At 41.6% G+C, this 57,118-nt stretch carries 55 protein-coding genes and 1 pseudogene; 53 read left to right on the top strand and 3 right to left on the bottom strand.

The window, feature by feature from the left end:
* The 11 genes and pseudogenes from BANVL01_RS28075 to rsmI all read left to right on the top strand — a co-directional run.
* Positions 1-187, top strand: a pseudogene (locus BANVL01_RS28075) (hypothetical protein); the annotation flags it as partial.
* A gap of 317 nt (positions 188-504) precedes the next feature.
* Positions 505-723: a sigma factor G inhibitor Gin gene (locus BANVL01_RS22465; protein WP_066094458.1), complete on the top strand. Its 219-nt coding sequence runs from the start codon at positions 505-507 to the stop codon at positions 721-723.
* An 86-nt stretch (positions 724-809) separates the two neighbouring features.
* Positions 810-2,249, top strand: coding sequence for an aminotransferase class I/II-fold pyridoxal phosphate-dependent enzyme (locus BANVL01_RS22460; protein WP_066094461.1), 1,440 nt, complete (start codon positions 810-812; stop codon positions 2,247-2,249).
* 30 nt (positions 2,250-2,279) lie between these two features.
* On the top strand, positions 2,280-2,903 hold the full coding sequence (gene tmk / locus BANVL01_RS22455) for a dTMP kinase (protein ID WP_066094464.1): 624 nt from the start codon (positions 2,280-2,282) through the stop codon (positions 2,901-2,903).
* A gap of 140 nt (positions 2,904-3,043) precedes the next feature.
* Complete coding sequence (darA, locus tag BANVL01_RS22450; protein ID WP_034725482.1) at positions 3,044-3,373, top strand: cyclic di-AMP receptor DarA; 330 nt, start codon at positions 3,044-3,046, stop codon at positions 3,371-3,373.
* Positions 3,374-3,403: 30 nt separating this feature from the next.
* A complete protein-coding gene (gene holB / locus BANVL01_RS22445; protein ID WP_066094467.1) occupies positions 3,404-4,411 on the top strand; it encodes a DNA polymerase III subunit delta' in 1,008 nt (335 codons plus the stop codon).
* The gene (locus BANVL01_RS22440) at positions 4,404-5,231 is read left to right on the top strand and encodes a PSP1 domain-containing protein (protein WP_066094469.1); all 828 of its coding nucleotides are present in this window, start codon (positions 4,404-4,406) and stop codon (positions 5,229-5,231) included. The genes holB and BANVL01_RS22440 overlap by 8 nt, the downstream gene beginning before the upstream one ends.
* A gap of 13 nt (positions 5,232-5,244) precedes the next feature.
* A complete protein-coding gene (yabA, locus tag BANVL01_RS22435) occupies positions 5,245-5,613 on the top strand; it encodes a DNA replication initiation control protein YabA (RefSeq protein ID WP_066094472.1) in 369 nt (122 codons plus the stop codon).
* Positions 5,614-5,678: 65 nt separating this feature from the next.
* Positions 5,679-6,419 (top strand): tRNA1(Val) (adenine(37)-N6)-methyltransferase, encoded by a 741-nt coding sequence (locus BANVL01_RS22430; protein WP_066094475.1) that lies wholly within the window; start codon positions 5,679-5,681, stop codon positions 6,417-6,419.
* On the top strand, positions 6,376-6,696 hold the full coding sequence (locus BANVL01_RS22425; RefSeq protein WP_439951359.1) for a GIY-YIG nuclease family protein: 321 nt from the start codon (positions 6,376-6,378) through the stop codon (positions 6,694-6,696). The genes BANVL01_RS22430 and BANVL01_RS22425 overlap by 44 nt, the downstream gene beginning before the upstream one ends.
* On the top strand, positions 6,674-7,552 hold the full coding sequence (gene rsmI, locus BANVL01_RS22420) for a 16S rRNA (cytidine(1402)-2'-O)-methyltransferase (RefSeq protein ID WP_066094481.1): 879 nt from the start codon (positions 6,674-6,676) through the stop codon (positions 7,550-7,552). Before BANVL01_RS22425 ends, rsmI begins: the two co-directional genes overlap by 23 nt.
* A gap of 43 nt (positions 7,553-7,595) precedes the next feature.
* Here the strand turns inward: rsmI and abrB are convergent, their stop codons facing one another.
* Positions 7,596-7,880 (bottom strand): transition state genes transcriptional regulator AbrB, encoded by a 285-nt coding sequence (gene abrB / locus BANVL01_RS22415; RefSeq protein WP_024026429.1) that lies wholly within the window; start codon positions 7,878-7,880, stop codon positions 7,596-7,598.
* 484 nt (positions 7,881-8,364) lie between these two features.
* Here abrB and metG point away from each other — a divergent pair, with 484 nt between their 5' ends.
* The 19 genes from metG (at position 8,365) to spoVT (ending at position 28,498) form a co-directional block, all read left to right on the top strand.
* Positions 8,365-10,335, top strand: a complete 1,971-nt coding sequence (gene metG / locus BANVL01_RS22410) for a methionine--tRNA ligase (protein WP_066097160.1) — start codon at positions 8,365-8,367, stop codon at positions 10,333-10,335.
* Between the two features lie 78 nt (positions 10,336-10,413).
* Complete coding sequence (locus tag BANVL01_RS22405; RefSeq protein ID WP_066094484.1) at positions 10,414-11,181, top strand: TatD family hydrolase; 768 nt, start codon at positions 10,414-10,416, stop codon at positions 11,179-11,181.
* 237 nt (positions 11,182-11,418) lie between these two features.
* A complete protein-coding gene (locus BANVL01_RS22400) occupies positions 11,419-12,600 on the top strand; it encodes a G5 and 3D domain-containing protein (RefSeq protein ID WP_066094487.1) in 1,182 nt (393 codons plus the stop codon).
* A gap of 203 nt (positions 12,601-12,803) precedes the next feature.
* Entirely contained in the window at positions 12,804-13,361 is a 558-nt protein-coding gene (rnmV, locus tag BANVL01_RS22395) for a ribonuclease M5 (protein WP_066097163.1), read from the top strand.
* Entirely contained in the window at positions 13,358-14,236 is an 879-nt protein-coding gene (rsmA, locus tag BANVL01_RS22390) for a 16S rRNA (adenine(1518)-N(6)/adenine(1519)-N(6))-dimethyltransferase RsmA (RefSeq protein ID WP_066094490.1), read from the top strand. Before rnmV ends, rsmA begins: the two co-directional genes overlap by 4 nt.
* Before the next feature lie 613 nt (positions 14,237-14,849).
* On the top strand, positions 14,850-15,773 hold the full coding sequence (gene yabG, locus BANVL01_RS22385) for a sporulation peptidase YabG (protein WP_425311853.1): 924 nt from the start codon (positions 14,850-14,852) through the stop codon (positions 15,771-15,773).
* A gap of 238 nt (positions 15,774-16,011) precedes the next feature.
* The gene (gene veg / locus BANVL01_RS22380; protein ID WP_066094493.1) at positions 16,012-16,278 is read left to right on the top strand and encodes a biofilm formation stimulator Veg; all 267 of its coding nucleotides are present in this window, start codon (positions 16,012-16,014) and stop codon (positions 16,276-16,278) included.
* Between the two features lie 341 nt (positions 16,279-16,619).
* Positions 16,620-16,805 (top strand): small, acid-soluble spore protein, alpha/beta type, encoded by a 186-nt coding sequence (locus BANVL01_RS22375; RefSeq protein ID WP_066094496.1) that lies wholly within the window; start codon positions 16,620-16,622, stop codon positions 16,803-16,805.
* 238 nt (positions 16,806-17,043) lie between these two features.
* On the top strand, positions 17,044-17,913 hold the full coding sequence (gene ispE, locus BANVL01_RS22370; RefSeq protein ID WP_066094499.1) for a 4-(cytidine 5'-diphospho)-2-C-methyl-D-erythritol kinase: 870 nt from the start codon (positions 17,044-17,046) through the stop codon (positions 17,911-17,913).
* 151 nt (positions 17,914-18,064) lie between these two features.
* A complete protein-coding gene (purR, locus tag BANVL01_RS22365; RefSeq protein WP_066094502.1) occupies positions 18,065-18,892 on the top strand; it encodes a pur operon repressor in 828 nt (275 codons plus the stop codon).
* 1 nt (position 18,893) lies between these two features.
* Entirely contained in the window at positions 18,894-19,268 is a 375-nt protein-coding gene (ridA, locus tag BANVL01_RS22360; protein ID WP_066094505.1) for a 2-iminobutanoate/2-iminopropanoate deaminase, read from the top strand.
* A gap of 188 nt (positions 19,269-19,456) precedes the next feature.
* Positions 19,457-19,747 carry a septation regulator SpoVG gene (spoVG, locus tag BANVL01_RS22355; protein WP_003347151.1) on the top strand — a complete coding sequence of 97 codons (291 nt, stop codon included), beginning with the start codon at positions 19,457-19,459 and terminating at the stop codon, positions 19,745-19,747.
* 212 nt (positions 19,748-19,959) lie between these two features.
* Positions 19,960-21,333, top strand: coding sequence for a bifunctional UDP-N-acetylglucosamine diphosphorylase/glucosamine-1-phosphate N-acetyltransferase GlmU (gene glmU, locus BANVL01_RS22350; protein ID WP_066094508.1), 1,374 nt, complete (start codon positions 19,960-19,962; stop codon positions 21,331-21,333).
* 23 nt (positions 21,334-21,356) lie between these two features.
* Positions 21,357-22,313: a ribose-phosphate diphosphokinase gene (locus tag BANVL01_RS22345; protein ID WP_066094511.1), complete on the top strand. Its 957-nt coding sequence runs from the start codon at positions 21,357-21,359 to the stop codon at positions 22,311-22,313.
* Between the two features lie 71 nt (positions 22,314-22,384).
* Complete coding sequence (locus tag BANVL01_RS22340; protein ID WP_066094514.1) at positions 22,385-23,017, top strand: 50S ribosomal protein L25/general stress protein Ctc; 633 nt, start codon at positions 22,385-22,387, stop codon at positions 23,015-23,017.
* Between the two features lie 140 nt (positions 23,018-23,157).
* Entirely contained in the window at positions 23,158-23,721 is a 564-nt protein-coding gene (pth, locus tag BANVL01_RS22335; protein WP_066097167.1) for an aminoacyl-tRNA hydrolase, read from the top strand.
* Positions 23,722-23,866: 145 nt separating this feature from the next.
* Positions 23,867-24,097 carry an anti-sigma-F factor Fin gene (gene fin, locus BANVL01_RS22330; protein ID WP_066094517.1) on the top strand — a complete coding sequence of 77 codons (231 nt, stop codon included), beginning with the start codon at positions 23,867-23,869 and terminating at the stop codon, positions 24,095-24,097.
* A gap of 127 nt (positions 24,098-24,224) precedes the next feature.
* Positions 24,225-27,764, top strand: coding sequence for a transcription-repair coupling factor (mfd, locus tag BANVL01_RS22325; protein WP_066094520.1), 3,540 nt, complete (start codon positions 24,225-24,227; stop codon positions 27,762-27,764).
* Positions 27,765-27,961: 197 nt separating this feature from the next.
* On the top strand, positions 27,962-28,498 hold the full coding sequence (gene spoVT, locus BANVL01_RS22320; protein ID WP_066094523.1) for a stage V sporulation protein T: 537 nt from the start codon (positions 27,962-27,964) through the stop codon (positions 28,496-28,498).
* A gap of 355 nt (positions 28,499-28,853) precedes the next feature.
* On the opposite strand, the gene BANVL01_RS22315 is transcribed toward spoVT, so the two are convergent.
* Both BANVL01_RS22315 and BANVL01_RS22310 read right to left on the bottom strand, forming a co-directional pair.
* Positions 28,854-29,711 carry a TatD family hydrolase gene (locus BANVL01_RS22315; protein ID WP_066094525.1) on the bottom strand — a complete coding sequence of 286 codons (858 nt, stop codon included), beginning with the start codon at positions 29,709-29,711 and terminating at the stop codon, positions 28,854-28,856.
* Positions 29,711-32,824 (bottom strand): GNAT family N-acetyltransferase, encoded by a 3,114-nt coding sequence (locus BANVL01_RS22310; RefSeq protein ID WP_066094528.1) that lies wholly within the window; start codon positions 32,822-32,824, stop codon positions 29,711-29,713. The genes BANVL01_RS22315 and BANVL01_RS22310 overlap by 1 nt, the downstream gene beginning before the upstream one ends.
* Positions 32,825-33,315: 491 nt before the next feature.
* Here BANVL01_RS22310 and BANVL01_RS22305 point away from each other — a divergent pair, with 491 nt between their 5' ends.
* The 23 genes from BANVL01_RS22305 to lysS all read left to right on the top strand — a co-directional run bounded on the left by BANVL01_RS22305 (position 33,316) and on the right by lysS (position 56,944).
* Positions 33,316-34,938 carry a putative polysaccharide biosynthesis protein gene (locus BANVL01_RS22305; RefSeq protein WP_066094530.1) on the top strand — a complete coding sequence of 541 codons (1,623 nt, stop codon included), beginning with the start codon at positions 33,316-33,318 and terminating at the stop codon, positions 34,936-34,938.
* 3 nt (positions 34,939-34,941) lie between these two features.
* A complete protein-coding gene (gene yabN / locus BANVL01_RS22300) occupies positions 34,942-36,408 on the top strand; it encodes a bifunctional methyltransferase/pyrophosphohydrolase YabN (RefSeq protein ID WP_066094537.1) in 1,467 nt (488 codons plus the stop codon).
* Positions 36,409-36,426: 18 nt separating this feature from the next.
* Positions 36,427-36,693 carry an RNA-binding S4 domain-containing protein gene (locus BANVL01_RS22295; protein WP_066094539.1) on the top strand — a complete coding sequence of 89 codons (267 nt, stop codon included), beginning with the start codon at positions 36,427-36,429 and terminating at the stop codon, positions 36,691-36,693.
* 199 nt (positions 36,694-36,892) lie between these two features.
* Positions 36,893-37,195, top strand: a complete 303-nt coding sequence (yabP, locus tag BANVL01_RS22290; protein ID WP_066094540.1) for a sporulation protein YabP — start codon at positions 36,893-36,895, stop codon at positions 37,193-37,195.
* Positions 37,192-37,824, top strand: coding sequence for a spore cortex biosynthesis protein YabQ (yabQ, locus tag BANVL01_RS22285; protein ID WP_066094543.1), 633 nt, complete (start codon positions 37,192-37,194; stop codon positions 37,822-37,824). Before yabP ends, yabQ begins: the two co-directional genes overlap by 4 nt.
* Entirely contained in the window at positions 37,803-38,222 is a 420-nt protein-coding gene (locus BANVL01_RS22280; protein WP_342342344.1) for an FtsB family cell division protein, read from the top strand. Before yabQ ends, BANVL01_RS22280 begins: the two co-directional genes overlap by 22 nt.
* A gap of 95 nt (positions 38,223-38,317) precedes the next feature.
* Positions 38,318-38,749 carry a S1 domain-containing RNA-binding protein gene (locus tag BANVL01_RS22275; RefSeq protein WP_066094546.1) on the top strand — a complete coding sequence of 144 codons (432 nt, stop codon included), beginning with the start codon at positions 38,318-38,320 and terminating at the stop codon, positions 38,747-38,749.
* A 271-nt stretch (positions 38,750-39,020) separates the two neighbouring features.
* Positions 39,021-41,495 carry a stage II sporulation protein E gene (gene spoIIE, locus BANVL01_RS22270; protein WP_066094548.1) on the top strand — a complete coding sequence of 825 codons (2,475 nt, stop codon included), beginning with the start codon at positions 39,021-39,023 and terminating at the stop codon, positions 41,493-41,495.
* 94 nt (positions 41,496-41,589) lie between these two features.
* Positions 41,590-42,327 carry a vWA domain-containing protein gene (locus BANVL01_RS22265; RefSeq protein ID WP_066094552.1) on the top strand — a complete coding sequence of 246 codons (738 nt, stop codon included), beginning with the start codon at positions 41,590-41,592 and terminating at the stop codon, positions 42,325-42,327.
* Entirely contained in the window at positions 42,296-43,315 is a 1,020-nt protein-coding gene (prkT, locus tag BANVL01_RS22260) for a serine/threonine protein kinase PrkT (protein WP_066094554.1), read from the top strand. Before BANVL01_RS22265 ends, prkT begins: the two co-directional genes overlap by 32 nt.
* Positions 43,316-43,477: 162 nt before the next feature.
* Entirely contained in the window at positions 43,478-44,863 is a 1,386-nt protein-coding gene (gene tilS, locus BANVL01_RS22255; RefSeq protein ID WP_066094559.1) for a tRNA lysidine(34) synthetase TilS, read from the top strand.
* Between the two features lie 25 nt (positions 44,864-44,888).
* Entirely contained in the window at positions 44,889-45,434 is a 546-nt protein-coding gene (hpt, locus tag BANVL01_RS22250; protein ID WP_235845708.1) for a hypoxanthine phosphoribosyltransferase, read from the top strand.
* A gap of 137 nt (positions 45,435-45,571) precedes the next feature.
* Complete coding sequence (gene ftsH, locus BANVL01_RS22245) at positions 45,572-47,530, top strand: ATP-dependent zinc metalloprotease FtsH (protein WP_066094565.1); 1,959 nt, start codon at positions 45,572-45,574, stop codon at positions 47,528-47,530.
* A gap of 191 nt (positions 47,531-47,721) precedes the next feature.
* A complete protein-coding gene (locus BANVL01_RS22240) occupies positions 47,722-48,489 on the top strand; it encodes a type III pantothenate kinase (RefSeq protein ID WP_066094568.1) in 768 nt (255 codons plus the stop codon).
* A gap of 31 nt (positions 48,490-48,520) precedes the next feature.
* On the top strand, positions 48,521-49,399 hold the full coding sequence (gene hslO / locus BANVL01_RS22235) for an Hsp33 family molecular chaperone HslO (protein ID WP_066094572.1): 879 nt from the start codon (positions 48,521-48,523) through the stop codon (positions 49,397-49,399).
* A gap of 195 nt (positions 49,400-49,594) precedes the next feature.
* Positions 49,595-50,503 carry a peptidyl-prolyl cis-trans isomerase gene (locus tag BANVL01_RS22230; protein ID WP_342342345.1) on the top strand — a complete coding sequence of 303 codons (909 nt, stop codon included), beginning with the start codon at positions 49,595-49,597 and terminating at the stop codon, positions 50,501-50,503.
* A gap of 835 nt (positions 50,504-51,338) precedes the next feature.
* Positions 51,339-52,265: a cysteine synthase A gene (gene cysK, locus BANVL01_RS22225; RefSeq protein ID WP_066094583.1), complete on the top strand. Its 927-nt coding sequence runs from the start codon at positions 51,339-51,341 to the stop codon at positions 52,263-52,265.
* Between the two features lie 105 nt (positions 52,266-52,370).
* On the top strand, positions 52,371-53,213 hold the full coding sequence (gene folP / locus BANVL01_RS22220; RefSeq protein ID WP_066094586.1) for a dihydropteroate synthase: 843 nt from the start codon (positions 52,371-52,373) through the stop codon (positions 53,211-53,213).
* The gene (gene folB / locus BANVL01_RS22215; protein WP_066094589.1) at positions 53,206-53,565 is read left to right on the top strand and encodes a dihydroneopterin aldolase; all 360 of its coding nucleotides are present in this window, start codon (positions 53,206-53,208) and stop codon (positions 53,563-53,565) included. The genes folP and folB overlap by 8 nt, the downstream gene beginning before the upstream one ends.
* A 3-nt stretch (positions 53,566-53,568) precedes the next feature.
* The gene (gene folK / locus BANVL01_RS22210; RefSeq protein WP_066094590.1) at positions 53,569-54,090 is read left to right on the top strand and encodes a 2-amino-4-hydroxy-6-hydroxymethyldihydropteridine diphosphokinase; all 522 of its coding nucleotides are present in this window, start codon (positions 53,569-53,571) and stop codon (positions 54,088-54,090) included.
* Positions 54,042-54,248 (top strand): helix-turn-helix domain-containing protein, encoded by a 207-nt coding sequence (locus tag BANVL01_RS22205; RefSeq protein WP_066094593.1) that lies wholly within the window; start codon positions 54,042-54,044, stop codon positions 54,246-54,248. The genes folK and BANVL01_RS22205 overlap by 49 nt, the downstream gene beginning before the upstream one ends.
* 11 nt (positions 54,249-54,259) lie before the next feature.
* On the top strand, positions 54,260-55,261 hold the full coding sequence (dusB, locus tag BANVL01_RS22200; protein WP_066094596.1) for a tRNA dihydrouridine synthase DusB: 1,002 nt from the start codon (positions 54,260-54,262) through the stop codon (positions 55,259-55,261).
* Between the two features lie 198 nt (positions 55,262-55,459).
* Positions 55,460-56,944, top strand: a complete 1,485-nt coding sequence (lysS, locus tag BANVL01_RS22195; RefSeq protein ID WP_066094599.1) for a lysine--tRNA ligase — start codon at positions 55,460-55,462, stop codon at positions 56,942-56,944.
* Positions 56,945-57,118 lie beyond the last annotated feature (174 nt).

The following is a 57,118-nucleotide window of genomic DNA, read 5'->3' as shown; positions in this document are numbered from 1 at the left end:
CGGCCAGGCAAAGGAAAAAGACAATCTTATCTGGATTGTCTTTTTTTTGCATATAAAGGTAAAAAAGCTTAAGTGGAGAGTAAAATTCAAAAAGCGGACAGTAAATGATCAAAACTGGAAAGTAAATGATCAAAACTGGAAAGTAAATCGTATAAAGTGGAAAGAACATATAGAACGACATACATAATCGGGCCAGAAACGGGCTTATAGGACCCCATTATGATAGTAATCCCTCTTTTAAGGACAAATCCATCCACGAATTCCCTCAAAATCTCTTTAATAAGGTTTATTAAGAATCAAATCCATAACTTTAACGTCAAGTCCAAAAATTTTTTTACCCGATTGACTTTATTCAAATCAAAAAAGTACGAATTGTTTTGAAAGAATTCACTTATAGACATACACCCAATCGCTACCTGCGACATATTATATTACAGGATGGGTGTGGAACAAGAGTATTCGAAAAATTGTATACAAATCGGTGATTGAGGGCAGAATGGGTGTATGGAGGTGGAGGAATTGAATTCATTTTTGGCACATAATCATTATGAAGAAACATGTGTTATATGCGAAAGTTTAAAACCGAAAGGCATACATCTATACACTTCTTTTATTTGTACGGAATGTGAACATGATTTGATTCAAACAGATACAAATGATCCAAAATATAAATACTTCCTAAAACAGCTTAAAAAGATAACAACTCCGGAAATCTTTTCGTAACAAAGTCCATTACGGGCTTTCTTTTTTTTGCTTAGAATAGGGATTTCATTTAAAATGAATGAGACTATTAGAAGGAAGTATGGGAAATGAACTCTCAATTGAAAACACCTTTATTCCAAGCCTTACAAGACCATGAAAACAAGCAGCCGATTTCCTTTCATGTTCCTGGGCATAAACAGGGCTTGATCAATAAGCCCGAAGCAAATGCCGTATTCAAGCAACTATTACAAATTGACGCAACCGAGCTGTCAGGTTTGGATGATTTACATGCACCGGAAGACGTCATATTAGAAGCAGAAACACTCTTAGCGGAGTTATATCAAACGGAAAAAAGTTTTTTTCTTGTTAATGGTTCCACAGTAGGAAACCTGGCGATGATTATGGCGGCATGTGAGGAAGATGATTTTGTTCTCGTCCAACGGAATTGTCATAAATCAGTCTTGAATGCCTTGAAATTAGCGAAAGCGAGACCTGTTTTTTTAGAGCCGGAATATAATCAGGAATGGAAAGCAGCCGGGGGCATCAAACTTGAAACTGTTAAGGAAGCAATCAACCTCTATCCTGAAGCAAAAGCGATTATTTTGACCTACCCTAACTACTACGGATTGGTTTATGATTTAGAAGGAATCATTACGGAGGCCCATCTCCATCATATCCCGGTTCTTATTGATGAGGCTCACGGGCCGCATTTTATAGTCGGTGACCCATTTCCAGCTTCAGCCACCCAAATGGGGGCAGATATCGTGGTACAGTCCGCCCATAAGACATTGCCGGCGATGACAATGGGTTCTTTTTTACATATTAACAGTCCATTAATTAATCGGGACAAGGTTAAGGAATATCTGGGAATGTTTCAATCAAGCAGCCCCTCCTATCCGATTATGGCGTCACTAGACATAGCAAGGAATTATTTAGCTACATATGATGGGAAGGATTTATCTTATCTTTTAAAAACGATCAGCCGCTTTAAGGAGGAATTAAGCAAAATTCCGGCGATTAAAGTGTTAGATTCTCCAAATAATCAAGGAGATCCTTTAAAAATTACGATTCAATCGCGATGTGGATTAAGCGGTTTTGAGCTCCAAAATAGATTGGAACAACAGTCCATCTATCCGGAATTGGCAGACCCATACAATGTCCTGTTTATTCTCCCTTTAGTAAAAGCAGGACAGTATTATCCGTTCGAAGCGGCTGCAGAAAGAACAATACAGGCGCTTATAGATATACCTGTACAAGAACTAAAGGAAGACATTCAGGTCGATAGGCAAACCATATCTGAGTTAGCTATTCCCTATAAAGACATGGAAAAACTTACTCAGAAAGAAGTCCGGATTGAAAAGGCATTAAACCTGGTATGTGCGGAAACCGTTATTCCCTATCCCCCAGGAATACCTCTGCTTTTAAAGGGTGAAACAATTACAATAGACAAGCTTAACCAGCTCAATCGCTTGTTGCAATCCGGAGCCAGGTTTCAAGGAAGCACCTTGGTAAAGAAGGGCAGGATTAAGATTTTTAGGACAACTTAAGATTTTTACAGGTATGGAGGTAATATTTTAATGACGAGCGGAACATTTATTACATTTGAAGGACCCGATGGGGCGGGAAAGACGACCATCATCAGGATGGTAGCGGAGCAGTTTACTAACGTCCTGCTTACGAGAGAGCCGGGTGGTATTGATATCGCGGAGCAAATCCGCAATGTCATTTTGGCGAAAGAGAACACGGCAATGGATCCGCGGACGGAGGCATTACTCTATGCGGCTGCACGCAGGCAGCATTTAATAGAAAAAGTAAAACCGGCGTTAGCTGAGGGGAAGCTCGTCCTCTGTGACCGGTTTGTGGACAGCTCGCTTGCCTACCAAGGTTATGCACGCGGGTTAGGAATCGATGAGGTTTGGGCAATAAATCAATTTGCTATTGAAAAAATGATGCCTGAGTTTACCATCTACTTTGATATTGAACCAGAGCTCGGATTACAACGGATCAACAAAAATAAAGGAAGAGAGATTAACCGGCTCGATTTAGAAGACCTTGAATTCCACCAAAAGGTTAGACAAGGATATCAGCTATTAATGGATCGTTTTCCAACGAGAATCATTAGGATTGATGCATCCGGTTCAGTGAACGAGGTTTATAAACAAACAATCGAGCTGATTGAAAACAAGTTAGCAAAAAAGTAGCCTACGTTTGAAGGCTGCTTTTTTGTTAAAAAGAAAATATTAGTGCTTTTCCAACCTATTACAAATGTAAGCGGGACGATAACCTGTTATAATATAGGCAGAGGTAGCTAGATTCGGAAAATTGGAGAGAGGGTGGTTTGATGAAACTCATCATAGCAGTTGTTCAAGATCAGGATAGCAATCGTTTATCAAAGGCATTAGTAGACAATAATTTTAGGGCGACAAAATTAGCGAGTACAGGCGGATTTCTGAAATCGGGGAACACCACTTTTATGATTGGAACAGAAGATATTCGCGTTGATCGTGCACTGCAGATTATTAAAGATAACTGCAGGTCCAGGGAACAACTCGTTTCACCGGTTTCTCCAATGGGCGGGAATGCAGATTCCTATGTACCGTATCCGGTCGAAGTCGAGGTTGGCGGAGCAACTGTTTTCGTACTTCCTATTGAGCAATATTTACAGTTTTAATTTAATTGATAAAGTTAGTGAGTGATTAACTTGGTAAAAACATGGGATCAACTAGAAGAATTGCAGCCAGCCGTACTCCGAATGGTAAAAAACAGCTTGGTGAAAAATCGAGTAGCCCATGCGTACCTTTTTGAAGGCATGAAAGGGACCGGGAAAAAGGAAATAGGGTTGTTGTTCACGAAGGCTCTATTTTGTGAATCACTCATTGATGGCTATAAACCTTGTGAGACCTGTCATAATTGCCGCCGAATTAATAGCGGCAATCATCCTGATATTCATATTGTTGAGCCGGATGGCTTATCCATTAAAGTAGACCAAATCAGAAACCTGCAAGCTGAGTTTTCGAAAAAGGGAGTAGAATCGTTAAAAAAGGTTTACCTGATATCAGGTGCAGATAAAATGAGTGTGAGTGCCTCCAATAGTTTGCTAAAGTTTCTTGAGGAACCGAGTGCAGAAACGGCGGCCTTTTTACTAACTGAACAGCCGCAGCAAATGCTGCCAACGATTCTTTCAAGGTGCCAAATTCTAACATTCCAGCCGCTTCCGCCTCAAGTTATGATTAAACAGTTAGTGGAAAACGGCGTTAATCCGGGAAAGGCCCCGCTGCTTGCGGAGCTTACTAATAATCTTGATGAAGCATTGCAATTAAATGTCGATGAATGGTTTGCACAAGCTCAAAAAATAGTGTTAAAATTATATGAGGTGTTGGAGAAGAATTCATTAGAGGCCATGGTAACACTTCAACTAGAATGGTTTCAACACTTTAAAGAGAAAGAACAGCTTCATCGCGGTTTAGAACTTTTTCTTCTTATATTTAAGGATTTACTATATATACAATTAGATAAGCAGGAGCAAATTGTTTTTAAAGCTGATAGTGAGCGCTTAACACAATACGCCTTAAAAACATCCGGACGGCGCTTATCGAATCAAATGTCAGCTATTCTTGAGGCAAAACGGAAACTCGAGAAGAATATGAATCCTCAGCTGATGATGGAACAGCTTGTGTTAAAATTGCAGGAGGGATCTTCATTTGTATGATGTTGTAGGAGTACGCTTTAAAAAGGCGGGGAAAATTTATTATTTTGACCCTGGAGACCTCTCAATTGAAAAGGATGACTTCGTGATTGTCGAAACAGTCCGCGGAGTGGAATATGGCAGAGCTGTTATTGCCCGAAAACAGGTTGAGGACCATGATGTTGTCCTTCCATTAAAAAAGGTCGTCAGAATTGCCGACCAAAAGGACCGGATGATTGTCGAAGAAAATAAGCAGGCTGCCCAGGAAGCTTATGAAGTTTGTAATGAAAAAGTGAATGAACATCAATTGGATATGAAGCTTGTTGATGTTGAATATACATTTGATCGAAATAAGATTATTTTCTACTTTACGGCGGATGGAAGAGTTGATTTTCGTGAGCTGGTAAAGGATTTAGCAGCGATTTTTCGGACACGGATTGAATTACGCCAAATTGGTGTCCGTGATGAAGCTAAGATGCTTGGCGGCATCGGTCCATGCGGCAGAATGCTGTGCTGTTCAACCTTTTTAGGGGATTTTGACCCTGTTTCAATAAAAATGGCGAAGGACCAAAATTTATCATTAAATCCTACGAAAATATCCGGTCTCTGCGGACGGCTGATGTGCTGTTTAAAATATGAAAATGATGAATATGAATCTGCGAAAGAAGCGTTACCGGATTTAGGAGAAATCATTGAAACACCCCAGGGTAGAGGGAAAGTTGTAGGATTAAATATTTTAGAACGGGTACTTCAAGTGGAACTTAAGGAACAAGAGCGAGTTCTCGAATATACCTTGGATGAAATCATTAAAGAAGGTGCCTTGTCTATACAATCCACAGATTAATGAGGTGGAAGAAGTGGATAAAAAAGAAATATTTGAGTCGGTAAGTAATATGGAAACACAAATTGGCAGTCTTTATCAGCAGCTTGGGGAATTAAAGCAGCATTTAGCTGAAATACTAGAAGAAAATCATTATTTGAAACTTGAAAATGAGCATTTGAGGCGCCGTTTAGATGTAACCACTGAAGAAAAGAAAAAAACAGAACCTAAAAAGAATGCAGCTAATGCCGAATCCCCTGATGTAAAGCCGTTTGATATTGGGGAAGGATATGATAACCTCGCTCGTCTTTATCAAGAAGGGTTTCATATTTGCAACCTTCATTTCGGGAGCCTTCGCAAGGAAGGCGACTGTCTATTTTGTCTTTCTTTTCTTAATAAGAAATAACCTTAAGGAGGCTGAGAAAATCAGCCTCTCTTTTCATACATTTTCAGCTTAAAGGATGGATTTATGTGGTTAATTTAAAGGAAGATGAACGGCTGGATTATTTACTCGCGGAAAACTTAAGAATTATCCAAAGTCCTTCTGTTTTTGCCTTTTCACTTGATGCTGTTCTCTTGGCCCGGTTTGTATATGTTCCGATTCAGAAAGGAAACTTACTGGACCTCTGCAGCGGGAATGGTGTGATTCCCTTGTTTTTGAGTGCAAGAACAAAGGGGCAAATAACAGGTGTCGAAATTCAGGGGCGCCTTTATGATATGGCGGTAAGAAGCATTGCATATAACGGTCTCGAAAATCGCCTTCAGATGATTCACGGTGATATTAAGGAGATGGCGAAGCGGTTAGGATATGGAAAGTTTGATGTCATCACCTGTAATCCGCCCTATTTTACGACGCAGGAAGCGGGGGAAATCAATCCAAATGAGCATCTGGCGATTGCCCGCCATGAAATACTTTGTACGCTGGAGGATGCCATCAAGGCCTCTAGTGACCTAGTTAGGCAAGGCGGGAAGGTGGCATTCGTCCACCGCCCGGGCAGGTTAATCGATATCATCACTTTGATGCGGAAGTATAGACTCGAGCCCAAGCGGATTCAATTTGTTTACCCGAAAATAGGGAAGGAAGCCAATACCCTCTTGATTGAAGCAATAAAGGACGGCAGCCCGGACCTTAAGATTCTCCCGCCTATCATTGTCTATAACGAAAACGATGAATATACAAAAGAAATCAGAGCAATTTTATATGGAGAGTAGCCATCACTATTTTTATGTATTGACATGTTCAGATGGCAGCCTTTATGGCGGCTATACGAATAATCTGGACCGGCGGATTAGGATGCACAATGAGGGAAAAGGGGCAAAATATACCCGGGGACGCGGTCCGGTCCAGTTAACCTACTTTAAAGGCTATCCTAATAAAAGTGACGCCTTAAGGGCGGAATACAATTTTAAGCGATTACCACGGAGAAAAAAGCTTGAGTTTTTATTAAAAGAAAATGGTGATGATCATGTGGCAGCAGAAGAGCTTTGAGAACGAAGAACAGAAAGGAATTCTCTACCTCGTTCCTACACCGATTGGAAATTTAGAGGATATGAGCTTCCGGGCAGTTAGAATCCTAAAAGAGGCAAATCTGATTGCCGCAGAGGATACTCGGAATACGAAAAAGCTGTGCAATTACTTTGACATTGAAACTCCTATCGTCAGCTATCATGAGCACAATAAGGAATCGAGCGGAGAGAAACTGATTCAAAGGGTGAAGGAAGGGTTAAAAATAGCACTTGTTAGTGATGCCGGCATGCCAGCCATCTCTGACCCTGGGTATGAACTAGTGGCAGCTGCGATTGAAGAAAGGGTACCAGTGGTCCCGTTACCAGGTGCAAACGCCGCTCTAACTTCGTTAATTGCCTCAGGCCTGTCCTGTCAGCCCTTTTATTTTTTTGGATTTTTAAATAGGAGCAAGAAAGAGAAGCGGGCGGAATTAGAGGCTTTAAAATGGCAGGCGGCGACGATCATCTTTTATGAGTCCCCGCATCGCCTCAAGGAAACATTGGCCATTATCCAAGAGGTTCTCGGAAATAGGAAGATAGCGATATGCAGGGAGTTAACGAAAAAATATGAGGAATTTATTAGAGGAACGGTTGAAGAAGTAATCGCCTGGGCAAGCCAGGATGAAATACGCGGCGAGTTTTGTTTGATTGTCGAAGGAACGGATGAACAACAGGAGGAAGGACCAAGTTGGTGGCACGAGTTATCGCTTGTAGAGCATGTAAATCAATATATTACTGAAAAAGATATTCCTTCGAAAGAGGCGATTAAACAGACAGCCAAAGACCGGAACCTTAACAAAAGGGAGGTTTATCAGGCCTATCATGTAGAAAATCAATAGAAAAAAAGATCCAGCACGATAAAAGTGCTGGATCTTTTTTTCCTTATTTCGCTACTTCAAGGTTGTTTTGAATTTCTTGGATTAATTGCTCTGCACCTTCACGGCTAAGAATTAATTTACCGCCGGCAAGTGTCATATTATCATCAGAAACTTCACCAGTTACTTGGCAAGTCATATTTGGCTTATATTTTTTTAGGATAATGCGCTCATCGTCAACATAGATTTCAAGAGCATCTTTTTCAGCAATACCAAGAGTACGTCTCAATTCAATCGGAATAACCACACGACCTAATTCATCAACTTTACGAACAATACCTGTAGATTTCATTTTTTTCCTATCTCCTCTCGAAACTATAAAGATTATCTATCTATTTTTTTATTCGTCATTATTCGACAAATTTTTCATACTTTTATAATACAAGAAATTCCCATATCCGTCAATTATTTTATTTTAAAAAATAAAATATTTTTTTCTACCGTCAAACCAACTGTTGGTTTACAAGGATAAACGGAATTATTTTGTCAAAGTAAACTGTTAATTTAGGTAAATTGGCACTATAAAATAAAATTTTTTTAAAAAAACTTTTCGACAAAATTCTACAATAACAACTCTCCCTATCTATAGTGTTTCGCTAGCTCTAACCCCTTTTTGGGTGTATTAGGGAAAATATTTAAATAACTGGAATTCTAGCAGTAACGGTTTCTTGCACAAAAGTTCATTTTTCGGTATATTTTGATGATAGAAGCGGGAAAAAGAGGCAATAATGGTTGAATGGGGTTTTTCGATTGCCTACCCATTTGGAGGGATTTTAATGGAGGAAAAATTAAAGACTTTTTATCTAACGACACCGATTTACTATCCAAGCGGAAATTTACATATTGGACATGCGTATACGACGGTTGCCGGTGATGCAATGGCGCGTTACAAAAGGCTGCGCGGCTATGACGTTATGTATTTAACGGGTACGGATGAACATGGGCAGAAAATTCAGCGTAAAGCGGAGGAAGCGGGAATTACACCGCAGCAATATGTCGATGGAATTGTTGATGGCATTAAAGATCTTTGGAATAAGCTTGATATTTCCTATGACGATTTTATCCGGACTACTGAGGAAAGACATAAGCAAATTGTTGAAAAGATTTTTGCTAGACTGCTCGAACAAGGGGATATTTATCTTGATCAGTATGAAGGCTGGTATTGTACTCCGTGTGAAGCGTTTTATACTGACCGTCAGCTAGTGGATGGGAACTGCCCGGATTGCGGCCGTCCAGTTGAAAAGGTAAAAGAAGAGTCATACTTTTTTAGAATGAGTAAGTATGTTGACCGATTATTACAGCATTATGAGGACAATCCTGACTTCATCCAGCCGGAATCGCGCAAAAATGAAATGATTAATAACTTTATCAAACCAGGCCTCGAGGATTTAGCTGTATCAAGGACAACATTTGACTGGGGAATTAAGGTTCCTGGGGATGCGAAGCATGTTATCTATGTTTGGATTGATGCTTTGTCCAACTATATAACCGCCCTCGGTTATAGTACGGACAATGATTCGAAATACTTGAATTATTGGCCTGCAGATGTCCATCTTGTCGGAAAGGAAATTGTTCGTTTCCATACGATTTATTGGCCGATTATGCTGATGGCTCTTGATGTGCCGCTGCCAAAGAAAGTGTTTGCCCATGGCTGGCTGCTGATGAAGGACGGAAAAATGTCGAAGTCGAAAGGGAACGTCGTTGACCCAGTTACCTTAATTGACCGCTACGGCCTTGATGCACTTCGCTATTATTTATTGAGAGAAGTACCTTTTGGAGCCGATGGTGTGTTCACACCTGAGGGTTTTGTTGAAAGAATTAACTTTGACTTGGCCAATGACCTTGGGAATCTCCTCAATCGAACGGTTGCGATGATTGAAAAGTATTTTAATGGAGTGATCCCTGATTATGCAGGTTCCGTCGGTGAATTTGATGAGTCATTGCTGCAAGTAAATCGTGAAACGGTTGTAAAATACGAAGAAGCCATGGAAAAAATGGAATTCTCTGTTGCGTTAACATCGATTTGGCAGTTAGTCAGCCGGACAAATAAATATATAGATGAAACGAAGCCGTGGACATTGGCTAAGAATGAGGAACAAAAGGGTGAGCTCGCAAGTGTTATGGTTCATTTGGCTGAATCATTGCGCCGAATTGCGATTCTGTTACAACCATTTTTGACACGGACGCCAAATGGAGTCTTTACACAATTGGGCATTGAGGATGAAATGCTTAAAGCTTGGGACGGCCTTGAAACCTTTGGAGGAATTCCAAGCGGCACAATGGTTAAAAAGGATGCACCGCTTTTTCCAAGACTTGAAATTGCCGATGAGGTAGCCTTCATTAAAACGAAAATGCAAGGCGGTGATGCTGCGGCACAGGCGCCGGCAGCAGAAGAACAGAAAGAAGAAAAGCCGGAAGCCATTGATGAAATCGCGATTGATGATTTCATGAAAATTGATTTGCGGGTGGCTGAAGTCATACAAGCGGAGCCTGTAAAAAAGACCGATAAACTTCTGAAGCTGCAGCTCGATCTTGGCTATGAAAAACGCCAAGTTGTTTCAGGGATTGCCCAGTTTTATAAGCCGGAAGATTTGGTCGGCCGGAAAGTGATTTGTATTACGAACTTGAAGCCAGTAAAGCTGCGCGGTGAATTATCGCAGGGAATGATTCTGGCTGGATCAAAAGATGGCGTATTATCGCTTGCAACCGTTGATCAAACATTGGCAAATGGAGCAAAGGTAAAATAATGTTGAAAATAGAAATGTTCCACGTGTAACAATTTTCGGGACATTTCTATTTTTTTTATATGGAAAGGAGTTTAATCTATGTTATTCGACACACATGCACATTTAAATGATAGTCAATATAACGAGGATTTGCTGGAAGTGATTGAAAGGGCGCAACATGAGGGAGTTTCAAATATGGTGGTTGTCGGTTTTGATCGGCCGACGATTGAACGGGCCATGGAACTAGCCGAAAGATATGAATTCATTTATGCCTGCGTTGGCTGGCACCCTGTTGATGCCATCGACATGACCGACGACGATTTAGTATGGATTGAGGAATTGACTTCCCACCCCAAGGTAGTCGCAATTGGCGAAATGGGCTTGGATTACCATTGGGACAAGTCCCCTAAGGAGATTCAAAAAGAGGTTTTCCGCAAACAAATTCGGCTTGCCAAAAAAGTGAAGCTGCCCATTGTCATTCACAATCGCGAGGCGACCGCAGATATCGTTGAAATCTTGAAGGAAGAAGGGGCAGATGAGGTAGGTGGCATTATGCACTGCTTTAGCGGCAGCCCAGAAGTCGCAAAGGAATGTGTAAAAATGAACTTTTATATTTCCCTTGGCGGCCCTGTTACCTTTAAAAATGCAAAAAAACCGAAGGAAGTGGCGGCAGAAATTCCATTAGATAAACTGTTAATCGAAACAGACTGCCCCTATTTAGCCCCGCATCCTTATCGTGGGAAACGGAATGAACCGGGGTATGTGAGGCTAGTTGCTGAAGAAATTGCCGAAATAAAAGGATTGACATTTGCGGAAGTGGCAGAGGCAACGACACGAAATGCTAAAAAAGTATTCGCCATAAAGTGATAAAGGAAATTGTCGAAGCGGCAGGAAGCTTGTCTTAATTTTTTCTAATAACAAAAAGTTCTACACGTCTCCTTTTCAACATAGGATAATCATGTCGATAAGTTTCTCTTTGCATTGTTTCCAGTTTTGTGCATAATTAGAAATACATTCACAGGATAAGCAAGGATTAACAGCCGACAACATGATAGAAATAATCTCTCTGAGAAAAAGGAGGCGTTTTTCATCGTATTCAAACACATGAAAAACCTGTTTTCTATGTCTTGGAGCGGGAGATCATTGACCATTGTCTTTGCTAGTTTTATAGTGTTGCTAACAGCGCTCGGGGTTCTTCTGTTTGAAGGATCAAAGAACACTGTTGCAATTACACTTAATGGCGAGCAACAGGTCGTAAAAACACATGCAGAAACCGTCAAAGAATTATTAGATGAACTGGATGTATCACCTCGCTCACAGGACTACTTGTCTCCAAAGGCCAATACGAAGGTGAGAGACCACCTTAAGGTTGTATGGAAACAGGCAAACAAGGTTCGTATTGTCAAAGACAACGAGGGTAAAGCCGTCTGGACGACAGCTGCAACGGTGGCTGAACTCCTAGCAGAGCAGAAAATTGTATTGAAGGAACAGGATCAAATTTCACCTAAACCACAAGCGGCAATAAAAGATAAGATGAATATTGCGATCAACATCGCTCACCATCTTACTTTTGTGGACGGAGGTAAAGAACAGCAAGTTTGGGCCACTTCGGCTACGGTCGCTGACTTTTTAACGCAGCAGGGCATCGAGCTAAATGAATTAGACCGAGTTGAACCGTCATTAACAGAAACCATCTCTGAGAATGGTGTTGTTAACGTCATTCGAGTAGAAAAAGTCACCGATGTAGTGGAAGAACCCGTTCAGTTTGCCGTGGTTACCAAAAAGGATGAAAGCTTAGAAAAAGGGAAAGAAAAAATCATAACTCATGGAAAGCATGGCCGTGTGTCCAAACAATACGAAGTCGTGCTTGAAAATGGCAAAGAAGTTTCTAGGAAACTGATAAGTGAGCAGAATATTGCTGTCAAACAGGATAAAGTGGTGGCTGTTGGAATGAAGGATATGGCCCTGCAGGTATCGCGAGGGGCAGCTGAAACAGGAAAAGAGTTTTACGTGACTGCAACAGCCTATACAGCTTTCTGCAATGGTTGCTCAGGGCTGACGGCAACAGGTCTAAACCTTCGGGCTAATCCGAACATGAAAGTAATTGCTGTCGATCCAAGAGTCATTCCGCTCGGAACAAAGGTGTATGTAGAAGGCTATGGCTATGCTGTAGCGGCTGACACAGGTGGCGTGATTAAAGGGTATAAAATTGATTTATTTATGCCGTCAAACGCGGATTGCTACCGCTGGGGGCGTAAGAAAGTAAAGATAAAAATTTTGGAGTGATTTTTACTCGGATGCAGAGGAGTTAGTTATCCTCTGCATTTTGCTTTTTCCTTAATTTTCTTTATACTAAACTCGGGTACATTATTGTTTCTCTTTACTTTCATTGTATGAATCTTCTCGATAATATAGACGATGGACATTACAAAAATGTTTCAGTTTTTTTTCAAATTTTTATTTTTTGTTACGGAGGCTTTCGCTTGAGCATGAAAATTAAAGAAATTATTGTTGTTGAAGGAAAAGATGATACAACGGCGATCAAAAGGGCTGTTGATGCTGATACCATTGAAACAAACGGGTCTGCAGTAAATGAAGCTACAATTGACAAGGTAAGGCGGGCCCAGGCAATACGCGGTGTAATTATTTTCACAGACCCGGATTATCCTGGTGAAAAAATCAGAAAGACAATTGCCGCCAGTGTTTCAGGCTGTAAACATGCGTTTTTAGCGAAAGAGGAGGCGATTGCGAAAACAGGTAAGGGCCTCGGCGTTGAACATGCCAGTCCTCAGGCAATCAGAGAGGCCTTGAAGGATGCCCAACTCATGCATGAGTCAATTTCAGAAGAAATAACGCAGGAAGATTTACTGAGCGCAGGTCTTATTGGCGGAGAAGGAGCAAAAGACCGAAGAATCATGCTTGGTAAGCTTTTAAAAATTGGCTATACAAATGGAAAACAACTGCATAAGCGCTTAATGATGTTCCAAATTAGCAGACAGGAATTTGCGGAAGCACTAAGCGTTGTACGTCAGGAGGAACAAAAATGAATAAAGATATCGCTACCCCTGTGAGAACAAGGGCTATTCTCGAAAAGTACGGTTTTTCCTTTAAGAAAAGCCTTGGTCAAAACTTTTTAATTGATACCAATATCTTAAAAAAAATTGTCAGCTTTGCTGATTTGAATGAAAATTCAGGAGCAATTGAAATTGGTCCGGGGATTGGTGCACTCACCGAACAGCTTGCCCGAACGAGTAAAAAGGTCGTAGCCTTCGAAATTGACCAACGATTATTACCGATTTTAAAGGAAACGCTGTCGCCGTATCCAAATGTGAGCATTATTCATAAAGATGTATTGGAAGCGGATGTCCAAGCTGTATTTGCTGAAGAATTTAGCGGGATTGACGATGTTATGGTCGTAGCCAACTTACCATATTACGTGACGACGCCGATCATTATGAAGCTGTTGGAGGACAAGCTGCCAATTAGAGGGATTGTTTGTATGCTTCAAAAAGAGGTAGCTGACCGAATTTCAGCTCGGCCAGGTACTAAGGAATACGGCTCGCTTTCCATCGCGATCCAATATTACACAGAAGCAGAGACGGTCATGATTGTTCCGAAAACAGTGTTTGTTCCCCAGCCGAATGTCGATTCTGCAGTAATCAGACTGACAAAACGGGAGCAGCCTGCTGTAACTGTAAAAAGTGAGGATTTCTTTTTTCAAATTACAAAATCTTGCTTTGCCCAAAGGAGAAAAACCCTGCTCAACAATCTAACAAGCCAGCTGCCTGAAGGGAAACAAAAGAAAGAGGATATCCTCGCTGCACTTAATGTGTGCGGGATCGAACCATCAAGAAGAGGTGAGACCCTTTCCTTAGAGGAATTTGGCCGATTAAGTGATGAATTATACCCTTATTTTCACTAGACCCTTTTTGGGTCTTAGATTGTCGACAAAGGAAATCATTCTTGGCAATTATTCATTAATGGATTGTCCCTGCAATCAGCAGGGGGCAACAACCTAAAGAATTGCAACACGCTCCCTTAATTGAGTAACCAGTGATATTTAAAATAAGCGGAGATTTTTCGGTTAGTCTACAGAAAAGGGCTTGGTTCGGGGGATATAAGCGGAAGTTTTCCGATTAAACAAAGGAAAATTACCCATTTTTACGTTTTTCGAGTCAATAGGCGGAATCTTTCCGTCTATTTGAGCTATTTTCAGTGTGATTTCCTAATTAAGAGAAATTTCTCCGCTTATTTTATCAGACTTGCTTTAGCGTCTAATGAACTTTTACAACTTACCGGTGCTTTACTGAAAAAAAGAAAATATAAAAAAAGGCTTAGAGATATTTGCATCTCTAAGCCTTTTTGACTGTGCAGTATACTGTGAATTGTGTTGTAAAATTTATGTGATATGCTATGTGATTAGGTTTATGATTTAGCGTTTCGCACCTCACAAGTAAGCCCGTTAGCCACTTTTTTGGTCTGGTTTTTTTTCACATGGACACCCTTGTTTGCATAGCCTATGAGAGAAACCCTATATGAAAGGCCTTTTTGCTGGTCTTATTGGAGTGACGGCGGTGGATATAAACATAAATGATATTGTCGGTAGAAAATCATATAGCTGTGATATTCTATTTCGTGTTATTGATATACGCATAATCAACGGCCAGAAATTTGCCATCCTTTATGGTGAGGATTTCCGCCTGGCAGCAGATGCCCCTTACGCTGATTTGGTAGTCGTTAATCAAAATGAAAGGGTGAAGCTGAGACAGGAATACAGGACACTTGAGGAACAGTCGTTAAGGCTGTTTACCCAGGATGTTGATTTATTGAAATCCAGGCAGGAATATGATGCAACGAGCGGCTATGTAAAGCCAAGCAGTTATTTCCAAATCCCAGGAAGGGTTCTCCATTTGGACGGGGATCCAGCCTATTTGAAAAAATGTATGGCATTATATGAGAAAATTGGCGTACCTGTTTTGGGCATCCATTGTAATGAAAAGGAAATGGCTGAAAAGATTGGTGAATTGATTGATCATTATCGCCCAGATATTCTTGTCATCACCGGACATGATGCCTATTCAAAGGCAAAGGGAAAGATGACGGATATTAACGCCTATCGCCATTCGAAACATTTCGTGCAAACGGTGAAGGAGGCACGAAAAAGGGTCCCCCATTTAGATCAACTGGTCATCTTTGCAGGTGCCTGCCAATCCCATTTTGAATCGCTTATTCACGCAGGAGCAAACTTTGCCAGCTCACCTGCAAGGATTAATATTCATGCGCTTGACCCAGTCTATATTGTCGCAAAAATAAGCTTTACCCCGTTTATGGAAAGAATTAACGTTTGGGATGTTTTACGGAATACTTTAACGGGAGATAAGGGTCTGGGTGGTCTTGAAACAAAAGGTGTGTTACGCACCGGGATGCCCTACCGGCCGATTCAAGAAATGGAGGAATAAGCCTTTAGGTACTCAAAGGCTTATTTCTTTTTAGGAAAGGGGGCGGAGCGCCTTTTAGGTTTTGTCAATGTCGGATACATAATCCCTTATAAATAAGGTAACACTAGGAATGTTGAAATTTAGTAGAAAAAGTAGAATAAAAAATGTTGACAATCTTTTTGTGGTACTGATATAATTTATGTTTTTGTTTGACAGTACTATGTCAGTGTGTTATACTTTACATAGTGAGGTGGACCGAATGCCAAAAACCTTAGCCGATATCAAAAAGGCTCTTGACACGAATTTAGGGAAAAGATTATTGCTAAAAGCAAACGGAGGACGCAGGAAGACAATCGAACGTTCCGGTGTTTTAGCAGAAACTTACCCATCTGTTTTTGTTATTGAATTAGATCAAGATGAAAATTCATTCGAGCGTGTTTCTTACAGCTATGCGGATGTATTAACAGAAACAGTGCAAATTACCTTCTACGACGATGCAGCAGCAGGACATGTAGCTTTAAGCTAGTATATAAGCAATGACTGGCAGTAAACATAACGTTTACTGCCTTTTGCTATCCTTTGTATGGAAAAGGGGCGGAGCGCCGCAAAAGCCAATTAGTATATCTAAGTTGAATGGAAAATATACGATTTTGCTATGAATTGGTGAAGCTATGCTCTGCTCACACCGCCTTTATTGGCAGGGATGGTTCTTTCAATTTATTTCCATGGTTGATGGTGATGTGGAACGCCCTATTAGTTTTGTAAAAAGGGGCGGAGCGCCATTGCGTTTTAAGGATATTTTGGAAATAGTGAAAATCCTTCTTTATCTCATACTAACAATACTGTGGTATGGAAGGGGTTGTTTAGATGGGCAGAAGAAGAGGTATCATGTCCAATCGGTTTAAAGAGGAACTTGCTAAAGAGCTTGGTTTCTATGATGTCGTTCAAAAAGAGGGATGGGGCGGTATCCGGGCAAGGGATGCAGGGAATATGGTAAAGCGTGCCATAGAACTTGCGGAAGAACAGCTGAGAAATCAGAACCAGAAGTCGTAAGCTAGAAAAGGCACTTCCGCTTTTTATTTAAACAAATCGATACCACAGACTGGCCAGGGAGTTCGCTCTCTGGCCTTAAATTGTTCATTTTTACGCCAATTCGCCCTTTTTCCATATGATAAAATAATAAATTTGTTAGGATATATCATATCTAACGTCTTACATTTATCGTTTTGTGGTAAAATAGGACAAAATGTGGATTTTCGGAAATTGGATTATACAGAAGTAGGTGGACGTAGTGAAGCTTTTAGTCAAGGCACCGGCCAAAATAAATTTGGCCTTAGATGTTTTACATAAACGTTCCGATGGCTTCCATGAAGTGGAAATGATTATGACCACGATTGATTTGGCAGACCGGGTAGAACTAACCTTATTAAATCAAGATAAAATACATATTCTCTCCCATAATCGCTACGTACCTGATGATCAGCGGAACCTAGCCTATCAAGCGGCACAGCTGTTAAAGACTAGGTTTCAAGTGAGAAAAGGCGTGATGATTTCGATTGAAAAAATGATTCCTGTTGCTGCAGGGCTCGCCGGTGGCAGCAGTGATGCTGCGGCCACTTTAAGAGGTTTAAATAAGCTTTGGAACCTCGGTTTAACCTTGGATGAATTAGCAGAGCTTGGCTCAGAAATCGGATCGGATGTTTCCTTTTGTGTCTATGGAGGGACAGCGTTGGCAAAGGGGAGAGGGGAACTCATCACTGAGCTGCCTGCACCGCCGACATGCTGGGTAATCCTTGCTAAGCCCTTCATCGGGGTATCGACAGCGGAAGTTTACCGCAGACTTGATATAAACGGTATGAATCATCCGGACATAAAGGAAATGATTGCGGCAATAACTCAACAAAACTATCAAGAGGTATGCAGAAATCTAGGGAACGTTCTAGAAGATGTCACCTTAAACCTGCACCCGGAAGTTGCGCAAATAAAAGACCAAATGAAGCGTTTTGGTGCAGATGCGGTCCTGATGAGCGGCAGCGGACCAACTGTATTTGGAATTGTCCAGCATGATTCGAGAATGCACCGCATCTATAATGGATTAAGAGGCTTCTGTGATCAAGTATTCGCTGTTCGCTTGCTTGGAGAACGGCACACACTTGATTAAAGACGCACAATAATGCTACTATTGGATGAAAATATTCGGTATTGTGAAAGATGCTGGTCTGTACCGCTATATACATGTTCGTGGAAAAGGGGCGGAGCGCCGCAGAAATGAATCGGTCTTGTAGCACTATATACATTAATGGAGGCTCGTTATGAAGTTTCGCCGCAGTGAACGATTGATAGATATGACGAATTATTTACTGGATCATCCGCGCCAGCTAGTACCGCTTACGTTTTTTGCTGAGCGTTATTCGTCTGCCAAGTCTTCCATAAGCGAAGATTTAGCGATTGTGAAGGAAACCTTTGAACAAAGAGGAATTGGAACATTGCAAACCGTCCCAGGGGCTGCTGGCGGTGTCAAATTCTTCGTTAAAGTAAGCCAAGAAAAGGCTGCACCTTTTGTTGATCTGCTGTGTGAATTAATTGCCAATCCCGAAAGGCTGTTACCTGGCGGCTATTTATATTTAACTGATATTTTAGGAGACCCACAGGTAGTGCAAAAGGCCGGGCGCATCATTGCATCGGCCTATGCTGAAGCCAAAATTGATGTTGTCATGACTGTTGCGACAAAAGGGATTCCTCTCGCCTATGCGGTCGCAAGTCAACTGAATGTGCCTGTTGTAATTGTCCGGAGGGATAATAAAGTCACCGAGGGACCAACAGTCAGCATTAATTATGTGTCCGGTTCAGCCAAAAGGATTCAAACGATGGTCTTATCGAAAAAGAGTATGAAACAGGATTCTCGTGTGCTGATTGTCGATGATTTTATGAAGGCTGGCGGAACGGTAATGGGGATGATAAGCATGCTGGAGGAATTTAATTCCCATTTGGCTGGTATTGCTGTGTTAGTAGAGGATGAAAAAATCCAGGAACGGTTAGTGGATGAGTATTTATCGCTCGTTCAGCTGTCAGACGTGGATGTAAAAGCGAAAAAGATTAATGTCCAAGCAGGAAATTATCTCAACATTTGGAGGGGTTAATATGAAAGCAATTCAAACGAATCAAGCACCTGCTGCGATCGGGCCTTATTCGCAAGGAATCGTAGTGAATAATCTTGTTTTTAGTTCGGGGCAAATTCCGTTAACAATTGAAGGAACGATGGTTGCTGGAGATATTAAAGACCAAACCCATCAGGTTTTTCAAAATTTGCAGGCTGTCCTAAGTGAAGCGGGTGCTTCCTTTGAAACAGTTGTAAAGGCAACTGTCTTTATCAAAGATATGAATGATTTCGCTGCGGTAAATGAAGTGTATGGTGAGTATTTCAATGTACATAAACCAGCCCGCTCCTGTGTAGAGGTCGCCCGGTTGCCGAAAGATGCGTTAGTTGAAATTGAAGTTGTTGCACTCGTAAAGTAAATAGATGTTTATTAACTGAAAAACAAGGACTAATCTACCTAATCTTGTCAGTGAAATGCCGTTTTTTACAAAAGTTCACTAATTTGTCGTAATTTTTCTAAAATATTTTGAATATAAAGAAGGATTCCTGAGTAAAATGTTGAATTTAATTATTTAGCATTTTATCTAACAAAAAAGGGTGTGAGCACATGGAAGTAACTGACGTAAGATTACGCCGGGTTAACACGGATGGAAGAATGAGAGCGATTGCATCTATTACATTAGATAATGAATTTGTTGTCCATGACATTCGTGTTATCGACGGGAACAACGGTTTATTTGTAGCTATGCCAAGTAAACGTACTCCAGATGGAGAATTTCGTGACATTGCGCATCCAATTAATTCAGGAACACGCGGCAAAATCCAAGAAGCTGTTTTGGCGGAGTACCATCGTTTAGGTGAATTGGAAGTAGAATTTGAAGAAGCCGGAGCTTCCTGAGGATTTTAACAACTAGGGCCTTTCTTCTCCAGAAGGCTCTTTTTTATGTTTGAAAAAACCTCTATGACAGACACTATGTTGTTTCCTTTCGCATTTCTCCCTAAATCTACATAATATTATAAAAATAACCACTTGTTGTTCATTCCTTGAAAAGAGGAGCCATTTACGTTAATATTTTTAATGGATAAAAAGGTTAAATTGGAGGACTGAACATGCATAATCGTTATGCTGTGATTTTGGCTGCAGGACAAGGGACGCGGATGAAATCTAAGCTGTATAAAGTATTACACCCAGTTTGCGGCAAACCAATGGTTCAGCATGTTGTTGATCAAATAGGGAAGCTTACAATTCAAGAAACGGTTACCATTATTGGCCATGGGGCTGAAATGGTGCAAGCCCAATTGGGCTCAAGCAGTCTATATGCATTGCAGGAAAAACAGCTGGGAACGGCTCATGCGGTCTTGCAGGCTGCTGGCGTGCTTGAAGAGAAACAAGGCGTAACCATTGTTGTCTGCGGTGATACTCCTTTAATAAAGGCAGAAACGATGGAAGCCCTTTTTAAACATCACGAAGAATTAAAGGCAAAAGCTACCATCCTTACTTCAACACTAGATGATCCGACAGGCTACGGCCGAATCATTCGCAATGAAAATGGTCTCGTTGAAAAAATTGTTGAGCATAAGGATGCAACAGATGTCGAACGGAAGATAAATGAAATCAATACCGGAACCTATTGCTTTGATAACCAGGCTTTATTTCAGGCATTAAGAAATGTTTCTAATGATAATGTTCAGGGGGAATACTATTTACCGGATGTTATTGAGATTCTCAAAAAACAGGGTGAAGTGGTCACAGCGTTCAAAACCAATGATTTTGCAGAAACATTAGGAATCAATGACAGGGTAGCCTTGGCGGAAGCGGAGCGAATCATGCGGAACCGGACGAATGAAGCCCATATGCGTAATGGGGTAACCATCATTGACCCCCATAACACATACATAGAAACCGATGTCGAAATTGGACAGGATACCGTTATCTATCCGGGAACGATGATAAAAGGTAAAACAATAATCGGTTCCGACTGTCAAATTGGTCCCAACTCAGAAATTGATTCCTGTGAAATTGGCAATGAAACTGTTGTCCGGCAATCGGCAGTCCATAAAAGCTTAATTGGCGCCCATGTCAACATCGGGCCATTCGCCCACATCAGACCGGATTCAACCATCCATGATAAGGTGAAAATTGGCAACTTCGTTGAAATCAAGAAGGCTGTGTTCGGAAACGGAAGTAAAGCCTCACATCTAAGTTATATTGGTGACGCAGAGGTTGGCAATGATGTCAACATCGGCTGCGGTTCCATTACAGTGAATTACGACGGTAAAAATAAATTCTTAACTAAAATTGAAGATGGTGTCTTTATCGGCTGTAACTCCAATCTAGTTGCCCCTGTTACAATTGGTAAGGGCTCATATGTGGCTGCTGGTTCCACAATTACAAAGAATGTACCAAGCGAAGCTTTGTCTATTGCCCGTGCACAGCAAGTCAATAAGGAAAATTACGTTGAAAAGCTTAATTTAAAGAAATAAGCAAAGATAATTGGAGGGCACACATGTCTAATCAATATTTAGATCCGAACTTAAAGGTATTCAGTTTAAATTCGAATATTCCGCTTGCACAAGAGATTGCCAAGGTTATCGGCGTGGAACTTGGAAAATGCTCCGTCTCAAAATTTAGCGATGGAGAAATCCAGATTAATATTGAAGAAAGTATCCGCGGCTGTGACGTGTATGTGATTCAATCGACCAGCTTACCTGTAAATGACAATATTATGGAATTGTTAATCATGATTGATGCCTTAAAAAGAGCCTCTGCGAAAACAATTAACATTGTTATGCCTTACTATGGCTATGCCCGTCAGGACCGTAAGGCACGTGCCCGTGAACCGATTACGGCTAAATTAATGGCAAACCTGCTTGAGACTGCCGGGGCAACAAGGGTAATCTGTCTAGATTTGCATGCGCCGCAAATTCAAGGATTCTTTGATATTCCAATTGATCACCTGATGGGTGTGCCAATTTTATCAGAGTATTTTAAAAGCAAAGAATTGAATGGTGATATTGTGATTGTTTCTCCAGATCATGGCGGGGTAACAAGAGCAAGGAAAATGGCGGAACGCTTAAAAGCGCCAATTGCGATAATTGACAAACGCCGTCCAAGACCGAATGTGGCAGAGGTTATGAATATCGTTGGTAACATTGAAGGAAAAGTAGCCATCCTGATTGATGATATTATTGATACGGCAGGAACGATTACACTTGCTGCCAATGCCTTAGTAGAAAATGGGGCGGCAGAAGTATATGCTTGCTGTACCCATCCAGTATTATCAGGTCCAGCGATAGAAAGAATTCAAAACTCAAAAATAAAAGAATTGGTTGTTACGAACTCTATTCAACTTCCGGAAGAGAAAAAGTCTGATAAAATTATTCATCTATCGGTTGCACCGTTAATCGGCGAAGCGATTATCCGCGTCCACGAAGAACAATCAGTAAGTACGTTATTTGATTAAAAAGATGTTTAGACCTTCCTGTTTTAGGGCAATTTTATATTGATAGTTTAAATAGGAAGGTGACTAAACAGATGAGTACGGTTTTACAAGCAAAGGAGCGGAAGGAATTACGTCATTCCGCGTTAAAGAAAATCAGAGACAACGGCGGTATTCCTGCCGTAATTTATGGTGCAACGGTTGACAGCAAACCGGTGTTTGTCAGTTCAATCGATTTAACAAAGACGATAAGGGCTGTCGGAAGAAATGGTGTCATTTCCCTTGATGTTGATGGGAGCAAGCAAGATGTGGTGCTGACTGATTTTCAAGAGGATTTTATCAAAAAGGAAATCATTCATGTTGATTTTCTGGCGGTAAACAAATCCTCGAAGATTAATGTCAATGTCCGGCTTGACCTCGTTGGTGAGGCTGCCGGGGTTAAAGACGGCGGGGTCCTGCAACAGCCCGTTCACGAGCTATCGATTACTTCTACCCCGGACAATATTCCGCAGCAAATCGAAGCGGATATATCGAACTTGCAGGTTGGAGAAACACTAACCATTGCAGATATACTTTATCAAGGTTCTTTTACCATCAACCATGAGGCAGAGGAAGTTGTTGCATCAATTCTTCCTCCAAGGCAGGAAGAGGAAATTAACTCAGGGGAACAGCAGGAAGAAGGTCACCCTGATAATGAAGAAGGCAGAGAAACAACTCCAGTTGGGTGAATAGAAAGCGGACGTAACCTACTTAAGGTTACGTCTTTTAGCGCATTGCCAGCCGGATTACTTTTAACAATGGGAGAAGAACAATGTTTCGAAAAATCTTTAACAGGGCGGTTAAAACACAAGTGGCAGGGGGACCCGGAATGAAATTAATCGTGGGTTTAGGCAACCCTGGAAAACAATATGAACAAACGCGGCACAACATTGGTTTCGCCGTCATTGACGCCTTAGCAAGCCAATGGAGCATTCCGCTTACACAGTCCAAGTTTAAGGGCTTGTATGGGGTTGGTGTTTACAACGGGGAAAAGGTGCTGTTGCTGAAGCCGCTCACGTACATGAATTTATCTGGGGAATCCATCAGAGCAGTCATGGATTATTATCAAATCGATATGGAAGACTTACTTGTTATTTATGATGACCTTGATTTGCCAGTCGGGAAAATCAGGCTCCGGCAAAAAGGAAGTCCTGGCGGCCATAATGGAATTAAGTCAACAGTCGCACATCTTGGCACCCAGCAATTTAACCGAATCAGGATTGGCATTGACCGCCCGGCACCAGGGACGATAAGCGTACCTGATTATGTTCTCGGACGGTTTCGCAAAGAAGAAGGGGTTCCCACCCAGGAAGCTGTCAGTAAGAGTGCCGAGGCCTGCACAGTCTGGCTGGAGAAACCATTCCTGCAGGTAATGAATGAATATAATCAGTAATTGTTCATGATACAAGCATTTCTTTCATACAATAAAGAAAAACTAAATGGTAGGATTCAAACGATTAAACAGGTAAAATTAGGTGAATAACTTCTTCCGCTATGGTTAATACTAGTAAGGAATCATAGATTAGGGAGGGACAGTCGTGGCCATCCATTACCATTGTCGACATTGTGGTACGAACCTTGGTTCTATTGATAAAGCATCCATCCATTCAGAAACCCTTGGTCTTCATAAACTAACCGACCAAGAAAGACAAGAAATGGTGGCGTATGACGCAGCCGGCGACATCCACATTACCGCCATTTGCGAAGACTGCCAGGAGGCTTTAGAACGGAATCCCGATTACCACCAATATGATTTCCTTATTCATTAACCAACCAGCTTTGGACTGAACTCCAAAGCGTTTTTCTATTTACATTATTATACTTAACTAATTGTCAAGCTTCCTTTAGGGTCTAACAGGAAGCTTACAGATTGCGTTTAAGAAAGGAGGGTAAAGGTTGAATGGTTTAAAGTCCTTATTTTTAATGCAGGAAGATGTTCACTCCATTATTGCGGGAGTGGAAGAAGGGTTAAAGGAACAGCTGATTGCCGGCTTATCCGGTTCGTCTAGAACGGTGTTAATCGCTTCTATTTACGAACAAATGAAACGGCCAATCATCCTGGTTACCCACAATCTATTACAAGCTCAAAAACTCTATGATGATATTGTCAATCTATTAAGTGACAAGGAAGTTTTTCTATTTCCAGCTAATGAATTAATTGCGGCTGAGCTAAGTATTGCAAGTCCGGAATTAAAGGCACAAAGAATCGAGGCCTTAAACCACTGGAGTAAGCAAAATCAAGGGATTTTAATTGTTCCGATTGCCGGTTTAAAGAAAATCATTCCTCCTAAGTCCCTGTGGAAACAATACCAGCTGCCGTTAACAGTAGGGGAAGATATCGATATTGATAAAACCTTATATACATTTGTCAAAATGGGCTACGTACGGTCAGAGATGGTCACAACTCCGGGGGAATTTAGTGTCAGGGGCGGAATTATCGATATTTATCCGCTAACGGAGGCAAATCCGCTAAGAATTGAATTATTTGACACAGAGGTCGAATCGATTCGTTATTTCTCTCTCGATGACCAGCGTTCCAAAGAAAAGATTACTAAGATTTCGATTGGACCAGCAACCGAAATCCTCTTGGAAGATGAGAATTATAGCCGGATTATTGGGAAACTTGAAGATGGCTTAGCACATAGTCTTCGAAAATTAAAGGATGAGAAAGCAAAAATACTGCTGACACAAAATATCAGCCATGAGCTTGAGCAGTTGAAAAATGGCCAAAAGCCTGACCAAGTTTATAAATACTTATCCTTGGCCTACGACCGGCCTCATAGTTTACTAGACTATTTGCCGAGTAATGGTCTAGTATTTATTGACGAAATTAGCAGGGTTCAAGAGATGAATGATTCGCTTGTTAAAGAGGAAGCAGAATGGTATACAAGTTTACTTGGCGGTGGAGAAATCATCCATGACCTCCATATTTCCCATGACCTGCCAATGCTCTTGCAAAAAAGAGAATTTCCGATTCTTTATATGTCCTTGTTTCTCCGGCATGTCGCCAATACAAGTCCGCAAAATATTATTAATATTTCTTGTAAGCAAATGCAAAACTTCCACGGACAAATGCATCTATTAAAGGCTGAGATTGACAGGTGGAAGAAGGGCAATTATTCTATTTTATTTTTAGGACCGGACGAAGATCGGGTAAAAAAGTTAGAACGTGTCCTTGAGGACTATGAAATTGGCAGCAGTATTTTAAAGGGCGGCCAGCAGCTTTTACCCGGTAAAGTTCAGATTATGAAGGGCAGTCTGCATACGGGCTTCGAGCTTTCCATTCAAAAAATAGCTATCATCACTGAGGAAGAACTATTTAGTAAACGCGTGAAAAAGCCTGCCAGCCGGCAAAAACTATCGAATGCGGAACGAATTAAGAGCTACTCGGAGCTGCGGATCGGCGATCATGTTGTTCACGTCAATCATGGAATTGGAAAATATCTAGGGATTGAAACCCTTGTCATTAACGGCGTCCATAAAGATTATCTGCATATCCGTTATCAGGGTACAGATAAACTATATGTTCCTGTTGAACAAATTGACCTTGTGATGAAGTATGTTGGTTCAGAAGGAAAAGAGCCAAAGATTTATAAACTTGGCGGTACGGATTGGAAAAAGGTTAAGAAGAAGGTCGAATCATCCGTTCAAGATATTGCGGACGATTTAATCAAATTGTATGCTGAGCGTGAAGCGGCCTCAGGCTTTGCCTATTCTCCTGATGGGGATATGCAAAGGGAGTTTGAAACCTCCTTTGCCTACCAGGAAACGGACGACCAGCTTCGCTCCATCCACGAAATTAAAAAGGATATGGAACGGCCTCGGCCAATGGACCGACTGCTCTGCGGCGATGTTGGTTATGGAAAGACAGAGGTCGCGATTCGGGCTGCCTTCAAGGCGATTGCCGACGGAAAGCAAGTAGCGCTGCTAGTACCGACAACCATTTTGGCCCAGCAGCATTTTGAAACATTAAGAGAAAGATTCCAAGACTATCCGATTAATATTGGCCTGTTAAGCCGCTTCCGATCTAAGAAACAGCAAACAGAAACAACCAAAGGCTTAAAAGCAGGTACAGTCGATATTGTAGTCGGGACACACCGCTTACTCTCGAAGGACATTGTTTACCGCGATTTAGGGCTATTGATTGTCGATGAAGAGCAGCGGTTCGGGGTAACCCATAAAGAAAAAATTAAAAAGTTAAAAACCAATGTAGATGTCCTAACCTTAACAGCAACACCAATCCCAAGAACACTTCATATGTCGATGCTTGGTGTCCGTGATTTATCGGTCATCGAGACGCCGCCAGAAAATCGTTTTCCGGTGCAGACGTATGTGATGGAATACAATGGCTCGTTGGTGCGGGAAGCGATTGAGCGGGAGCTTGCCCGCGACGGACAAGTCTACTTTTTATATAACAGGGTAGAAGATATTGAACGCAAAGCAGAGGAAATTTCCATGCTCGTCCCCGATGCCCGCGTGATCTGCGCCCATGGTCAGATGTCTGAAAATGAATTGGAATCGGTTATGATTAGCTTTCTGGCCGGAGAATATGATGTTCTCGTAAGCACAACGATTATTGAAACCGGTGTCGATATTCCGAACGTTAATACATTGATTGTTTTTGATGCCGACCGAATGGGACTTTCCCAGCTTTATCAACTCCGCGGACGAGTTGGAAGGTCAAATCGTGTCGCTTACGCCTATTTTACCTACCGTAAGGACAAAGTGTTAACAGAGGTCGCTGAAAAACGATTGCAGGCGATTAAAGAGTTTACTGAATTGGGTTCTGGATTTAAGATTGCGATGCGTGATTTATCAATCCGCGGAGCAGGGAATTTATTAGGCGCCCAGCAGCATGGCTTTATTGACTCTGTCGGTTTTGACCTTTATTCACAAATGCTGAAGGAAGCAATTGAAGAACGGAAGGGAGACCTTGGAGTTGCTGTAGTGAAAAAGTCGGTTGAAATTGACCTTGAGATTGATGCGTATATTCCCGACACCTATATTAAGGACGGACATCAAAAAATCGAGATGTATAAGCGGTTTAGGGGCGCGGTTTCGCATGAGGATATTGCAGAACTGCAGTCGGAAATGCTTGACCGTTTTGGCGAGTATCCTGACGAAGTCTCTTACTTGTTCCAGATTGCCGAAATGAAAGTGTATGCACTAACTAATGGTGTGGAACAAATTAAGCAGGTTAAACAAGAGGTAACTATTTTTATCAGTGAAGAAGTGACGAAGACCATTGATGGCAGCAAAATCTTCCGCCTCGGCAGTCAATTTGGCCGGAATGTAAACCCGGGAATGGAAGGGTCCAGGCTCAAAATTGTGATTAATAATAAGGAGTACCGGACAACACAATGGCTCCATATAGTTCTTGAAATGATAAAAGGAATCCCGCTGGCTAAAAGGGATAAGGAAAATTCCGTGAAATAAAAGATGATTCTTTTTAAACAGTGGGCTTTCTTCCATTTGTTAGACTATTTACTTTATTTGTGAAAAAATATTCCGAATGTGTATAGAACTTTCCAGTTGAAAGATACTAAGTTCAAAGTTGGTGGTTATTTCATTATAAGGAAACAAAGTCAACCACCAAGTTGAAAAATCATCAGATGAAAGTGAGGCAACATTGGATGAAAGCAACTGGAATAGTTCGTCGAATTGATGATTTGGGTCGCGTTGTCATTCCCAAAGAAATACGCAGAACACTGCGTATCCGCGAAGGGGATCCGTTAGAGATTTTTGTTGATCGAGACGGGGAAGTCATTTTAAAGAAGTATTCACCAATCAGCGAATTAAGCGATTTTGCCAAGGAATATGCAGAAGCACTATTTGACAGCCTCGGAAACCCGGTATTAATTTGTGATCGAGATACGTATATTGCTTTAGCTGGCAGTTCTAAGAAGGATTATTTAAATAAAAGTATCAGCGATTTAGTAGAAAAAACAATGGAAGAACGCAACTCGGTTCTCCATACCCAGCAGGCAGATATTGCTTTAGCCGATGGAAATGATGAAAGTGTATCTTCCTATACCATTGGGCCGATTATTGCAAATGGCGACCCAATCGGAGCTGTAATTATCTATTCTAAAGAAGGAACCCTAGGTGAAGTAGAACAAAAAGCGGTAGAAACAGCCGCGGGGTTCTTAGCACGACAAATGGAATCATAACTAAAAAAGACAGCCGCGGCTGTCTTTTTTGGTTTAAAGGAAGAGGGCTGGTTCTTTTAATCCCTTATATTTTCCAGTAAATGTCTAATTAGCCAAAACCCCTTGAAAAATAGCCAAAACCCTTGGAGAAATAGCCAAAACCCTTGGAGAAATAGCCAAAACCCTTGGAAAAATAGCCAAAACGCCCTCAAAAATAGCCAAAAGAATTTTTCGAAGTTGGATAGTCAATAAAAAACCAAAAAAACGGCCACTTACTGGCCGTTTTACAAATTAATTTGGGGAAAAAACCAATTCTCCACTAAAAAAATCCTTATTCTGATGTAAACTCCAAATCCCTTTTATAAATTTTAGTCCCTTATTCTAAAAAACGCTTAATTTTCGGAAACAGCTTTACCGCATTATTGAAAAACAAGTCTTCATGCGCTTCTCTGGGAATGAACTCCTTCATCAAATCAATATAGGGCTGCACTTGAACTAACGGCCAGTCGGTGCCAAACAGAAACTTCGAGTAATCATCGGTAAAAGCTAACGCATGTTTCAGGTGATTAAAGAAATAGGGCGACTCCAGCTTTTTCTGCAGATCAACCTTTGTTCCGACAAGCAGCCCGGATAAGTCCGCATACATATTGCGATTCTTATACAAAACCTCAGCGCCATCAAGTACCCACGGGTCGCCAAAGTGCGCCATCATGAAGTTAATCTCTCGATATTTCACCGCCACTTCATCAAGGGCTAGCGGGTGGGCGTATTTCAGCAGGCCTCGTTCCGAATACGTATCGCCGGTATGAAATACAACCGGCAGCCCATATTTCATCGCCAGCTCATAAACGGGACTGTAGACCTCATCATAGGCATAGAACGGATAGTAGCCAAGATAAATTTTTATTCCGACGACCTCCGGTTTCTCAAGCAGCGCTTCAAGTGCCGCTAACTCTTGAGCGCCTAATCGATACGGGTTAATCCCGGGACAATAACAAATGTTTGCGGGAATCTGAGCATCTAAATCAAGACCCATCGGCGTCGCCGCTTCATAATCCGGGAAGCCGTCCGCTTCGGTCTCCGTTAATCCCATGGCAATTCCAAGCACAACGTCCGCATCGCGATACTCCTGCGTTAAACCAGCGGATGAATAATCCAGCTTCGATAGATTCGTGGCCGTCTCCTTAAAGCTTGAAATATTAGAAAAATGCATATGGGCATCAATAATTCGCATCACGCACGTGTCTCCTTTCGGCCGCGGGTACCGTTAAAGCGGATATGTTTTAAATCTTGGAGTGCATCTTCAGGAACCTTCTCATCATTAAAGAGATAGAAGATTGGTGCCGTCCAATAAGTTTCCCCATGTAGCAAACGCAGCTTTGAAAAGACCGTATGATGGGCTACTTCTTTATTTAGATAAAGTTCCGATTTTCCGAGCTGATAATCAGAGATGACCTGCAGTTTTTCCGGAGCCGCTTCATGGCCAATGATGAAGCTTTGTTTCACATCAATTTCCATCTCACCTTTTCCAAAATACGCTTTATGACTCGTGGCTCCATCACGATAAGACTCGATCCAGCTATTTTCTACATTTTTAAAAGCAGCTTGGCTATACCAGCCTTCATTCTTAAAATATTGATTGGTATCCTGCAGAATTTCGGTGGTATGGCACATTACTGGTGCACCCGGCTGCAGTAAATAATATTGGTTGTAGGTAAGCCCCTTAAAGGATTCATGCTTTGAAATTTGAACCTGCAGCTTGATTCCAGTCCAACAATTCCCTTTGTTGTCGGTGATGGTAACAAACTCCGCTGACCGTTCCTCTTTAACAATGGAATTGCTGGATATGTTTAATAATGCATTGCGAATTCCGCCGGCCCAAGGATTCCACCACGATTTAGGCATAAGTGCAGGAAAGGACGTATCGAGCCACTCTTGGCCCTTATAGGCCAACGAATAGAGAGCAGGGAAAAAGTCCGGAGCCGCTTTAATGCTGACAAGCCCATTATCAACCTCATAAACGGGGATTCCATCTTGGACATATTGCTCGGTTTGAATCGCCGTATTGTCTGTGCAAATGATAAGAGAGCGCTGTTCCGATTGCTCCAATTTCAGGTCAGCATTGAGCTTGAGCAGCTTTACCCTTGACCCGCCCTCGAAGTGAAGTGGAAAAACGGCTTCACTTTTTGCATCTTCTTCAGAAAGAAGTTGTTTCTGTACGGGTTCCTGGCCATCCACTTGAATGCTGATCTCTCCGTCCAAATGAGCCAGCCTTTCATCTTTATAATGAACGGTGGTCTGCTCCTGAACAAACGGATTATGATTCTCTGGGTAAAATTGTACTGGTTGAGCGGTTGTCGCTTCAACAGCATGGACTTTTTTAAGGGCAAACGTCCTGAAAGCCTCCCAGGTCGGGAATGCCCCCATTGAAAGATATGTCGGTTGAGTCTTCGCTACCCCATTTGCCGGGATCACCCCAAGTTTGTGTTCAAAGAATAAGAACCAATGTTCAAATTGAACCTTTGTCTCACTGCTCCAGCAAATCCCACTTGGAAGAGCAGGATGGCGCTTGAAAATCCAATTCTCATCCAGTTTTTCACTTTGCCAATACTGAATCATTCCGTCCTTCAATTCATTGACCTCAATCATCTGACCGTCATAAGGAAAAACGGAACCGTACATGGTCTGGACGAAATTATGACTGTCATTCAGCCAAATTTCCTGCATCAAAGCCGTATCGGCAAGATTATGAATTTGGTAATGATGCTCCATCAATCCTTCAGCATAAACCTTGGCAATCGAGTGCAGCCGTAGGTCCGGATATGACTGTGAATGATAAATGGCCTTTAGACAAACCGCCCCTTTTTCTTCAAAAAGTTCAATGTGATCGGGACGCTTTTTCGAGAATTCGCTTGAAAAAGGTTTGCCAAGCTTCGGATAGAAAAAGAAAGGTATTTCCTCTTCAGAGGAGCCGGCGCGTCCAAAATAAAGACGATTATCAAATTTACTTAAGTACACATGGGCGAGTCCGTTATAGCCGTGCCAATAGTCGTCACATTCTCCGGTCAATTTGGCGCCCATCCCGTAAAACGCTAAGCCGATTTTTTTGGAAAAATAGATCGTTTCACCTGATTCCTTTCCTGCTTTTATTTGTAATGGCTGCTGATAAAAGCCGTATTCCGTTAAGCGGTAAGGAATCGGGAGGAGCTTCCGTTCTTTTGCTCTCAACAATATTTCCACATGCTCATCTGCGAAATCAATAAAGTGCGCTTTTGGCCACGTAAACGAGAATTTCACTTCTTCATTAAAGTGATTCTCCAACTCTAAATAGAGCTCCGAGTCGCTCTCAAGAAAGGGCAGTTCATTCGGAATTTTCGCCGTTACCTTGGCGGGGTATTTGCTATTAATACCAAGCTTGAAAGTCGCCTCTTTCCCATTTATCGTCACTTTAGCGGCCACAGTTGGGTGGGTGCGCCAAATATTTTGTTCTTCAGTAATTTCAGCGACAAAGAATCTGCCTTCGACAAACTCTGAGTCCATCACTGTCAGCTGCTTCACAAAATCAAACTGGATATTTTGATCATCGAACCCTTCAATCGCAATTGTTAGCGGCTCATTCGTTTTGTTTTCTATCTTGAATTGAATCGGGTATTCTGCACCAAAGATCAGATCCTGCTGTTCAATTGAGGCAGAGAGTAAATATTCGTCTGTTTCAATCAATCTTAGCCCACGGCCTTTGCGTTCATATTCCATCCGCAGCCGCTGTCCATCCTTCTCCCACTTGTACTCATAGAAATCAAAGCCACTTTCTTTCCTGCCATCGGGCTTCACTTCGATTTCTATTTTACGGTCATGGTACCAATCCGCTTTTTCAAAAAAGCCTTGGACTGCCTCTGTGGTGAGGACCGAAGGGATGAAGTTCATCAGATGAACAGTGTCATCGCGGTTTTCCCAGAAGAATCCGCATTTTTTATACAAGGGAACAGCCTTAATATTGCCACCCCAAGTATAGAGGTCGAGTCTCGGCCAGCCCAACTCAATGGTTCGTTCGACTGCCTTCAGCACCAGCTGCTTGCCAATCTTTTTCCCTTGGTATTCTTCGCGTACGTTAAGCAAAGGGATATAGAGCGCGCCGCTATCCTCACGGTACTCACTGACACCGCAATATCCGGCGACACCATTTTCATCCATTGCTAAATAAGTATTTAGATTAATCGAATTCTCTTCCTGCTGCCGAATACTCTCGGCGGTCGAAATATCATTTCCGCCGCCCCAGCCTTCACGGCTATGATTCCACATATCGGCAACCTTTTCAGCTAAATCATGACGATATTCTACGATTTTCATTTGTTAGCTCCTCATCCATTTCGTATTTTTTCACTAACCATCCTCGATTACCTCAACGTTTGAAAAATTAGTTAACTGAATAATGATCATGCTAAAAACCCCCTTTCATAATTTGAAAAAAATAAAAGACCCTGTAGCTACAAGGTCTTTCGTTCACAAAGCGTGAATCCATTAAACAAAGCGGTTTTTTACCGTTTCGTTAGGAATAGAATGGCAGACTTGTAGGAATGTACAGGTTATTGATCATTAAATTAAGCCGTGACACTTTTGAAACCATCCTGTACACCTCCTTCTAAAGGTAATTCTTACCACAGGGATAATTATATAATAGAGTATTTGGAAAAGTAAATTAATTAAATCGATGCTAGCCGGGATATATTGGCTTAATAAATCCAATCGAACTTATTGGAGCCCATTCCGGTTTTCCCGCATTATCCATTAAAACCCCCACTATGCTATAATTACCTCTAGTTTAGTTAGTAGGTGAAGCAATGAAATCCGTGAATCATTCAACTGCGCTGTTTAAAGGCGCGTTTATTTTAACAATTGCCGCACTCGTTACGAAAATATTAAGTGCGTTTTACCGTATTCCTTTTCAAAACATCGTCGGGGATATTGGTTTTTACATATATCAGCAAGTATATCCGTTTTATGGATTGGCGATTGTCCTGTCGACCACAGGCTTCCCGGTCGTTATTTCGAAGCTTTACGCGGAACAAAAGGAGAACGGGGATGATGAAAAATCCCGCTTGCTTCTTTTCGTATCCTTTGTTTATTTACAGATTATCGGCATCCTTTGTTTCCTCATCCTCTATGGCGGAGCCGGACAAATTGCAGGCTGGATGAAGGACCCGCAATTAGCGATATTATTAAGAGTTGTCTCAATAGTGTTTTTGATCTTTCCGTTTGTGGCTCTATTAAGAGGGTATTACCAAGCAATTGGCGAAATGGCCCCAACAGCGTTATCGCAAGTCGGGGAACAAACGATTCGCGTGATAACGATTATTTTTCTGGCTTCTCTTTTCGTGGAAAAGGGCTATTCCCTCTATTTTGTCGGCAGCGGGGCGATGGTTGGCTCGATTACTGGGAGTATGATCGCGAGCCTTATCTTGTTTATGTTTGTCCGGAAACGTAAAGAATGGAAAGTAATCGCTCCAAGCAGGGGGATGTTGCAAAACAACTCGTTGGAAGTGAAACGGATTGTTAAAATGCTCACTTTTCAAGGGTTGTTTATATGTTTAAGCGGAATGCTAATGATCTTTATGCAGCTAGCCGATTCGTTAAATTTATACTCCTTACTTGTAGCAAACGGCACGGAACAAGATCTTGCTAAGAGCTTAAAGGGGGTATTCGACCGCGGCCAGCCATTAATCCAATTAGGCACAGTCGCTGCGGCCTCGATGTCATTAACGCTTGTACCGCTCATAAGCCGTGAGCGATTAGCTGCAAAACGGGATTTTTTAAATCATAAAATTCAAGTAGCGATTAAGGTGAGTATCGTGATTGGACTGGGAGCTTCAGCTGGTTTATGGGCGATTATCGGGCCCACCAATGTGATGCTGTTTGAAAATGCCAACGGTTCAGCGGTATTAGGGGTGCTTGGTTTTGTTATTCTATTTACCTCGATTATTTCAACAATCATTGCGATTATGCAGGGGCTCGGCAGTCTGCTTTATCCTGCAATAGCTGTTGTGATCACCTTTCCGTTGAAATATATTTTAAACATGGTCTTCATTCCATTATTCGGAACGATGGGGGCGGCGATATCCTCGCTTCTTGCCTTAGGGCTGGTCACGGTTTTCTTATTGCTAAAATTTAAAAAAGTAATCGCAATCCCGCTGTTTCCAACACGTTTTTTAAGAATAGTGCTAACAGCGGCGATCACGATGGTTTTGTTTTTAAAAGGCTATTTATTTTTAACAAATCATCTTGTTACCGCAATTGGGTCAGAACGGCTGGGAGCGGCGTTGCAATCGTTAACTGCTGTTTCGCTCGGCGGTGTTATCTTTTTAGTAATCATCATAAGGGGGAACGTATTTTTTGAAGAAGATTTGGGGCTTTTCCCATTTGGAAGCAAATTACTTCATTTTCTCCCGCGAAAGGAAAGGAATTAACCAATGGTTAAAAAAATTGAAATTGTCGGGTTAGGAGCAGGCGACCTTGAGCAGCTCCCGGTTGGCGTCTATAAGAAACTGCTTAAAGCGCCGCAACTGTTTTTAAGAACGAAAGAACATCCAGTCATTCCTGAACTCGAAAAAGAAGGACTATCCTATACCTCTTTTGACAGCGTGTATGAAAAATACGATCAGTTTGAAGCCGTATATGAGGAAATCGCCAAGACATTATTGAAACTAGCGCAAACGGAAGCGGTGATTTACGCTGTTCCGGGACACCCACTCGTTGCCGAGCAGACAGTGCAGCTCCTTTTGGAATACGGACCAAAGGAAGATGTGGAAATCATCATTGGCGGCGGGCAGAGCTTCCTTGATGCCCTGTTTGCTTCATTGAAAATCGACCCGGTTGAAGGGTTTCAATTGCTCGATGGCACGGCGCTCACAGCCTCCCAGCTGCAAATCGACCAGCATATCATCATTAGCCAGGTATACGACCAATTCGTTGCCTCGAATGTAAAGCTAACGTTAATGGAGAAATTACCTGATAATTACCAGGTGTATATCGTTACAGCAGCAGGAAGTAAACAGGAGCACATCGAAAAACTGCCATTGTATGAATTGGACCGAAATGTCTCAATCAATAACCTCACATCGGTCTATGTCCCGCCAGTGACAGAAGAGGAAATTTTATTAAAAAATTTCTCGAAGCTGCGCGCGATTATCGCTGAATTAAGGGGTCCAAACGGCTGCCCGTGGGATAAGGAACAAACCCATGAGTCATTAAAAAAGTACTTAATCGAAGAAACGTACGAAGTCATTGACGCGATTGACAGTGAAGATATAGACCACTTAATAGAAGAACTGGGGGATGTCCTGCTACAGGTGCTGCTTCATGCCCAAATTGGTGAGGATGAAGGCTATTTTTCCATTGATGATGTGATCGAAGGTGTGTCGGCAAAAATGATTCGCAGGCATCCCCATGTGTTCGGAAATGTTATTGCTGTGAATAGTGAAGAAGTCTTGCAAAATTGGCAGGAAATTAAGAAACAGGAAAAGGGGAAAGCACCATCCACCATCCTTGAGGGAGTCGCAAAATCGGTACCGAATTTATTAAGGGCCTATGAATTGCAAAGATTAGCGGCAAAGGTTGGCTTTGATTGGCAGGAAATTACCCCTGCTCTGGCGAAAGTGAAAGAAGAGCTTGATGAATTTACCGCTGAATTGGATGGAACGGCGGAAGGCTTCGAGCGTGCAAAAAAGGAGTTTGGCGATTTATTATTTGCCTTTGTCAATGTGGCCCGATTCTTAAAAATTCATCCCGAAGAAGCACTTTATGAAACAAATGAAAAGTTTACGCGCCGGTTTCAGTACATTGAGGAAAATGTAAAGGCAAGCGGCAGATCGTTTGAGGACTATACCCTTGATGAGCTCGATCAATACTGGGACGAAGCCAAACGAAACGGATTATAGAAAAGAGGGGAAATAATCATGCGTTTAGATAAGTTTTTAAAAGTTTCAAGATTAATTAAACGGAGAACATTAGCCAAAGAAGTTTCTGATCAAGGCAGAATTGAAATTAATGGGAAAGAGGCAAAGGCCAGCTCCACTGTTAAAGTCGGCGACGAGTTAACCATTCGCCTTGGACAGAGAAAGGTAACGGCAAGAATTGACCGAATTCAAGAAACATCCCGTAAAGACGAAGCAGCGGAGATGTATACGATTTTAAACGAAGAGAGACTCGGCTCAATCGACTAAAGCAAGTTGTCTAGCTCCAGCGCCTAGGGGCTCGCAGGTCTACAGTCAATCAGTCAAGAAGGTTAAAGAGCAACCTTCTCGCCTGCTCGCCTAGACTCACGCCCCTGATCAAGGCGCTTCCGCTTTTCGAGGTTCTATTCCAACTGTCCTTCACATACATTTTACATAAAGGTTGTACAAATGATTGTGAGGGATGATAATGAGCCAATATTATGAAAGTAATACCACAAAAAGCAGTGTTCCGGATCATGATGTCATTATGAGAGGAAGGAAGCTTCTTGATATTACCGGCGTTAAACAGGTGGAGAGCTTTGATAATGAGGAATTCTTATTGGAAACGGTAATGGGATTTTTAGCAATCAAAGGACAAAACCTGCAGATGAAGAATTTGGATGTCGAAAAGGGGATTGTCTCTATTAAAGGGAAGATCTTTGACCTGGAATACTTGGATGAACAGCACGGGGAGAAAGCTAAAGGTTTCTTTAGCAAGTTATTCCGATGACTCTTTCGACGCAATTTCTCACCATGCTTTCGATGATTGGAATGGGGTCGTTGTTTGGCGCCATGTTTGATACGTACCAACGGTTTTTAAACCGGCCAAAACGAAAAACATGGATTGTCTTCTGTAATGACTTATTATTTTGGATTATTCAAGCTTTGCTTATTTTTTATACCTTATTTACCATTAATAACGGAGAAATAAGGTTTTATATCTTTATTGCGCTTATATGCGGGTTTGCAGCCTACCAGGGCCTGTTTAAAGGGGTTTATCTGCGAATATTGGAGATGGTAATCGAGACGATCATTGCCGTTACTAAGTTTTTGAAAAAAACCTTTCAACTACTCATTTATAAACCTATCCTTGGACTAATCCAACTGGTTATTACCATCATTCTCGTACTTGGCAGGGGTCTTTATACCCTTGTCAAATTTGTTTTTAAAGTTTTACTATTACTATTAAAAATAATCGTAATCCCATTGAAAACAATAGTATTAATTTTTTGGAAACTTTTGCCGAAGGGTCTTAAAAAAGCCGTCGAGAAGTTATATAATAAAATAGCAGGAAATTTTCAGGGAATCAGGAATACTATTAGTAAGTGGATTGATAGATGGAAAAAACGAAAAAAGTAAGGAGGTTACGGGAAATGGGAGCGGAACGAAAAAGAAATGTGTCAAAGATGCAGACAACCTATGTCGAGCAGCAGGAATATGCAGAAATTGCATCAGCCAGGAAAAGGAAATTGTTACTAAGACGCCTCTCGCTCTTTGTGGTGTTTGCAGGCTTTCTGTCATATCTGATGATTTCCAGTTATCTTTCCCAAACCACTAAACTTGATGCAAAAATTGCTCAAAAGAAACAGCTTGACACTAAGCTTGATAAATTACAACAGCAGCAGGAAATCCTTAATGAGGATATCATTAAATTAAATGATGATGAATACATTGCCAAGCTTGCGAGAAAAGAAATTTTTTTCTCTGGGGATAACGAAATTATCTTTAATATTCCGGAAACAAAGAAGGAAAAGTGAACCATTGTGTAGTCATATTGACACTGAATTTTTACTTTCTGTATAATATAGAGTAAGATTGATTTTTTATTATTTTAAGGAGGAACATTCTTTTTATGTCAATTGAAGTAGGCAGCAAGTTACAGGGAAAGGTAACAGGGATTACAAATTTCGGAGCGTTCGTGGAGCTGCCGGAGGGCTCAACAGGACTCGTACACATCAGTGAGGTTGCTGACAACTATGTCAAGGATATTAACGACCATCTTAAGGTTGGCGACCAAGTTGAGGTTAAAGTCATTAATGTTGAGAAGGACGGGAAAATTGGCCTATCCATTAAAAAGGCAAAGGATAGACCCGAAGCACCGCAGAGATCCCACTCAAACTCACAACGCCCACGTCAAGGCAGGTCAAACGATCGCAATAATCCTCGACCAGAAAACTTTGAATCAAAAATGGCCAAATTTTTAAAAGATAGTGAAGATCGTTTATCTTCCTTAAAGCGCAACACGGAGTCTAAGCGTGGAGGAAGAGGAGCTAGACGGGGTTAACTTGCTGCTTAATTGTTGTCGAATAAAGCAGGTTTCACTGAATATCTTATAGTATGACAGGTCCTTAGCGGGCTTGTCTTTTTTGTCGTTTCCGAAAAATTATCTTCGTTCTGTGCACCTAAATCGACATAAATAAAGGTAGTTATGGTTATTTGAATGATTATAGTGAAAAGCGTCGAACGATTATTTTAACTTGTCCACTATTTTGACAAACTTTTAAGCTTTTTAATTTTATAATAGTCACCAATGATGAATATTAGGGAGTGTGATTATGGAAAAGACAAATGCAAGTTTCATAGAACCGGTTGGGAAAGTTAACCTTCATTCATCGAAATGGGCCTTGGGGAGTGGCCTCGGGAAATTCCATGCGCTGCTCGAGTCCTTTTTTATAAAAAAGGGTTATCTTTTGTTATTCGTGGGATTTTTACTGGGACGAGCCTTAATCCTGGCAAAGCTGACCCCGTTCTGCCTTCCTTTCTTCGCCTCTGTCTATTTAGTCAGAAGAGAGCGGGCACCGCTAGCCCTGATCGGACTAGTTGTCGGAGCAGCAACCTTGTCACTTGCAAATGCCGCCTTTACGTTCACCATTACCGTCTGGTTTTTGGTTATTTTCAGGATCAGTCAAAAGTGGCTGACAAATGAATTGAGAGCACTGCCTTTTTTTGTCGGGATTATCCTCGGAATTGGAAAACTGGGGGAAGCGTTTATTCTATCACAGCAATTGGTTCTATATGATTTAATGATGGTCGGTGTCCAGGCATGCCTTGCCTTCATTTTGACGCTAATTTTTTTACAAAGTATTCCTTTATTAACCTTGAATAAGCGCAGACAGCTGTTAAAGACAGAAGAAATCGTCTGCCTCATTATTATGCTCGCTTCGATTATGACGGGCACCATTGGCTGGCAAGTGTATGATTTGTCGATTGAACATATTATGTCGCGCTACTTAGTGTTGGTGTTTGCCTTTATTGCCGGCGCAACCGTCGGCTCTACTGTAGGAGTGGTAACTGGGTTGATTTTCAGCCTTGCAAGCGTATCAAGCTTCTACCATATGAGTTTACTAGCCTTCTCAGGTGTCCTCGGCGGATTACTGAAGGAAGGGAAAAAAATCGGTGTTTCCATCGGCCTATTTATTGCTACCCTCCTCATCGGAATGTATGGGGAAGGGGGAGGCTCATTATTGAAAACTGTATTGGAGTCAACCGCTGCTGTTTGCTTATTCCTCTTAACACCACAAGCTCTTACCTCTAGACTAGCAAAGTATATACCTGGTACACCGGAATACACAGCCGAGCAGCAAAAATATATGAGAAAAATGCGTGATGTAACAGCGCAACGGGTTTCGCAATTTTCAGGTGTGTTTCATGCCCTTTCAAAAAGCTTTTCCAAAATGGAAGTCATCCCGGATGAAGCTGAAAACGATCGGGAAATGGATTACTTTATGAGCCATGTAACGGAAAAAACGTGCCAAACATGCTTTAAGAAGGAACAATGCTGGGCAAAGAATTTTAATACAACCTATGCCTATATGGAGGAAATTATTCACGAAATGGATCAAAATGATGGAACAGTCTCTACTAAATTATCAAGAGACTGGGAAAAGCTCTGTACACGTTCAAAAAAGGTATACGAAACGATTGGCCAGCAATTAACCTTTTTCCAGGCCAATCAAAAGTTAAAGAAACAGGTTCAGGAGAGCCGGAAGCTTGTTGCTGATCAATTATTAGGAGTTTCTGAAGTAATGGATAATTTCGCGAAGGAGATTCAACGGGAAAGGGAAAATCACCACAAACAGGAGGAGCAAATTATCGAGGCTATGCAAGGGTTTGGAATTCATATTGAACAGGTGGAAATTTATAGTCTTGATCCGGGAAATGTCGATATTGAGATGTCGGTGCCATTTTGTAACGGCCATGGGGAATGTGAGAAATTAATTGCCCCGATGCTGTCTGACATACTAGAGGAAACAATTGTAGTTAACAAGGAGGAATGCGCAACATATCCGAATGGGTTCTGTCACGTTACCTTCCGATCATCGAAGGCGTTTACCGTGGAAACGGGGACAGCCCATGCGGCTAAAGATGGAGGTTTGGTTTCTGGTGATAGCTATTCAACGATTGAACTGGGTTTGGGCAAGTATGCGATTGCCATTAGTGATGGCATGGGAAACGGCGAAAGAGCCCATTATGAAAGCAATGAAACACTAATGCTTTTACAAAAAATCCTTCAATCAGGGATTGAAGAGAGGACAGCGATTAAATCAATAAATTCTATTCTTTCCCTTCGAACAACAGATGAAATTTTTTCCACATTAGATTTGGCGATGATTGATTTGAAAAATGCTTCGGCAAAATTCCTGAAAATTGGTTCAACACCAAGCTTCATTAAACGAGGTAAAAAGATTATTAAAATCCAAGCCAGCAACCTGCCAATCGGGATTCTTCAGGAATTTGAAGTCGATGTCGTCAGCGAACAATTAAAAGCCGGCGATCTGTTAGTCATGATGAGTGATGGGGTGTTTGAGGGGCCAAACCATGTGGAGAATTATGATTTATGGATGAAGCGGAAATTATTAGAATTAGAAACAGATGACCCACAGGAAATTGCTGATTTAATCTTAGAGGAGGTCATTCGTTCGAAATCCGATATTATTGATGACGATATGACTGTAACGGTGGCAAAAATAAAACATAATACCCCGAAATGGGCGTCTATCCCTGTTTATAACTTAAAGCGTCAAGCCTAACAGCTTATTTTAGGCAAAACCCTGTTAAAATATGTATAATTCACCTTATTCCCGTCGAAAATGGTAGCAATACGTTACGTGGAGGGAGAAGGTTATGTATACAGGGAAAATTAGGCAAATCTTATTGATTACAGATGGCTGTTCGAATCAAGGAGAAGATCCAATTGCTATGGCTGCACTCGCGAAGGAACAGGGGATTACGGTCAATGTTATTGGTGTTACTGAGAAGGATATTATAGATGAAAAGGGAATGACGGAAATAGAAGGGATTGCCATGTCCGGCGGCGGAGTCAGTCAGATTGTTTATACGGAAGCACTTTCGCAAACGGTGCAAATGGTAACCCGGAAAGCGATGAACCAAACGATTCAAGGTGTGGTAAATAGTCAATTACAGCAAATTTTAGGACGTTCGCAAACGATGGAAGACCTGCCGCCAGACAAACGCGGAGAAGTCATGGAGGTTGTCGATGAATTAGGGGAAACTGTCGAATTAGAAGTGTTGATTCTTGTCGATACAAGTGCAAGCATGAAACATAAGCTTCCAACCGTGAAGGAGGCACTGCTTGACCTCTCTCTAAGCTTAAACGCCCGAAGCGGAGAGAACCAATTTTCAGTTTACGTATTTCCCGGGAAAAAGAATGATGTCGAAAAATTGCTGGATTGGACGCCTAAGCTACAATCTTTGACAAGTATCTTTTCACAGCTGTCGACTGGGGGGATTACGCCAACAGGGCCGGCATTACGGACGGCGCTTTCCTCATTCAACCAAAAACAATCAATAAGGAGCCTGCTTTCACGTGATGATGAATCATACTTTGAAGAATCAATATAATCTTCGTCCTGGGACCATCATTTCTGGAAAATGGCATGGAAATAACTATACGATTGTAAAAGAACTAGGGTATGGGGCAAACGGAGTGGTGTACCTTGCCAAACACAAGCATACTCAAGTGGCATTGAAAATGAGTGATAATGGGATGTCCATCACCTCAGAGGTAAATGTTCTGAAATCCTTTGCAAAGGTCCAGGGGCCCCAAACCCTCGGGCCTTCTTTGCTTGATGTCGATGATTGGCAATGTAAACAGGTGGGACCGCTTATTTCCTTCTATGTCATGGAATATATTCAGGGCCCTGACTTCCTTTCCTTTTTACATCACAGGGGTAAATCCTGGACACTCGTGTTATTTTTGCAGCTGCTTAGTGATTTAGAGGTGCTCCATGAAAACGGCTGGGTTTTTGGTGATTTAAAGCCGGAGAACTTAATTGTGACAGGACCGCCGCCGAAAATCAGATGTATTGATGTCGGCGGAACAACGATGCAAGGAAGGGCGATTAAGGAATTCACTGAGTTTTATGACCGCGGCTATTGGGGGTTAGGTTCACGAAAGGCAGAGCCGTCCTATGATTTATTTGCTGCTGCCATGATCATGATAAACTCTGCCTATCCAAAACGATTTAAGAAAGCCTCCGGGGGTATGTTACAGTTAAAAGAAGCAATTCGGCAAAAGCCGGAACTATTGAAATTTGAAAAGGCAATCGTAAAAGCCCTACAGGGACATTACAGCAATGCAAAGCAAATGAGGGCTGATTTATTAGACGTAATGGTGGATAAACCAAGTTTTGACCCGTCTATACAGCCCAAAAGAGCCGACAGCGGCGCCTCAGTAAATAGTCAAAAAAATAAACCGAAGGCTGGCAAGCCTCTGACAAGGCAGACCTACCGAAAAAAGAAGAAAAAGAGCGGCTGGACAGAATTTTTCATTATTGCTTTGGTTCTAGGCATTTTATATGCCTTGTATACTTTTAATAAATTGCTTTAATTCGTGAAACTATTTATAAGTTTCTCCGTATATAAGAAAATGAAAAAATTTCTAGTCCATTTATCATGCCAATATTTTGATAGCTAAATGCGGTTAGTGGTAAGCTATTGGTATTCTAAATTTTTTTAGGTAAATACTTATGTTTAAGGAACGTGTAATCATATGTTGGAAACAAAGGTTGAGGCCCTTTTAAAGCACCACTCATTTCTGCTTGATAATAAGAAAATTGTCGTTGGTGTTTCAGGAGGACCGGATTCTTTAGCACTGCTTTACTATCTGCAGGGGGAAAAAGTTAAAAGGAATCTTTCCATTATTGCTGCCCATGTGGACCATATGTTTCGTGGTCAGGAGTCTTATGAGGATGCCATGTTTGTCAAAAATATTTGTGAACAGCTTGATATTCCCTTTGAAATGGTGCGGGTCAACGTACCTGAAATATTGGAAAGAACCGGGAAGAGTTCGCAAATTGCAGCACGAGAAGTAAGATATCAATTTTACGCACAAGTAATGGAGAAGTATGACTGCAGCTATCTAGCTCTCGGCCATCATGGTGACGATCAAATTGAGACCATTCTCATGAGGTTAACGAGAGGAAGCAGTGGAAAAGCGAGAGCAGGAATCCCATTTACCCGTCCTTTTTCTCCAGGTGCTATTTTCCGCCCATTCTTGAGTTTGACAAAGGATGAGATACAGCAATATTGTCGACACCACCATCTTAGCCCGAGGATTGACCCAAGTAATGAGAAAAGTATTTATAGTAGAAATCGATTTCGCAAGCAGGTTCTCCCTTTTTTAAAAAAGGAAAACAGCCGTGTTCATGAACATTTCCAACGGTTTAGCGAAGAGCTTCAAAGCGATGAGGTATTTCTACAGGAGTTAACCGTCAAGCGAATGACTACAGTAATGACAAAAAGAGAAGAGAGTAAAATTACTCTTGACATTAAAAGATTTCTTGAAGTGCCTTTACCTTTACAAAGGAGAGGGATTCAACTAATATTAAACTATCTTTACAAAGAAAAACCTTCTTCTCTTTCGGCGATACATATCGATCAAGTATTTTTCTTAATTCATCATCGTGAACCTTCAGGTGAACTTGATTTTCCCAATGGTTTAAAAGTTATTCGCTCCTATTCGCAGCTGTCTTTCCTTTTTACTTCCAATGTGGGAGAAAAATACCTTTTTGAAATAAACGAGCCAGGGAGTATTGTCTTGCCAACAGGAGGGAGTATCCGAATCGATTATTTAGATAAGGAAATCCCTGATACAAACCAATACACGGCCTTGTTTAAGGCTTGCAGTATTCAGTGGCCGATTATCATTCGTACAAGGAATAAAGGCGATCGAATGACATTGAAGGGGATGCAAGGGTCGAAAAAGTTAAAGGATATTTTTATTGATCAGAAGGTTCCTATTCAGGACCGAGATCAATGGCCTGTTATTACGGACAAAAAGGATTGCATTATTTGGCTTCCAGGTTTAAAAAAATCTTCTTTTGAAGGTATTGATACATCCACAAAACAATATATACTACTTACTTATGATAAGTAACAATCTTCTAGGAGGCACATTTATGATGAAGCAGGATATTGAAAAGGTGTTAGTTTCAGAAGAGGAAATTCAAGAGAAGATAAAAGTGTTAGCAGCCGAGTTAACAGAAGAATACAAAGATCGCTTTCCGCTCGCCATTGGCGTTCTAAAAGGCGCGATGCCCTTTATGGGAGATTTATTAAAACGGATGGATTGCTATCTTGAAATGGATTTTATGGATGTTTCCAGCTACGGTACCGGGTTTGTTTCATCAGGAGAGGTGAAAATCCTCAAGGACCTGGATACTTCAGTGGAAGGAAGGGACATATTAATTATCGAGGATATAATTGACAGCGGTCTAACGCTCAGTTATTTAGTCGATTTATTCCGTTACCGGAAGGCAAAGTCCATTAAGATTGTGACCTTACTTGATAAGCCTACCGGAAGAAAGAGTGGAATTAAAGCGGATTATGTTGGATTCGTCGTCCCAGATGAGTTTGTTGTCGGTTATGGATTGGATTATATCGAGAAATACCGAAACCTCCCATATATTGGCGTTTTAAAACCTGAAGTTTATAGCAATAATCAATAAGGAATCACTAAATTGGTTTTTCCTTCCCTATGTCTAAAGGAACGAATGGTGCCAAAAATTGAGAGCAATTCCTTGAATTAGTAAGATTTTCTATGATACTATTTAATATAGTTTTTACCCGCGGGAGGAGGTAAGAGATGAATCGGATTTTCCGTAATACCATCTTTTATTTATTAATATTTTTAGTTATTATTGGCGTGGTTAGTTTCTTTAATGGGAGTAACGAGCCGACCGATCACATTTCCTATGATAGGTTCGTTAAGCAATTAGAAAAAGGTGAGGTTAAAACATTTTCGATGCAGCCTGAACGAGGAGTGTATGAAGTTCGCGGTGAGCTCAATGCAAAAGACAAGAAATTTATAACCTATATTCCAAACAGCGAGAAAATTCTCGCACGAATTGATGCAGCTGATTCAAAAGTGGAAGTAATGCCAGCAAAGGAAACTAGCGGCTGGGTGACCTTCTTTACTTCAATTATTCCATTTGTGATTATCTTTATTTTATTCTTTTTCTTATTAAACCAAGCTCAAGGCGGCGGCAGCCGGGTTATGAATTTTGGTAAATCGAAAGCAAAGCTTTATAACGATGATAAGAAAAAGGTCCGTTTTAGAGATGTTGCTGGTGCGGATGAGGAAAAGGCTGAATTAGTTGAAGTTGTGGAGTTTCTGAAAGATCCACGCAAATTTGCTGAATTGGGTGCCCGTATTCCAAAGGGAGTTCTTTTAGTGGGACCTCCAGGGACTGGTAAAACATTACTTGCCCGGGCAACAGCAGGTGAAGCGGGTGTTCCTTTCTTCTCAATAAGCGGTTCTGACTTTGTCGAAATGTTTGTTGGGGTCGGTGCTTCGCGTGTTCGTGATTTATTTGAAAATGCAAAGAAAAATGCACCATGTATTATTTTTATTGATGAAATCGATGCTGTCGGACGTCAGCGCGGAGCAGGACTCGGCGGCGGACACGATGAGCGTGAACAAACGTTGAATCAACTTTTAGTTGAGATGGATGGTTTTGGTGCGAATGAGGGAATCATTATCATTGCAGCAACGAACCGTGCGGATATTCTCGACCCTGCATTATTACGTCCAGGCCGTTTTGACCGTCAAATTACCGTTGATCGTCCGGATGTAATTGGCCGTGAGGCAGTATTAAAAGTCCATGCACGTAATAAACCGTTAGATGAATCAGTAAACTTGAAAAATATTGCGATGCGTACACCTGGTTTCTCAGGTGCTGACCTAGAGAATTTATTGAATGAGGCCGCACTAGTGGCAGCTCGAACCAATAAGAAAAAAATCGATATGGAAGATATCGATGAAGCAACAGACCGCGTCATTGCTGGTCCAGCTAAAAAGAGCCGGGTTATTTCCGAAAAAGAACGGAATATCGTAGCTTTCCACGAGGGCGGTCATACCGTTATCGGATTAGTGCTCGATGAAGCAGATATGGTCCACAAAGTGACGATTGTTCCCCGGGGGCAAGCTGGCGGCTATGCCGTCATGCTTCCAAGAGAAGACCGCTACTTTATGACAAAGCCGGAATTGCTTGATAAAATTACCGGATTATTGGGTGGACGTGTCGCTGAAGAAATTGTCTTTGGTGAAGTTAGTACGGGTGCCCACAACGACTTCCAGCGGGCTACAGGTATTGCCCGCAAGATGGTAACTGAATATGGGATGAGCGATAAGCTTGGGCCGCTCCAGTTTGGTCAAGGTTCAGGAGGTCAGGTTTTCTTAGGCCGTGACATTCACAATGAACAAAATTATTCCGATGCAATTGCCTACGAGATTGATCTCGAAATTCAAAGAATTATTAAAGAATGTTATGAAAAGGCAAGAAAGATTCTGACTGAAAATCGTGACAAGCTTGATTTGATTGCTAAGACACTTCTTGAGGTAGAAACGCTTGTTGCCGAACAAATCAAATACTTGGTTGACCACGGTCATATGCCGGATTCCTCTGTTACCTTAGAGTCCGTAAAGATTGGACCAAAAAAGCCAGGGGATATGAAGGTTAACATTAATACTAAAAAGGATGGGGAAGCGAAAGAGGAGAAATCTTTCCTCGATACCCCACCTGATGAAATTGATTACAAGTAAATTGCGAAAAGAGTGCTTCGAACCGAAGCACTCTTTTTTTGGCCGATAGGAAAGTAAATTTTCCCAACAGTCATCAGTGCTACCACGGCTAATGAACCGCCATTCGGCAAGTTTTCTTTATCATCAACATACGATTTATGTTATTATGTTTTCAGTGAAGAAAAGAAAAATCGATAAAGTGAGTGATAGCTTTGATTTTCGTATTTGATGTGGGAAATACCAATATTGTCTTAGGTGTTTATCAAGGTGATAAACTTAAATATCATTGGCGGGTGGAAACAAGCCGAAACCGCACAGAAGATGAGTTTGGCATGAGCATAAAAGGGTTGTTTGACCATTCAGGTCTTTCTTTTTCCGATATTGACGGCATTATTATTTCTTCCGTTGTTCCGCCAATCATGTTTGCGTTAGAAAGAATGTGCCAGAAGTACTTCCATCTTAAGCCGCTTATTGTCGGACCTGGAATAAAAACAGGACTGAATATTAAATACGAAAACCCAAGGGAAGTCGGAGCAGACCGGATTGTTAACGCTGTAGCGGCGATTCAAGATTATGGAAGTCCGCTGATTATTGTCGATTTTGGGACAGCAACCACCTATTGTTATGTGAATGAGGACCGGCAATATATGGGTGGAGCGATTGCACCAGGTGTTGGTATTTCGACAGAGGCGCTATACTCTAAAGCGGCAAAACTGCCGCGAATTGAAATTGCCCGACCTGAAGGGATAATCGGGAAAAATACGGTGGCCGCCATGCAGGCGGGGATTGTCTATGGGTATGTGGGACAAGTAGAGGGCATTGTAAAGCGGATGATGGAGCAGAGCGGGAAGAAGCCGACGGTTATTGCAACAGGCGGGCTGGCCCCATTAATTGCCGAGGAATCAACAATCATTGATGTGGTTGATCCGTTTTTAACGTTAAAAGGATTACAGCTCATCTATAAACGTAATATGGGATAAGATAAAAAAGCAGCTAGAAGGGGGTCATGTAATGAAGGATTATCTAGTGAAAGCATTAGCCTATGATGGAAATATACGCGCTTATGCAGTAAGGACGACAGAAACAGTGAGTGAGGCGCAGCGGCGGCACCACACATGGCGGACAGCTTCAGCCGCGCTAGGCCGTGCGGTGACCGCAGGGGTGATGATGGGCGCAATGCTTAAGGGTGAGGACAAACTTACAATTAAAATAGACGGCGGCGGCCCGATTGGGCAAATTGTTGTCGACAGTAATGCCAAAGGCGAAGTCCGCGGCTATGTGTCCAATCCAGAGGTTGATTTTGAATCAAACGAGCATGGCAAGCTTGATGTCCGCCGTGCGGTTGGCACCGATGGCTTGCTGTCAGTCGTCAAGGATGTAGGGCTTCGCAACTTTTTCTCTGGCCAGGTTCCACTTGTTTCAGGAGAATTAGGAGAGGACTTCACCTATTATTTTGCTACATCGGAGCAGGTGCCAACATCGGTTGGTGTCGGTGTTTTAGTTAACCCTGATGATACAATCTTGGCGGCAGGCGGGTTTATTTTTCAATTAATGCCAGGCACTGAAGAGCCTGTTATTGCCAAAATGGAGGAACGCTTAAAAACGATTGCGCCCATCTCCACGTTAATTGAACAAGGCCTAACGCCTGAGGAAGTCTTAGAAGAACTTTTTGGAAAAGAAAATGTAAAGGTATTAGAAACAATGCCGGTACAATTCGAGTGTAACTGCTCTAAAGAGCGCTTTGCTAATGCCATTGTTGGCCTTGGTGCTGCCGAAATAAATGCAATGATTGAAGAAGATGGACAGGCGGAGGCCCATTGCCACTTCTGCAATGAAAAATATCATTTTTCGAAGGAAGAATTAGAAGCACTGAAAAAGGATGCCAAATAATCCTTTGTATGGTAAAGGGGCGGAGCGCCGCAAAAGCTAATCTGTTTATCCAAGTTGTGTGAATAATATACATTTTATACATTCGATATGACGAACCTTTGCTCTGCTCACACCGCCTTTATTGGCAGGAATGATTCTCTGAATAAGCATCCATAGCCAATGATGTGTGGGACGCTTTATTAGTTTACTTAGGGGGTGAAGAGGTTGGCGAGGAAGCAGCTTTGGATGGTTATTGCCGCTCTTATCATGGTTAATTGCCTGACAGTCGCTTTTTTCCTTTCAAAGGCGAGTAAGGCAAGCGGAACCATGAGCAATGAAGAGGCGGTGGCAACGGTGGGGAAAAAGGCAATTTCAAGACAGGACTGGCTGAATGAATTAGAATCCCGATACGGAAAAGACATTTTAAAAGAAATGATTGATCAAATGGTCGTAGAGGAAATTGCGGCAAAATATCATATAAAAATATCTGACCAAGAGGTTGACCGGGAATTTAGAATGCTCCAAGCCACCTCTAATTCTTTTAGCCCAAAGAACCATAAGAATGAGAAACAGTGGAAGGAACAAATCCGGAAAAGCCTTCTGTTAGAAGAACTTTTAACCAGAGATGTGGTAGTTTCGAGTAAAGAGTTGAAAAGCTATTATGATAAAAACAAGACGCTTTTCGATGTACCGGCCGCTTACCATCTATCCCATATTATTGTTAAAACCAAGGGAGAGGCAGAAAAGGCTTCAAAGGAGTTAGTTAATGGTTCAAGTTTTGCCGCATTAGCAATGGAACGTTCTATTGAAGAGTTTTCAGCTAATGAAGGCGGCGATATTGGTTATATTAGTGAAGAAGATGAGCGTTATCCGGAGCAGTATATCGAAACCGCAAAAAAACTAAAGACTGGAGCTTACAGTAAGCCGTTCAAGGTGGAACAAGGATATGCCTTACTGAAGCTTGAAGCGAAAACAAGCGGGGAAAAATATAGTTACGATGATGTTAAAGAGCAAATTCGCCGGCAAATTGCCCTTGAGCAAATCAAAACACCCGTCACAGCCTCAACTTTTTGGGATGAAGCAAAGGTGGACTGGTTTTACGACAGTAATAAAAAGGCAAACTAAAAGCGCAGGAAGATTCCTGAACGGGTTCCGTTTCCTATCACAAACATTAAAAATGTAAGATAAAATGAGTGCCAATTTACATATGAAATTGACACTCATTTTTTATTGGGGTAAAGCAATTTGTGACGAAATTACATAAAAAATTTGCATAGGAGAATCCACCCCAAATTGTAGGGGTACAATGGCTGCTGTACCTCTACAATTTTACCCTCAGTTTGGTATACAATTTGTCTTACAAAAAATGCTACGCGATTGGATATATATGTTAAAATAGAGTCTTATCCTTAATTGAGTAACCAGTGACAGTTAACATAAGCGGAGATTTTCCGATTAGTCCGCAGAATAGAGCCCGGTTTGGGGGATATAAGCGGAGATTTTCCGATTAAGCAAAGAAAAATTACCCATTCTCATGTTTTTTGAGTCAATAGTCGGAATCTATCCGTCTATTTAAGCTATTTTCAGTGCCATTTCTTAATTAAGAGAAATTTCTCCGCTTATTTATCAAACCATGCTGATTCCTCATCTGGGTCCGCTCTTTTATGGTTGGCGGGAGCAAAAATAGATATTAAAAATGGCTCAGTATAGTGAACTGAGCCATTTTATTTTTAAATGCAAAAACAGATCCAAAAGGCAGTACAAATTGGGATGCATTTTCGATTGCATTTACGGGTTTTGCGACAGGAAGCATGAACCAGTTAAAAATTTCTGTGCTTTTTTCTTTTTCAAAAATCAAAAAGTTCACAAAAACAATAGGCAAAAAGATTGACAAAACAAGTATAAAACTGGTAAATTCAATATAAATCCAATCAAAATACTCGGAATAGGGGTGCTCGTAATGCGTGTTGCAAATTCAGTGGCTGAATTAGTCGGCCAGACTCCAATTGTTAAGCTAAATAGATTGACAGATGAAAACAGTGCAGAGGTTTATTTAAAGCTTGAATACTTTAACCCTGGGAGCAGTGTCAAGGATCGGATTGCCTTAGCGATGATTGAAGCTGCTGAGGAACAGGGATTAATTAAGCCTGGTGTTGATACCATTATTGAACCCACAAGCGGAAATACGGGCATCGGCCTGGCGATGATTGCGGCGGCAAAGGGGTATAAGGCCGTGTTTGTAATGCCGGAGACTATGAGTTTAGAGAGACGCAACCTGCTGCGTGCTTATGGGGCTGAGCTAGTGTTGACACCTGGACCAGAGGGTATGAAAGGTGCTATCGCTAAAGCGGAAGAACTTGTCAAAGAACATGGCTATTATCTGCCTCAGCAATTTAAGAATGAAGCCAATCCTGAAGTTCATCGCAGAACGACAGGAAAGGAAATTGTGGAACAAATGGATCAGCTGGATGCATTTGTATCAGGAATCGGAACAGGCGGAACAATTTCAGGGGCCGGCAGTGTGCTCCGTGAAAATTTCCCGGATGTTAAAATTTATGCAGTCGAGCCAACGGATTCAGCCGTCCTTTCTGGAGGAAAACCAGGCCCGCATAAACTCCAAGGTCTTGGCGCGGGATTTATTCCTGACACCTTAAATACCAATATCTATGATGAAATTATCCTGGTGGGAACAGAAGAAGCATTCGAAGCTTCCCGCCGTGCCGCAAGAGAAGAAGGTATCCTAGGCGGAATTTCTTCAGGCGCAGCCATTTATGCAGCATTAAAAGTTGCAAAGGAATTAGGAAAAGGCAAAAAAGTGCTGGCGATTATTCCTGACAACGGTGAACGTTATCTAAGCACAGCGCTTTATCAGTATGATGTGGAATAGAAACATTTGGGGGCGTTGGCGATTGCCAAGGTCTCTATTTTTTTGTAAATTAATAAAAACTTCATGTATGATAAATGAGTGAAAACAAGCGAAGGGGGAATCGGAATGAAATCAGCTCAAGAACAGATTCAATGCGGCCCATATACTTTGGATTTTACGAAGAAAACAATTGTGATGGGCATTTTAAATGCCACACCAGATTCCTTTTCGGATGGCGGCGAATACAATCAAATCGAAACTGCAGTGATGCGGGCGAAGGAGATGGCAGCGAACGGAGCGGACATCATTGATATCGGCGGTGAATCCACACGTCCCGGCTTTGCTGCTGTTTCTTCAGATGAAGAGCTCGAACGCGTAATTCCAATTATCAAGGCTATTGCCCGCCATGTTCAAATCCCAATATCGATTGATACATATAAAGCAGAAGTAGCGAAGCAAGCGATTGAAGCAGGTGCCCATATCATTAATGATATTTGGGGAGCGAAGGCGGATGAAAAGATGGGAAGCGTTGCCGCTGAGTACAATGTCCCAATCATCTTGATGCATAATCGTCAAAATCGAAACTATCGTGTATTCATAAGAGATGTCATCAATGACCTGTATGAAAGCATCGCCATTGTTAAAAAAGCCGGAGTCATCGATGAGAATATTATCCTCGATCCTGGTATCGGATTTGCCAAGGACCATCAAGAGAACCTGCTCATGATGCAAAACTTAGATAAACTGGTAATGCTCGGGTACCCTGTTCTGTTAGGGACATCACGTAAATCAATGGTTGGGCAAGCATTAAATCTTCCTGTTGAAGAGAGAATGGAAGGAACAGGTGCGACCGTTTGTTATGGGATTCAAAAGGGCTGTCAGATCATCCGCATTCATGATGTCAAGGAAATGAGCCGAATGGCAAAAATGATGGATGCTATGATGGGGAAGGGTGAAATCATTGGATAAAATATACGTAAATGGGATGGAGTTTTACGGCTACCATGGTGTTTTTCCGGAAGAAAATCGGCTGGGCCAGCGATTTGCTGTCGATTTAGCCGTTTCTGTGGATTTGAAAAAGGCCGGAGAAACCGATGAACTAGAACAATCTGTCAATTATGGCGAGCTGTATGAGGTATGCAAAGAAATTGTCGAAGGAAAGCCGTATAAGCTTGTTGAAGCTGTAGCGGAAAGACTTGCTGGAAGTGTCTTGAGGGGATTCCCGCTCGTATCCGAAGTCACGGTAAAAGTCATCAAACCAGATCCTCCGATACCCGGCCATTACAAGTCCGTTGCCGTAGAAATTACAAGGAGAAGATAAAAAGTGGAAAACACAGCATTTATTGCCCTTGGCTCGAACGTAGGAAACCGTTATGTTAATATAACGAGAGCGATCAAACTTTTAACTAGTGATTCAGAAACTGGGTTGGTAACTTTCTCATCTATTTATGAAACAGATCCTGTCGGCTATGAAGATCAGGATTTATTTTTAAATATGGTGATTGAGGTTAACACTGACTTGGATGCTCATGAATTATTAGCTAGATGTTTAAAAATAGAATTGAATCTTGGGAGAAAGAGGGAAATAAAATGGGGCCCGCGGACAGTTGACCTTGACATTCTGACTTTTAACCAAGAAAATATTGAAACAGAGAAGCTTATTGTTCCGCATCCAAGGATGTTAGAGCGAGCATTTGTGCTTGTGCCGCTTTTAGAATTGAATCCAAATCTTTCGTGGATGGAAAAGCCTCTTGAAGCAGCGCTGGCTGAATTACCTGATAAAGAAGGAGTCCGAATATGGAAGCAGAAAAGTGGGGAAGACGTATTCGAGCCTATCGGAAGCTGAAAGGTTACACACAGGAGAGCTTTTCGAAGGAACTAGGTGTATCGGTATCGATTTTAGGAGAGATTGAAAGAGGAAATCGCCTGCCTGCAGGTGACTTACTAGAAAGAATTGCTCATTCCTTAAAAATAACTATAGATGATTTAACACCGAAAGAATAAGAGGTAGATTCATGTTAAAAATTGGTGATATCGAAATGAAGAACCCTGTTGTCTTGGCACCAATGGCAGGTGTCTGTAACTCAGCATTCCGTTTAACGGTTAAAGAGTTCGGCGCTGGTTTAGTTTGTGCGGAAATGGTCAGCGACAAAGGGATTGTTTTAAAAAATAAAAAAACGATGAATATGCTTTATATTGATGAGCGCGAAAAGCCGTTGAGCCTGCAAATTTTTGGCGGGGAAAAGAAAACGCTTGTTGAAGCTGCTAAATTTGTTGACCAAAATACGAATGCTGATATTATCGATATCAATATGGGTTGTCCTGTTCCGAAAATCACCAAATGTGATGCTGGTGCAAAATGGCTGCTTGATCCCAATAAAATCTACGAAATGGTGTCGGCGGTTGTGGCAGAGGTGGAAAAGCCTGTAACCGTAAAAATGCGGATGGGCTGGGACGCGGAGCATATCTTTGCCGTCAAAAATGCCCAAGCGATTGAGCGTGCAGGCGGAAAGGCAGTTGCCCTCCACGGCCGTACCCGTGTGCAAATGTATGAAGGAAAATCAAATTGGGAAATTATCCGTGAAGTTAAACAGTCTGTTACCATTCCGGTAATCGGTAATGGAGATGTCCAAACACCACAGGATGCCAAAAGAATGCTCGATGAAACCGGCGTAGACGGGGTCATGATTGGCAGAGCGGCATTAGGCGACCCATGGATGATCTACCGTACCGTTCAGTATCTTGAAACAGGTAAGCTAATGGCGCCGCCATCTGTTCGTGAAAAAATCGATGTCTGCATTCTTCATTTGGATCGGCTGATTGCCCTGAAAAATGAAAATATAGCAGTTCGGGAAATGCGTAAACATGCCGCCTGGTATTTAAAAGGGGTTCGTGGTAATGCGGGAGTGCGTAATGCCATCAATGAATGTGATACGCGTGACCATTTAGTTTCCATACTAAATGATTTGGTCATCGAGGTGGAAGAAAAAGAGCAAAGGCAGGCAATTGTTGGCTAAATTTGACTTGCTTTAGGCTGATGTTCTATCCTATCTATATTACTGATGGAAGCTGCCAGTGGAATAACTGGCAGTTTTTATTCTATATTGAACTTTTTTGATGTCTGAAATCTTAAGATTGTGTAAAATAATAGAGTATGCAAAAAAAGTAATTATGCTTGTTTTTCCATAATTAAGAAATTAATGGAGTTGATAGTGTTGAGTCAGGAAGAATTAAACGATCAATTAATGGTCAGACGTGAAAAAATGAATTCGATGCGTGAAAATGGTTTAGATCCATTTGGTAAGCGATTTGACCGTTCCCACTACAGTGCTGAATTGGTTGAACAATATGGAGAGTTGGAAAATGAAGAGCTTGAAGGGAAAGACATTACGGTTAGTATTGCCGGCCGCATCATGACAAAGCGTGGAAAAGGGAAAGCTGGCTTTGCCCACATTCAAGATTTAAAGGGGCAAATTCAAATCTACGTTAGGCAGGATGCTGTAGGAGACGAACAATATCAAATTTTCAATTCCGCCGATCTAGGGGACATCATCGGGGTAACTGGAAAGGTATTTAGAACCAAAATGGGTGAACTTTCGATAAAAGTTAATGACTTTACCTTCTTATCTAAAGCACTTCGTCCATTACCGGATAAATTCCATGGACTTAAAGATGTTGAGCAGCGATACCGCCAGCGTTATTTAGATTTAATTATGAGCCAAGAAAGTAAACAGACCTTTATTTCCCGGAGCCGGATTATTCAATCAATGCGCCGCTATCTGGATAGCCAAGGTTATTTAGAAGTCGAAACCCCAATGATGCATGCGATTGCCGGCGGCGCATCTGCACGCCCGTTCATTACGCATCATAATGCTCTTGATATGGAATTATATATGCGGATAGCCATTGAACTTCATTTGAAGCGGCTAATCGTCGGCGGTCTTGAAAAAGTTTATGAAATTGGCCGTGTATTTAGAAATGAGGGTGTATCGACCCGTCACAATCCAGAGTTTACCATGATTGAACTTTATGAAGCCTATGCAGACTATCGTGATATCATGAGCCTTACGGAAAACTTAGTTGCTCATATTGCTCAAGAAGTAGTCGGAACAACAACCATCCAATATGGTGATTATGAAGTAGATTTAAAACCAGAGTGGAAAAGACTTCACATGGTCGACGCTATTAAAGAATTTACCGGTGCGGATTTCTGGAAGGAAATGAGCGTTGAAGAAGCACGCGAACTTGCCAAAGAACATGGAGTGGAAATTAACGATAACATGTTATATGGTCATATCGTTAATGAATTCTTCGAGCAGAAGGTAGAGGAAAAATTAATTCAGCCAACCTTTATTTTTGGACATCCAGTAGAGATTTCACCGTTAGCTAAGAAAAATGATGAAGACCCGCGCTTCACCGATCGTTTTGAATTGTTTATCGTAGCTCGTGAGCATGCAAATGCTTTTACAGAGCTTAATGACCCAATTGACCAAAGGGAACGGTTTGAAGCGCAGTTAATGGAACGTGAACAAGGTAATGATGAGGCCCACTTGATGGATGAAGACTTTGTTGAGGCGTTGGAATACGGTATGCCGCCAACAGGAGGCTTAGGAATTGGAATCGATCGCTTAGTTATGCTATTAACGAATTCCCCGTCTATTCGTGATGTACTGTTATTCCCATTAATGCGCCATCGTTAAGGATAGTAAAGTGCCGGCTGTGCCGGCACTTTTCCTTTATAATATTTTATATAAAAAAACGAAAAAAAGTATTGCGCTGGTTTAAAAATGGTGATATATTAATATCTGTTGTTGCGAGACAGTAACACAAATGAAAAAAAGAAGTAAAAAAAGTTGTTGACTTTCGGTTGATAA

This window comes from Neobacillus novalis NBRC 102450 (assembly GCF_001591805.1).
GTDB lineage: Bacteria > Bacillota > Bacilli > Bacillales > Cytobacillaceae > Neobacillus > Neobacillus novalis.
Note: the sequence above shows the minus strand (reverse complement) of the source record. Positions and strands in the feature narration are given on the sequence as shown.

Excerpts from the sequence above, each read along its gene's own strand:
- BANVL01_RS22465 (WP_066094458.1), top strand. The coding sequence starts at position 505 with ATGGAGGTGGAGGAATTGAATTCATTTTTGGCACATAATCATTATGAA.
- BANVL01_RS22460 (WP_066094461.1), top strand. The coding sequence starts at position 810 with ATGAACTCTCAATTGAAAACACCTTTATTCCAAGCCTTACAAGACCAT.
- tmk (WP_066094464.1), top strand. The coding sequence starts at position 2,280 with ATGACGAGCGGAACATTTATTACATTTGAAGGACCCGATGGGGCGGGA.
- darA (WP_034725482.1), top strand. The coding sequence starts at position 3,044 with ATGAAACTCATCATAGCAGTTGTTCAAGATCAGGATAGCAATCGTTTA.
- BANVL01_RS22425 (WP_439951359.1), top strand. The coding sequence starts at position 6,376 with ATGAATATACAAAAGAAATCAGAGCAATTTTATATGGAGAGTAGCCAT.
- rsmI (WP_066094481.1), top strand. The coding sequence starts at position 6,674 with ATGTGGCAGCAGAAGAGCTTTGAGAACGAAGAACAGAAAGGAATTCTC.
- abrB (WP_024026429.1), bottom strand. The coding sequence starts at position 7,880 with ATGAAATCTACAGGTATTGTTCGTAAAGTTGATGAATTAGGTCGTGTG.
- metG (WP_066097160.1), top strand. The coding sequence starts at position 8,365 with ATGGAGGAAAAATTAAAGACTTTTTATCTAACGACACCGATTTACTAT.
- BANVL01_RS22405 (WP_066094484.1), top strand. The coding sequence starts at position 10,414 with ATGTTATTCGACACACATGCACATTTAAATGATAGTCAATATAACGAG.
- BANVL01_RS22400 (WP_066094487.1), top strand. The coding sequence starts at position 11,419 with ATGAAAAACCTGTTTTCTATGTCTTGGAGCGGGAGATCATTGACCATT.
- rnmV (WP_066097163.1), top strand. The coding sequence starts at position 12,804 with ATGAAAATTAAAGAAATTATTGTTGTTGAAGGAAAAGATGATACAACG.
- rsmA (WP_066094490.1), top strand. The coding sequence starts at position 13,358 with ATGAATAAAGATATCGCTACCCCTGTGAGAACAAGGGCTATTCTCGAA.
- yabG (WP_425311853.1), top strand. The coding sequence starts at position 14,850 with ATGAAAGGCCTTTTTGCTGGTCTTATTGGAGTGACGGCGGTGGATATA.
- veg (WP_066094493.1), top strand. The coding sequence starts at position 16,012 with ATGCCAAAAACCTTAGCCGATATCAAAAAGGCTCTTGACACGAATTTA.
- BANVL01_RS22375 (WP_066094496.1), top strand. The coding sequence starts at position 16,620 with ATGGGCAGAAGAAGAGGTATCATGTCCAATCGGTTTAAAGAGGAACTT.
- purR (WP_066094502.1), top strand. The coding sequence starts at position 18,065 with ATGAAGTTTCGCCGCAGTGAACGATTGATAGATATGACGAATTATTTA.
- ridA (WP_066094505.1), top strand. The coding sequence starts at position 18,894 with ATGAAAGCAATTCAAACGAATCAAGCACCTGCTGCGATCGGGCCTTAT.
- spoVG (WP_003347151.1), top strand. The coding sequence starts at position 19,457 with ATGGAAGTAACTGACGTAAGATTACGCCGGGTTAACACGGATGGAAGA.
- glmU (WP_066094508.1), top strand. The coding sequence starts at position 19,960 with ATGCATAATCGTTATGCTGTGATTTTGGCTGCAGGACAAGGGACGCGG.
- BANVL01_RS22345 (WP_066094511.1), top strand. The coding sequence starts at position 21,357 with ATGTCTAATCAATATTTAGATCCGAACTTAAAGGTATTCAGTTTAAAT.
- BANVL01_RS22340 (WP_066094514.1), top strand. The coding sequence starts at position 22,385 with ATGAGTACGGTTTTACAAGCAAAGGAGCGGAAGGAATTACGTCATTCC.
- pth (WP_066097167.1), top strand. The coding sequence starts at position 23,158 with ATGAAATTAATCGTGGGTTTAGGCAACCCTGGAAAACAATATGAACAA.
- spoVT (WP_066094523.1), top strand. The coding sequence starts at position 27,962 with ATGAAAGCAACTGGAATAGTTCGTCGAATTGATGATTTGGGTCGCGTT.
- BANVL01_RS22315 (WP_066094525.1), bottom strand. The coding sequence starts at position 29,711 with ATGCGAATTATTGATGCCCATATGCATTTTTCTAATATTTCAAGCTTT.
- BANVL01_RS22310 (WP_066094528.1), bottom strand. The coding sequence starts at position 32,824 with ATGAAAATCGTAGAATATCGTCATGATTTAGCTGAAAAGGTTGCCGAT.
- BANVL01_RS22305 (WP_066094530.1), top strand. The coding sequence starts at position 33,316 with ATGAAATCCGTGAATCATTCAACTGCGCTGTTTAAAGGCGCGTTTATT.
- yabN (WP_066094537.1), top strand. The coding sequence starts at position 34,942 with ATGGTTAAAAAAATTGAAATTGTCGGGTTAGGAGCAGGCGACCTTGAG.
- BANVL01_RS22295 (WP_066094539.1), top strand. The coding sequence starts at position 36,427 with ATGCGTTTAGATAAGTTTTTAAAAGTTTCAAGATTAATTAAACGGAGA.
- yabP (WP_066094540.1), top strand. The coding sequence starts at position 36,893 with ATGAGCCAATATTATGAAAGTAATACCACAAAAAGCAGTGTTCCGGAT.
- yabQ (WP_066094543.1), top strand. The coding sequence starts at position 37,192 with ATGACTCTTTCGACGCAATTTCTCACCATGCTTTCGATGATTGGAATG.
- BANVL01_RS22280 (WP_342342344.1), top strand. The coding sequence starts at position 37,803 with ATGGAAAAAACGAAAAAAGTAAGGAGGTTACGGGAAATGGGAGCGGAA.
- BANVL01_RS22275 (WP_066094546.1), top strand. The coding sequence starts at position 38,318 with ATGTCAATTGAAGTAGGCAGCAAGTTACAGGGAAAGGTAACAGGGATT.
- spoIIE (WP_066094548.1), top strand. The coding sequence starts at position 39,021 with ATGGAAAAGACAAATGCAAGTTTCATAGAACCGGTTGGGAAAGTTAAC.
- BANVL01_RS22265 (WP_066094552.1), top strand. The coding sequence starts at position 41,590 with ATGTATACAGGGAAAATTAGGCAAATCTTATTGATTACAGATGGCTGT.
- prkT (WP_066094554.1), top strand. The coding sequence starts at position 42,296 with ATGATGAATCATACTTTGAAGAATCAATATAATCTTCGTCCTGGGACC.
- tilS (WP_066094559.1), top strand. The coding sequence starts at position 43,478 with ATGTTGGAAACAAAGGTTGAGGCCCTTTTAAAGCACCACTCATTTCTG.
- hpt (WP_235845708.1), top strand. The coding sequence starts at position 44,889 with ATGAAGCAGGATATTGAAAAGGTGTTAGTTTCAGAAGAGGAAATTCAA.
- ftsH (WP_066094565.1), top strand. The coding sequence starts at position 45,572 with ATGAATCGGATTTTCCGTAATACCATCTTTTATTTATTAATATTTTTA.
- hslO (WP_066094572.1), top strand. The coding sequence starts at position 48,521 with ATGAAGGATTATCTAGTGAAAGCATTAGCCTATGATGGAAATATACGC.
- cysK (WP_066094583.1), top strand. The coding sequence starts at position 51,339 with ATGCGTGTTGCAAATTCAGTGGCTGAATTAGTCGGCCAGACTCCAATT.
- folP (WP_066094586.1), top strand. The coding sequence starts at position 52,371 with ATGAAATCAGCTCAAGAACAGATTCAATGCGGCCCATATACTTTGGAT.
- BANVL01_RS22205 (WP_066094593.1), top strand. The coding sequence starts at position 54,042 with ATGGAAGCAGAAAAGTGGGGAAGACGTATTCGAGCCTATCGGAAGCTG.
- dusB (WP_066094596.1), top strand. The coding sequence starts at position 54,260 with ATGTTAAAAATTGGTGATATCGAAATGAAGAACCCTGTTGTCTTGGCA.